This is a genomic window from Chromobacterium sp. INPA-IVC (assembly GCF_059047085.1).
Genome location: NZ_JBTNLS010000002.1, coordinates 341,573 through 395,797 on the forward strand (window position 1 = coordinate 341,573; position 54,225 = coordinate 395,797).

63 protein-coding genes and 1 tRNA gene (2 of these 64 only partly in view) are annotated in these 54,225 nt (G+C 64.0%); 21 read left to right on the plus strand and 43 right to left on the minus strand.

Translation table 11 applies throughout. From position 1 onward, the window contains the following. From glmU to mnmG, 14 genes are all read right to left on the minus strand, one after another. A protein-coding gene (gene glmU, locus ACX17K_RS04405; protein ID WP_493773856.1) for a bifunctional UDP-N-acetylglucosamine diphosphorylase/glucosamine-1-phosphate N-acetyltransferase GlmU crosses the window boundary here: on the minus strand, window positions 1-129 show its beginning. 1,236 nt of this gene lie to the left of the window's left edge; only the first 129 of its 1,365 coding nucleotides appear in the window; it begins with the start codon at window positions 127-129; the stop codon falls past the left edge of the window. An 81-nt stretch (window positions 130-210) separates the two neighbouring features. After that, window positions 211-633, minus strand: a complete 423-nt coding sequence (locus ACX17K_RS04410; protein ID WP_166439586.1) for a F0F1 ATP synthase subunit epsilon — start codon at window positions 631-633, stop codon at window positions 211-213. Window positions 634-644: 11 nt separating this feature from the next. Continuing rightward, complete coding sequence (atpD, locus tag ACX17K_RS04415; RefSeq protein WP_021474890.1) at window positions 645-2,042, minus strand: F0F1 ATP synthase subunit beta; 1,398 nt, start codon at window positions 2,040-2,042, stop codon at window positions 645-647. Between the two features lie 40 nt (window positions 2,043-2,082). Then, on the minus strand, window positions 2,083-2,949 hold the full coding sequence (gene atpG, locus ACX17K_RS04420; RefSeq protein WP_104945492.1) for a F0F1 ATP synthase subunit gamma: 867 nt from the start codon (window positions 2,947-2,949) through the stop codon (window positions 2,083-2,085). A 39-nt stretch (window positions 2,950-2,988) separates the two neighbouring features. Beyond that, window positions 2,989-4,533, minus strand: a complete 1,545-nt coding sequence (atpA, locus tag ACX17K_RS04425; protein WP_021474888.1) for a F0F1 ATP synthase subunit alpha — start codon at window positions 4,531-4,533, stop codon at window positions 2,989-2,991. Window positions 4,534-4,541: 8 nt separating this feature from the next. Next, window positions 4,542-5,078, minus strand: coding sequence for a F0F1 ATP synthase subunit delta (locus ACX17K_RS04430; RefSeq protein WP_346195480.1), 537 nt, complete (start codon window positions 5,076-5,078; stop codon window positions 4,542-4,544). Between the two features lie 7 nt (window positions 5,079-5,085). Beyond that, the gene (locus tag ACX17K_RS04435) at window positions 5,086-5,556 is read right to left on the minus strand and encodes a F0F1 ATP synthase subunit B (RefSeq protein ID WP_021474886.1); all 471 of its coding nucleotides are present in this window, start codon (window positions 5,554-5,556) and stop codon (window positions 5,086-5,088) included. A 58-nt stretch (window positions 5,557-5,614) separates the two neighbouring features. Continuing rightward, entirely contained in the window at window positions 5,615-5,902 is a 288-nt protein-coding gene (gene atpE / locus ACX17K_RS04440; RefSeq protein WP_021474885.1) for a F0F1 ATP synthase subunit C, read from the minus strand. A gap of 64 nt (window positions 5,903-5,966) precedes the next feature. Further along, a complete protein-coding gene (gene atpB, locus ACX17K_RS04445; protein WP_021474884.1) occupies window positions 5,967-6,779 on the minus strand; it encodes a F0F1 ATP synthase subunit A in 813 nt (270 codons plus the stop codon). A 10-nt stretch (window positions 6,780-6,789) separates the two neighbouring features. Next, entirely contained in the window at window positions 6,790-7,152 is a 363-nt protein-coding gene (locus ACX17K_RS04450) for an ATP synthase subunit I (protein ID WP_021474883.1), read from the minus strand. A gap of 91 nt (window positions 7,153-7,243) precedes the next feature. Next, window positions 7,244-8,101: a ParB/RepB/Spo0J family partition protein gene (locus tag ACX17K_RS04455; RefSeq protein WP_493773857.1), complete on the minus strand. Its 858-nt coding sequence runs from the start codon at window positions 8,099-8,101 to the stop codon at window positions 7,244-7,246. A gap of 4 nt (window positions 8,102-8,105) precedes the next feature. Further along, a complete protein-coding gene (locus tag ACX17K_RS04460) occupies window positions 8,106-8,897 on the minus strand; it encodes a ParA family protein (RefSeq protein WP_021474881.1) in 792 nt (263 codons plus the stop codon). Further along, on the minus strand, window positions 8,894-9,523 hold the full coding sequence (gene rsmG / locus ACX17K_RS04465) for a 16S rRNA (guanine(527)-N(7))-methyltransferase RsmG (protein ID WP_231149908.1): 630 nt from the start codon (window positions 9,521-9,523) through the stop codon (window positions 8,894-8,896). The genes ACX17K_RS04460 and rsmG overlap by 4 nt, the downstream gene beginning before the upstream one ends. After that, a complete protein-coding gene (gene mnmG / locus ACX17K_RS04470; protein WP_493773858.1) occupies window positions 9,520-11,418 on the minus strand; it encodes a tRNA uridine-5-carboxymethylaminomethyl(34) synthesis enzyme MnmG in 1,899 nt (632 codons plus the stop codon). The genes rsmG and mnmG overlap by 4 nt, the downstream gene beginning before the upstream one ends. A 193-nt stretch (window positions 11,419-11,611) precedes the next feature. On the opposite strand from mnmG, the gene ACX17K_RS04475 reads away from it, so the two are divergent. After that, the gene (locus ACX17K_RS04475; RefSeq protein WP_493773859.1) at window positions 11,612-12,373 is read left to right on the plus strand and encodes a GNAT family N-acetyltransferase; all 762 of its coding nucleotides are present in this window, start codon (window positions 11,612-11,614) and stop codon (window positions 12,371-12,373) included. A 61-nt stretch (window positions 12,374-12,434) separates the two neighbouring features. Here the strand turns inward: ACX17K_RS04475 and ACX17K_RS04480 are convergent, their stop codons facing one another. Further along, on the minus strand, window positions 12,435-12,938 hold the full coding sequence (locus ACX17K_RS04480) for a DUF2244 domain-containing protein (protein ID WP_493773860.1): 504 nt from the start codon (window positions 12,936-12,938) through the stop codon (window positions 12,435-12,437). Window positions 12,939-13,027: 89 nt separating this feature from the next. On the opposite strand from ACX17K_RS04480, the gene tsaA reads away from it, so the two are divergent. From tsaA to ACX17K_RS04495, 3 genes are all read left to right on the plus strand, one after another. Further along, window positions 13,028-13,726 (plus strand): tRNA (N6-threonylcarbamoyladenosine(37)-N6)-methyltransferase TrmO, encoded by a 699-nt coding sequence (gene tsaA, locus ACX17K_RS04485; protein ID WP_493773861.1) that lies wholly within the window; start codon window positions 13,028-13,030, stop codon window positions 13,724-13,726. A gap of 54 nt (window positions 13,727-13,780) precedes the next feature. Then, window positions 13,781-14,797, plus strand: a complete 1,017-nt coding sequence (locus ACX17K_RS04490) for a Tim44 domain-containing protein (protein ID WP_493773862.1) — start codon at window positions 13,781-13,783, stop codon at window positions 14,795-14,797. Between the two features lie 169 nt (window positions 14,798-14,966). Continuing rightward, the gene (locus ACX17K_RS04495; protein ID WP_493773863.1) at window positions 14,967-16,169 is read left to right on the plus strand and encodes a sensor domain-containing phosphodiesterase; all 1,203 of its coding nucleotides are present in this window, start codon (window positions 14,967-14,969) and stop codon (window positions 16,167-16,169) included. Between the two features lie 63 nt (window positions 16,170-16,232). Here ACX17K_RS04495 and ACX17K_RS04500 read toward each other — a convergent pair whose 3' ends face one another. Genes ACX17K_RS04500 through ACX17K_RS04515 form a run of 4 tightly spaced genes read right to left on the minus strand, consistent with a single transcriptional unit; the run spans window position 16,233 to window position 18,958 of the window. Continuing rightward, window positions 16,233-16,820, minus strand: coding sequence for a BON domain-containing protein (locus ACX17K_RS04500; protein ID WP_046158529.1), 588 nt, complete (start codon window positions 16,818-16,820; stop codon window positions 16,233-16,235). A 3-nt stretch (window positions 16,821-16,823) separates the two neighbouring features. Beyond that, a complete protein-coding gene (locus ACX17K_RS04505) occupies window positions 16,824-17,414 on the minus strand; it encodes a phosphoheptose isomerase (protein WP_021475806.1) in 591 nt (196 codons plus the stop codon). A gap of 24 nt (window positions 17,415-17,438) precedes the next feature. Continuing rightward, window positions 17,439-17,777: a YraN family protein gene (locus ACX17K_RS04510; RefSeq protein WP_021475807.1), complete on the minus strand. Its 339-nt coding sequence runs from the start codon at window positions 17,775-17,777 to the stop codon at window positions 17,439-17,441. Next, window positions 17,774-18,958 (minus strand): penicillin-binding protein activator, encoded by a 1,185-nt coding sequence (locus tag ACX17K_RS04515; protein WP_493773864.1) that lies wholly within the window; start codon window positions 18,956-18,958, stop codon window positions 17,774-17,776. Before ACX17K_RS04515 ends, ACX17K_RS04510 begins: the two co-directional genes overlap by 4 nt. Window positions 18,959-19,018: 60 nt before the next feature. Between ACX17K_RS04515 and rsmI the strand changes: the two genes are divergently transcribed. The 5 genes from rsmI (at window position 19,019) to ACX17K_RS04540 (ending at window position 24,061) form a co-directional block, all read left to right on the plus strand. Further along, window positions 19,019-19,849, plus strand: a complete 831-nt coding sequence (gene rsmI, locus ACX17K_RS04520) for a 16S rRNA (cytidine(1402)-2'-O)-methyltransferase (protein ID WP_046158532.1) — start codon at window positions 19,019-19,021, stop codon at window positions 19,847-19,849. A gap of 58 nt (window positions 19,850-19,907) precedes the next feature. Next, window positions 19,908-19,992: transfer RNA gene (locus ACX17K_RS04525), tRNA-Leu, on the plus strand. A gap of 512 nt (window positions 19,993-20,504) precedes the next feature. Then, the gene (locus ACX17K_RS04530; protein ID WP_493774002.1) at window positions 20,505-22,097 is read left to right on the plus strand and encodes a TIGR04141 family sporadically distributed protein; all 1,593 of its coding nucleotides are present in this window, start codon (window positions 20,505-20,507) and stop codon (window positions 22,095-22,097) included. Window positions 22,098-23,050: 953 nt separating this feature from the next. After that, window positions 23,051-23,431: a DUF1484 domain-containing protein gene (locus tag ACX17K_RS04535; protein WP_347751680.1), complete on the plus strand. Its 381-nt coding sequence runs from the start codon at window positions 23,051-23,053 to the stop codon at window positions 23,429-23,431. A 225-nt stretch (window positions 23,432-23,656) separates the two neighbouring features. Then, window positions 23,657-24,061, plus strand: coding sequence for a hypothetical protein (locus ACX17K_RS04540; RefSeq protein ID WP_493773865.1), 405 nt, complete (start codon window positions 23,657-23,659; stop codon window positions 24,059-24,061). Window positions 24,062-24,094: 33 nt separating this feature from the next. On the opposite strand, the gene ACX17K_RS04545 is transcribed toward ACX17K_RS04540, so the two are convergent. After that, complete coding sequence (locus ACX17K_RS04545; protein ID WP_493773866.1) at window positions 24,095-25,573, minus strand: adenosine deaminase family protein; 1,479 nt, start codon at window positions 25,571-25,573, stop codon at window positions 24,095-24,097. 550 nt (window positions 25,574-26,123) lie between these two features. Between ACX17K_RS04545 and ACX17K_RS04550 the strand changes: the two genes are divergently transcribed. The 11 genes from ACX17K_RS04550 (at window position 26,124) to ACX17K_RS04600 (ending at window position 37,621) form a co-directional block, all read left to right on the plus strand. Beyond that, window positions 26,124-26,483 (plus strand): NADH-quinone oxidoreductase subunit A, encoded by a 360-nt coding sequence (locus ACX17K_RS04550; protein WP_021478318.1) that lies wholly within the window; start codon window positions 26,124-26,126, stop codon window positions 26,481-26,483. A gap of 519 nt (window positions 26,484-27,002) precedes the next feature. After that, window positions 27,003-27,812 carry a hypothetical protein gene (locus ACX17K_RS04555; RefSeq protein ID WP_493773867.1) on the plus strand — a complete coding sequence of 270 codons (810 nt, stop codon included), beginning with the start codon at window positions 27,003-27,005 and terminating at the stop codon, window positions 27,810-27,812. Beyond that, window positions 27,809-28,237, plus strand: coding sequence for a hypothetical protein (locus ACX17K_RS04560; protein ID WP_493773868.1), 429 nt, complete (start codon window positions 27,809-27,811; stop codon window positions 28,235-28,237). The genes ACX17K_RS04555 and ACX17K_RS04560 overlap by 4 nt, the downstream gene beginning before the upstream one ends. A gap of 571 nt (window positions 28,238-28,808) precedes the next feature. Next, complete coding sequence (locus ACX17K_RS04565) at window positions 28,809-29,162, plus strand: hypothetical protein (protein ID WP_343480333.1); 354 nt, start codon at window positions 28,809-28,811, stop codon at window positions 29,160-29,162. Further along, entirely contained in the window at window positions 29,162-31,000 is a 1,839-nt protein-coding gene (locus ACX17K_RS04570) for a lipoprotein N-acyltransferase Lnb domain-containing protein (protein ID WP_493773869.1), read from the plus strand. The genes ACX17K_RS04565 and ACX17K_RS04570 overlap by 1 nt, the downstream gene beginning before the upstream one ends. A 95-nt stretch (window positions 31,001-31,095) precedes the next feature. Further along, on the plus strand, window positions 31,096-32,013 hold the full coding sequence (locus ACX17K_RS04575) for a bestrophin family protein (protein ID WP_046167675.1): 918 nt from the start codon (window positions 31,096-31,098) through the stop codon (window positions 32,011-32,013). A gap of 67 nt (window positions 32,014-32,080) precedes the next feature. Then, complete coding sequence (locus ACX17K_RS04580) at window positions 32,081-33,823, plus strand: ABC transporter transmembrane domain-containing protein (protein WP_493773870.1); 1,743 nt, start codon at window positions 32,081-32,083, stop codon at window positions 33,821-33,823. Continuing rightward, a complete protein-coding gene (locus ACX17K_RS04585) occupies window positions 33,813-35,573 on the plus strand; it encodes an ABC transporter ATP-binding protein (protein WP_493773871.1) in 1,761 nt (586 codons plus the stop codon). The genes ACX17K_RS04580 and ACX17K_RS04585 overlap by 11 nt, the downstream gene beginning before the upstream one ends. Further along, window positions 35,570-36,109 carry an NUDIX domain-containing protein gene (locus ACX17K_RS04590; protein ID WP_493773872.1) on the plus strand — a complete coding sequence of 180 codons (540 nt, stop codon included), beginning with the start codon at window positions 35,570-35,572 and terminating at the stop codon, window positions 36,107-36,109. The genes ACX17K_RS04585 and ACX17K_RS04590 overlap by 4 nt, the downstream gene beginning before the upstream one ends. Before the next feature lie 40 nt (window positions 36,110-36,149). Further along, on the plus strand, window positions 36,150-36,833 hold the full coding sequence (locus ACX17K_RS04595; protein ID WP_493773873.1) for a hypothetical protein: 684 nt from the start codon (window positions 36,150-36,152) through the stop codon (window positions 36,831-36,833). Beyond that, window positions 36,833-37,621 carry a TatD family hydrolase gene (locus ACX17K_RS04600; protein ID WP_493773874.1) on the plus strand — a complete coding sequence of 263 codons (789 nt, stop codon included), beginning with the start codon at window positions 36,833-36,835 and terminating at the stop codon, window positions 37,619-37,621. The genes ACX17K_RS04595 and ACX17K_RS04600 overlap by 1 nt, the downstream gene beginning before the upstream one ends. A gap of 61 nt (window positions 37,622-37,682) precedes the next feature. Here ACX17K_RS04600 and ACX17K_RS04605 read toward each other — a convergent pair whose 3' ends face one another. The 22 genes from ACX17K_RS04605 to ACX17K_RS04710 all read right to left on the minus strand — a co-directional run bounded on the left by ACX17K_RS04605 (window position 37,683) and on the right by ACX17K_RS04710 (window position 53,736). Next, entirely contained in the window at window positions 37,683-39,314 is a 1,632-nt protein-coding gene (locus tag ACX17K_RS04605; RefSeq protein ID WP_493773875.1) for a methyl-accepting chemotaxis protein, read from the minus strand. Between the two features lie 201 nt (window positions 39,315-39,515). Next, on the minus strand, window positions 39,516-39,863 hold the full coding sequence (locus ACX17K_RS04610) for a DUF2069 domain-containing protein (RefSeq protein ID WP_166439561.1): 348 nt from the start codon (window positions 39,861-39,863) through the stop codon (window positions 39,516-39,518). After that, the gene (tatC, locus tag ACX17K_RS04615) at window positions 39,860-40,603 is read right to left on the minus strand and encodes a twin-arginine translocase subunit TatC (RefSeq protein WP_347751675.1); all 744 of its coding nucleotides are present in this window, start codon (window positions 40,601-40,603) and stop codon (window positions 39,860-39,862) included. Before tatC ends, ACX17K_RS04610 begins: the two co-directional genes overlap by 4 nt. Beyond that, window positions 40,600-41,118, minus strand: coding sequence for a Sec-independent protein translocase protein TatB (gene tatB / locus ACX17K_RS04620; RefSeq protein ID WP_347751674.1), 519 nt, complete (start codon window positions 41,116-41,118; stop codon window positions 40,600-40,602). The genes tatC and tatB overlap by 4 nt, the downstream gene beginning before the upstream one ends. 14 nt (window positions 41,119-41,132) lie before the next feature. Beyond that, window positions 41,133-41,339 carry a Sec-independent protein translocase subunit TatA gene (tatA, locus tag ACX17K_RS04625; RefSeq protein ID WP_166439558.1) on the minus strand — a complete coding sequence of 69 codons (207 nt, stop codon included), beginning with the start codon at window positions 41,337-41,339 and terminating at the stop codon, window positions 41,133-41,135. Between the two features lie 36 nt (window positions 41,340-41,375). Beyond that, entirely contained in the window at window positions 41,376-41,699 is a 324-nt protein-coding gene (locus tag ACX17K_RS04630; protein WP_021478415.1) for a histidine triad nucleotide-binding protein, read from the minus strand. Window positions 41,700-41,715: 16 nt separating this feature from the next. Continuing rightward, window positions 41,716-42,042, minus strand: coding sequence for a phosphoribosyl-ATP diphosphatase (locus ACX17K_RS04635; RefSeq protein ID WP_166439556.1), 327 nt, complete (start codon window positions 42,040-42,042; stop codon window positions 41,716-41,718). A gap of 135 nt (window positions 42,043-42,177) precedes the next feature. After that, complete coding sequence (gene hisI, locus ACX17K_RS04640; protein WP_493773876.1) at window positions 42,178-42,561, minus strand: phosphoribosyl-AMP cyclohydrolase; 384 nt, start codon at window positions 42,559-42,561, stop codon at window positions 42,178-42,180. Next, on the minus strand, window positions 42,558-43,322 hold the full coding sequence (gene hisF / locus ACX17K_RS04645) for an imidazole glycerol phosphate synthase subunit HisF (RefSeq protein WP_493773877.1): 765 nt from the start codon (window positions 43,320-43,322) through the stop codon (window positions 42,558-42,560). The genes hisI and hisF overlap by 4 nt, the downstream gene beginning before the upstream one ends. Window positions 43,323-43,394: 72 nt before the next feature. Continuing rightward, window positions 43,395-44,135, minus strand: coding sequence for a 1-(5-phosphoribosyl)-5-[(5-phosphoribosylamino)methylideneamino]imidazole-4-carboxamide isomerase (hisA, locus tag ACX17K_RS04650; protein ID WP_166439554.1), 741 nt, complete (start codon window positions 44,133-44,135; stop codon window positions 43,395-43,397). Window positions 44,136-44,156: 21 nt separating this feature from the next. Then, window positions 44,157-44,795 carry an imidazole glycerol phosphate synthase subunit HisH gene (gene hisH, locus ACX17K_RS04655; protein ID WP_493773878.1) on the minus strand — a complete coding sequence of 213 codons (639 nt, stop codon included), beginning with the start codon at window positions 44,793-44,795 and terminating at the stop codon, window positions 44,157-44,159. A 4-nt stretch (window positions 44,796-44,799) separates the two neighbouring features. Continuing rightward, window positions 44,800-45,207 (minus strand): VOC family protein, encoded by a 408-nt coding sequence (locus ACX17K_RS04660; protein WP_493773879.1) that lies wholly within the window; start codon window positions 45,205-45,207, stop codon window positions 44,800-44,802. Beyond that, entirely contained in the window at window positions 45,204-45,797 is a 594-nt protein-coding gene (gene hisB, locus ACX17K_RS04665) for an imidazoleglycerol-phosphate dehydratase HisB (RefSeq protein ID WP_343480345.1), read from the minus strand. Before hisB ends, ACX17K_RS04660 begins: the two co-directional genes overlap by 4 nt. A 4-nt stretch (window positions 45,798-45,801) precedes the next feature. Further along, window positions 45,802-46,878, minus strand: coding sequence for a histidinol-phosphate transaminase (gene hisC, locus ACX17K_RS04670; protein WP_493773880.1), 1,077 nt, complete (start codon window positions 46,876-46,878; stop codon window positions 45,802-45,804). A 194-nt stretch (window positions 46,879-47,072) separates the two neighbouring features. Then, a complete protein-coding gene (gene hisD / locus ACX17K_RS04675) occupies window positions 47,073-48,377 on the minus strand; it encodes a histidinol dehydrogenase (protein ID WP_493773881.1) in 1,305 nt (434 codons plus the stop codon). Window positions 48,378-48,467: 90 nt separating this feature from the next. Further along, on the minus strand, window positions 48,468-49,109 hold the full coding sequence (hisG, locus tag ACX17K_RS04680; protein ID WP_011134165.1) for an ATP phosphoribosyltransferase: 642 nt from the start codon (window positions 49,107-49,109) through the stop codon (window positions 48,468-48,470). Window positions 49,110-49,145: 36 nt separating this feature from the next. Next, the gene (locus tag ACX17K_RS04685) at window positions 49,146-49,910 is read right to left on the minus strand and encodes a flagellar brake protein (RefSeq protein WP_493773882.1); all 765 of its coding nucleotides are present in this window, start codon (window positions 49,908-49,910) and stop codon (window positions 49,146-49,148) included. A 45-nt stretch (window positions 49,911-49,955) separates the two neighbouring features. Then, window positions 49,956-50,534: an SCO family protein gene (locus ACX17K_RS04690; RefSeq protein ID WP_493773883.1), complete on the minus strand. Its 579-nt coding sequence runs from the start codon at window positions 50,532-50,534 to the stop codon at window positions 49,956-49,958. Continuing rightward, a complete protein-coding gene (locus ACX17K_RS04695) occupies window positions 50,534-51,433 on the minus strand; it encodes a heme o synthase (protein WP_493773884.1) in 900 nt (299 codons plus the stop codon). The genes ACX17K_RS04690 and ACX17K_RS04695 overlap by 1 nt, the downstream gene beginning before the upstream one ends. Then, on the minus strand, window positions 51,430-52,461 hold the full coding sequence (locus ACX17K_RS04700) for a COX15/CtaA family protein (protein WP_493773885.1): 1,032 nt from the start codon (window positions 52,459-52,461) through the stop codon (window positions 51,430-51,432). The genes ACX17K_RS04695 and ACX17K_RS04700 overlap by 4 nt, the downstream gene beginning before the upstream one ends. Window positions 52,462-52,508: 47 nt before the next feature. Beyond that, window positions 52,509-53,018: a redox-active disulfide-containing membrane protein gene (locus ACX17K_RS04705; RefSeq protein ID WP_493773886.1), complete on the minus strand. Its 510-nt coding sequence runs from the start codon at window positions 53,016-53,018 to the stop codon at window positions 52,509-52,511. Further along, entirely contained in the window at window positions 53,005-53,736 is a 732-nt protein-coding gene (locus tag ACX17K_RS04710; protein WP_493773887.1) for an SURF1 family protein, read from the minus strand. Before ACX17K_RS04710 ends, ACX17K_RS04705 begins: the two co-directional genes overlap by 14 nt. Here ACX17K_RS04710 and ACX17K_RS04715 point away from each other — a divergent pair. Beyond that, complete coding sequence (locus ACX17K_RS04715) at window positions 53,723-53,920, plus strand: DUF2909 family protein (RefSeq protein ID WP_493773888.1); 198 nt, start codon at window positions 53,723-53,725, stop codon at window positions 53,918-53,920. The two genes, ACX17K_RS04710 and ACX17K_RS04715, sit on opposite strands and share 14 nt — an antisense overlap. 6 nt (window positions 53,921-53,926) lie before the next feature. Here the strand turns inward: ACX17K_RS04715 and ACX17K_RS04720 are convergent, their stop codons facing one another. Beyond that, window positions 53,927-54,225, minus strand: partial view of a cytochrome c oxidase subunit 3 gene (locus tag ACX17K_RS04720; protein ID WP_493773889.1) — the final stretch only. The gene runs 559 nt beyond the window's last position; only the last 299 of its 858 coding nucleotides appear in the window; its start codon lies off the right edge, out of view; it ends in the stop codon at window positions 53,927-53,929.

Below are 54,225 nucleotides of genomic sequence, written 5' to 3' on the forward strand. Positions count from 1 at the left end.
GCCGCGCGCGGTGCGGATCACCCGCGCCAGCATCGGCTCGCCGCCGATCGGATGCAGGACTTTGGGCTGGGAGGAATACATGCGCTTGCCTTTGCCGGCAGCCAGAATGACGATACTCAGACTATCCATGATCTTTTTGCTTCACCAGAACGGAAAAAGGCTGCCACTTGCGTGGCAGCCTAGCACTATACACGATTACGTCTCGCGCAATCAGTGAGCGCGCTTCTTGAGGTAGTCCAGCGTCTTGAGCTCGGCAATCGCCACCGCCAGTGCGGCGTGGGCCTTGGCCGTGCTCAGGTCGTCGGTCGCGCGCTTGAGGGCATCCTCGGCAGCGCGTTTCGCCTCATTGGCGCGGGCCTCATCGAGATCCTCGCCGCGGATCGCCGTATCGGCGAGCACGGTGATCAGGCTCGGCTGCACTTCCATCATGCCGCCGGACACCGCCACCAGTACTTCTTCCTTGGCGCCCGGCACCTTCAGACGAAGCACGCCGGGCTTGATACGGGTCAGGAGCGGCACGTGTTGCGGGTAGACGCCGATCTCGCCTTCGGTAGCCGGCGCGACGACGAATTCCGCCTCGCCGGAGAAGATGAGTTGCTCGGTGCTAACCACTTCCACACGCATCTTGGACATCCGCCCTCTCCTTAGTTAAGGGTCTTGGCTTTCTCGGCAGCTTCGTCGATCGCGCCAACCATGTAGAACGCTTGTTCCGGCAGGTGGTCGTATTCGCCAGCGAGAATGGCCTTGAAGCCCTTGATGGTTTCGCGCAGCGGCACGTATTTGCCCGGGGAACCGGTAAACACTTCGGCCACGTGGAACGGCTGGGACAGGAAGCGCTGGATCTTACGGGCGCGAGCCACGACCAGTTTGTCTTCCTCGGACAGTTCGTCCATACCCAGAATCGCGATGATGTCGCGCAGTTCCTTGTAGCGCTGCAGGGTGGACTGCACGCCGCGGGCAACCGAGTAGTGCTCGTCGCCAACCACCAGCGGATCCAGCTGGCGCGAGGTGGAGTCGAGCGGGTCCACGGCCGGGTAGATACCCAGCGAGGCGATGTCGCGCGACAGTACCACGGTAGCGTCCAAGTGGGCGAAGGTGGTCGCCGGGGACGGGTCGGTCAAGTCATCCGCAGGGACGTATACGGCCTGGATGGAGGTAATGGAACCATCCTTGGTCGAGGTGATGCGTTCTTGCAGACGGCCCATTTCCTCGGCCAGCGTCGGCTGGTAACCCACCGCGGACGGCATACGGCCCAGCAGAGCGGACACTTCGGTACCGGCCAGGGTGTAGCGGTAGATGTTGTCCACGAACAGCAGAACGTCGCGGCCCTTGCCGTTTTCGTCCTTCTCGTCGCGGAAGTGCTCCGCCATGGTCAGGCCGGTCAGGGCCACGCGCAGACGGTTGCCCGGCGGCTCGTTCATCTGACCGTAAACCATCGCCACTTTGTCCAGGACGTTGGAGTCCTTCATTTCGTGGTAGAAGTCGTTGCCTTCACGGGTACGCTCACCCACGCCGGCGAACACCGACAGACCCGAGTGGGCCTTGGCGATGTTGTTGATCAACTCCATCATGTTCACGGTCTTGCCCACACCGGCGCCGCCGAACAGACCCACCTTGCCGCCCTTGGCGAACGGGCACAGCAGGTCGATCACCTTGATGCCGGTTTCCAGGATGTCGGAGGCTGCGGACAGTTCGTCGAACTTCGGCGCCGGCTGGTGGATGGCGCGACGTGCGTCGGTAGCCACCGGGCCAGCTTCGTCAACCGGGTTGCCCAGTACGTCCATGATGCGGCCGAGGGTGGCGGCGCCAACCGGCACCGAAATCGGTGCGCCGGTGTTGGCTACGGCCATGCCACGCTTCAGACCATCGGAGCTACCCATAGCAATGGTACGGACCACGCCGTCGCCCAGCTGTTGCTGAACTTCCAGCGTCAGGTCGGCGTCCACCAGCTTCAGGGCATCATAAACCTTCGGCATGGCGTCGCGCGGAAATTCCACGTCGATCACCGCGCCAATGATTTGTACGATTTTGCCTTGGCTCATTATCGCTTCCTAAAAATAAACTTTGTGTTCCGCAAGTGGGCTACACCGCGGCGGCGCCGGCCACGATTTCCGACAGCTCGGTCGTAATCGCCGCTTGACGCGCCTTGTTGTACACCAGGCGCAGCTGCTTGATGGTGTTGCCCGCGTTGTCGGTGGCGGCTTTCATCGCCACCATCCGCGCGGCCTGCTCGGAAGCCATGTTCTCGGCCAGAGCCTGATACACCACCGATTCCAGATAACGGCGCACCAGGAATTCCATCAGCGTCGGCGCATCCGGCTCGTACAGGTAATCCCACGAGTGCGAATGCTCCACCACCATGTGGTGCGGGGTCAGCGGAAGCAGCTGTTCAAGTGCCGGCTCCTGCTTCATGGTATTCACGAAGCTGGAGTACACGATGTAGACCGCATCCAGTTCGCCTTCGGCGTACTGCTTGAACAGAACCGTAAGCGGGCCAATCAGTTTTTCCATCTTCGGCGTATCGCCGAGATGAACCGCGCTTGCCACCACGTTCAGACGGGCGCGCTGGGCAGCTCCCAGGCCTTTCTGGCCCAAGCAGCAGACGTCGACTTCGACGCCCTCGTCCTGCAGTTCCTTGACCTTGGCGAAGAAGCGCTTGAACGAATTCACGTTCAAGCCGCCGCACAGGCCCTTGTCGGAGGAAACCAGGATGATGCCGGCGCGCTTGATCGTCTCGCGACGGGCAAGCAGCGGGTGACCAAGTTCCGCGTTCGCCTGAGCGAGGTGCGCCATGACTGTGCGCACCTTCTCGGCGTAAGGACGGGCAGCGCGCATACGCTCTTGCGTTTTGCGCATCTTCGAGGTCGACACCATCTGCATAGCGCGGGTGATCTTCTGCGTGTTTTGCACGCTTCGGATCTTGGTGAGAATCTCTTTACCGACTGCCATATCCTGAACCTTTCTCTAGCTACGACGTGAGTCGAAGGCTCAGTTGAAGCTGTAGCCGGCCTTGAACGATTCCATCGCCTTGGCCAGTACCTTCTCGTTGTCGGCAGACAGATCACCGGAGGCGTTCACGGCCTGCAGCACTTCGGCGTGGTTGGCACGCACGTTGGCCAGGAACTCGGCTTCGAAAGCCAGGGCTTTCTTCACCGGAACGTCTTCGTAGCTGCCCTTGTTCACCGCCCACAGGGTCAGCGCCATTTCCGCGGTGGACAGGGTGGAGAACTGTTTCTGCTTCATCAGTTCGGTCACCACTTCACCGTGGGACAGCTGCTTGCGGGTGGCTTCGTCCAGGTCGGAGGCGAACTGCGCGAACGCAGCCAACTCGCGGTACTGGGCCAGAGCCAGACGGATACCACCGCCGAGCTTCTTGATCACCTTGGTCTGAGCGGCGCCGCCCACGCGAGATACCGAGATACCGGCGTTGATGGCCGGACGGATGCCCGCGTTGAACAGGTCGGTTTCCAGGAAGATCTGGCCGTCGGTAATCGAAATCACGTTGGTCGGAACGAACGCGGATACGTCGCCGGCCTGGGTTTCGATGATCGGCAGAGCGGTCAGCGAACCGGTTTTGCCCTTCACGGCGCCGCCAGTCAGCTTTTCCACTTCGTCTTCGTTGATGCGCGCGGCGCGCTCCAGCAGACGGGAGTGGAGATAGAACACGTCGCCCGGATAGGCTTCGCGGCCCGGCGGACGGCGCAGCAGCAGCGAGATCTGACGGTAGGCGACGGCTTGCTTGGACAGGTCGTCGTATACGATCAGCGCGTCTTCGCCGATGTCGCGGAAGTATTCGCCCATCGCGCAGCCGGAGTACGGGGCGATGAACTGCAGGGCTGCGGCTTCGGAAGCGGTGGCGGCCACGATGATGGTGTGACCCATCGCGCCGTGCTCTTCCAGCTTGCGAACCACGTTGGCGATGGAGGAAGCCTTCTGACCTACGGCTACGTAGATGCAGATGACGCCATTGCCCTTCTGGTTGATGATGGCGTCCAGAGCCACGGCGGTCTTGCCGGTCTGACGGTCGCCAATGATCAGCTCACGCTGGCCGCGACCAACCGGAACCATGGAGTCGATGGACTTCAGGCCGGTTTGCATCGGCTGCGATACCGATTGACGCGCGATCACGCCCGGAGCGATCTTTTCGATCGGGGACGATTTCTTGGCGTTGACCGGGCCTTTGCCGTCGATCGGCTGACCCAGGGCGTTGACCACGCGGCCAATCAGCTCCGGACCAACCGGCACTTCCAGAATGCGACCGGTGCACTTGACTTCGTCGCCTTCGGAGATGTGCTCGTACTCGCCCAGAACCACGGCACCGACAGAGTCGCGCTCCAGGTTCATGGCGAGGCCAAAGGTGTTGCCCGGGAATTCGAGCATTTCGCCCTGCATCACATCGGCCAGGCCGTGGATGCGGACGATACCGTCGGTCACGGAGATAACCGTGCCCTTGGTGCGAACTTCAGCGCCTTCAGCCAGATTCTGGATCTTGGCCTTGATCAGATCGCTGATTTCAGAGGGGTTCAACTGCATGATCTCTCCTAATTCTTGAGGCTTACTGCCATTGCCTGCAGTTTGCCGCGCACGGAAGCGTCGATGACATCGTCGCCCACCGACACGCGAACGCCGCCGATCAGGTCGGCGTTCTCACGCACGTCAAGACGCACGGCTTTGCCGTACTTCTTGGAAAGCGTGTTGGTCAGTTCGGCTTTCTGTTCATCGGACAAAGCAAAAGCGGACTCCACCAGGGCGTCCACGATGTTTTCCGATTGCGCCTTCAGCAATTCAAACTGCGCGGCGATTTCAGGCAGCAGCGTCAAACGGGCGTTCTCGATCAGCGCGGCGATGAAGCGTTTCACGTCATCGTTGCCGCGCGTGCCGAGCACATCCAGCATCAGCGCCTCAACCTCTTGTGCGGTATGTTTCGGATTGGTGACGACTTGGGCCAGATCCGGGTTGTTCACCATGGCAGCCAGCCACGACAGCGCGTCCGACCACTGGTCGAGCTTGCCCTGTTCCGTGGCGAGGCTGTATACCGCTTCGGCGTAGGGCCTTGCGACGGTAATGAGTTCTGCCATGAGTTAGTTAAAACTCCGCTTTGATGGAGGCAAGCAGGTCGGCGTGCTTAGCGGCGTCGATCTCCTTGCGCAGGATCTTCTCGGCGCCGGAAACGGCCAGGTCGGCGACATGCGCGCGCAGGGATTCCTTGGCGCGCAGCACTTCCTGGTCGATTTCAGACTTGGCGTCGGCCACGATGCGGGCACCTTCGGTGCGCGCCGCTTCCTTGGCTTCATCCACGATCTGGTTAGCACGCTTCTCGGCGGCAACCACGATCTCGGTAGCCTGCTGCTTCGCCTTGCGGATTTCGTCCGCAACGCGCTTTTCAGCGGCTTCCAGATCCTGCTTGCCGCGTTCCGCGGCGGCCAAGCCATCAGCGATACGCTTGGCCCGCTCATCCATCATGTTGGTAAGCGGAGGCCAAACAAACTTCATGGTGAACCATACCAGGATGGCGAACGTGATCGCCTGGCCCAGTAGTGTTACGTTAAATTCCACGCTTGTTTTCCTCCAGAGTATGACTGCAACAACCGTCTACATATCCGTCGGAAACGGATTAGTGAGCCGCCTTAACGATAGCCAGGGCAGCGGACAGGAACGGGTTGTTGAAGGTGAACAGCATGGCAACACCAACGCCGATCATGGAGATCGCGTCCAGCAGACCGGCGATGATGAACAGCTTGGTTTGCAGAACCGGGATCATTTCCGGCTGGCGAGCGGAGGACTCGAGGAACTTGCCACCCAGAATGGCGAAGCCGATAGCGGTGCCCAGAGCGCCGAGGCCAATGATCAGAGCGGCAGCGATAGCGGTCATCGACTGAATCTGAGAAACGAGTGCTTCCATTGTGTATCTCCTAAGACTTAAAGCAAGGATGGTTGGGTAAAAAGAAGGATGAATCTACGGTAAATCAGTGCGCTTCCACCGCCAGGCTCAGGTACACGATGGTCAGCATCATGAACACGAAGGCCTGCAGGGTGATGATCAGGATGTGGAAAATCGCCCACGGCGCGCCCAGCACCCACTGCAGGCCCCAGGGCAGCAGCGCGATCAGGATGAAGATCAGTTCGCCGGCGTACAGGTTGCCGAACAAACGAAGAGAGAGCGAAATCGGCTTGGCGGCCAGTTCGACCAGCTGGAACGCGAAGTTCAGCGGGGCCAGGATGATGGCGCCGACCGGGTGGGAGCTGTGGAACGGAGCGGTCAGCAGTTCCTTGCCCCAGCCGCCCAGGCCCTTGGCCTTGATCGAGAAGCCGACGATCAGGATCAGCACCGACAGCGACATGGCGAAAGTGGAGTTCACGTCGGCGGACGGCACGACGCGGAAGTACACGTGGTGCGGCTCCAGGCCGAAGAAGGTGTAGCCGATCCACTGCGCGGCCATCGGGAACAGGTCTACCGGGAACAAGTCCATGAAGTTCATCAGGAACACCCAGCAGAAGATGGTCAGCGCCAGCGGGGCGATCATCTTGCTCTTGCCGTGGAACACTTCGCGAACCTGGGTCTGCACCATCTCGACGATCATCTCGACGAACAGCTGCAGGCGGCCCGGCGCTTCGATGCTGGCGCGACGCGCCACCACGGCGAACACGGCGGCGAACAGGAAGCCGAGAACCAGCGAAATGGAGAAGGTGTCTACGTGCAGGCTCCAGAAACCGGCGGAAGGATCCGAATTCCAGAAGGTGAGATGGTGCTTGATGTAATCGGTTGCGTTGCTTGCCATCGCTCTTTTCTCAATTTTTGATTAGAAGCCCGAAGCCGTAGCCGGAGGTGGCGGCAAAGAACCCACCCAAAAATCCAACTACGGACAAATCCTTGAAACTGGCCAAAACCGCACCACTTAACAGTACGGTCAGGCAAAACTTTACCGCCTCGGCCAGAAAATGCGCCTTAATCAGCGCCGCGGGCGCCACGTGACGCTTGGCGTAAGCGATCCTGGCATACACCAGGGCCGGCGCCAGCACCGCCAGACCGCCCAGCAGGGCGGACACGGCGACAGTCACGCTGCCTGCGCTGGCGAGTAGCGCGACGACTACGGCCAGGCCGACCAAACTAGCCTGCAGGCGCAGCACGCGCTTCACTTCCGAATAGATCATGATCGCCAGTGCAAAAAAACCGCTGGATTATAGGCTTTGCGCTTGAGTTGCGTCAACTTTGCTCCAGCAGACTTTTTGCGTTGCAACAAACTCATTTTTTAGGATTTTTTTGCAGTTTCTCCAGCAGGAAATCCAGCTCGTCCAGACTCGCATAATCTATGACCAGCCTGCCGCTGCCGCCGGATGCCTGACGGATGCTGACACGGGCGCCGATAGCCTCGGAAACCTGCTCCTCCAGCCGCGCCACGTCGGGATCTACGCGTTTTTGCTGCGCCGCAACTGTGGTTTTTTGCGCAGCATGCTGTTGTACTCTGCGCTCCACCTCGCGCACGGACATGCCCTTGCGCACCACTTCGTTGGCCAATTCCAGCTGCGAAACCGTCGGCAGGCTCAACAAGGCGCGAGCATGGCCCATCTCCAGCTGGCCCTCGTGCATCATCTGCTGCAAGGGCTGCGGCAGCACCAGCAGGCGCAGCAGATTGGACACCGCGCTGCGCGAGCGGCCCACCGCGTCGGCGGCGGACTCGTGGGTGAGGCCGAACTCGTCGATCAGGCGCTTGATGCCCTGCGCCTCCTCGATCGGGTCCAGCTCCTGGCGCTGGATGTTCTCGATCAGCGCCATCGCCAGCGCCGCCTCGTCCGGCACGCTCTTGATCACCACCGGCACCTCGGAGAGGCCGGCCTTGCGCGACGCGCGCCAGCGGCGCTCGCCGGCGATCAGCTCGTAGTCGCCCAGGCCCAACTCGCGCACGATCAGCGGCTGGATGATGCCCTGGGCGCGGATGGACGCGGCCAGTTCGTCCAGCGCCGCCTCGTTCATGAAGCTGCGGGGCTGGTACTTGCCGGGGCGGATGCTGTCGATGGGAAGGGTGGAAAGTCTGTCGTCCACCGCGTCAACGGTGGACAGGAGCGCGTCGAGTCCGCGCCCCAATCCTTTGAGTTTGGCCATATTGTCAGACGGTGGGAGTTGCGGTTGCGGGTTCGAGGCGCTCGACCAGCTCTTGCGCCAGCGCGAGATAGGCCTGGGCGCCGCGCGAGCTGCGGTCGTAGACCAGGCCCGGCAGGCCGTGGCTGGGCGCCTCGGCCAGGCGCACATTGCGCGGAATCACGGTCTGGAACACTTTCTCGCCGAAATGGCGGGCCAGCTGTTCCGACACCTGTTGCGACAGGTTGTTGCGGGCGTCGAACATGGTGCGCAGCAAGCCCATGATCTCGATCTTGGGATTGACCGCCACCCTCACCTTGCGCAGCGTGGCCACCAGGTCGGACAAGCCTTCCAGCGCGTAGTACTCGCACACCATCGGGATCAGCACGCTGTCGGCGGCCACCAGGCCGTTCAGCGTCAGCAGGTTCAGCGACGGCGGGCTGTCGATCAGCACGTAGTCGTACTGGCCGGCCACTTCGGCCAGCGCGCTCTTCAGCCTCGCCTCGCGCGCCAGCTCGTTGACCAGCTCCAGTTCGGCGCCGCCCAGATCGCGGTTGGCGGGCAGCACGTGGTAGCCGCCGGCCTTGGCGTCCTGGCGCGCCTCCTCGATGGTGGCCTCGCCCAGCAGCACGTCGTAGCCGGACTTCTCCAGCGACTGCTTGGCGATGCCGCTGCCCATGGTGGCGTTGCCCTGCGGGTCCAGATCGACGATCAGCACCCGCCGGCCCAGCTCGGCCAAACCGGCCGCCAGATTGACGACGGTGGTGGTCTTGCCCACCCCGCCCTTCTGGTTGGCCACCGCGATCACGCGTGGATTCATTGCAGCACCATCCTCACCAGATGGCGTTCGGCGTCCAGCCCCGGCACCGTTACCGGCAGCACCTCCGATACCGCCACGCCTTGCGGCAGCAAGGCGATTTCCTCATACGGATACACGCCCTTCATCGCCACGTACTGGCCGCCTTCGGCCACCAGGTGGCGGGTCAGCTTGACGAACTCGGACAGCTCCGAGAACGCGCGGCTGGTGATGCGATCGAACTTCTGCTCCGGCTGGTAGGCCTCGACGCGGTCGGTGACCACCTGCACGTTGGGCAGGCCCAGCTCCAGCACCACCTGGCGCAGAAAGGTGGTTTTCTTGTGGTTGGAATCCAAGAGCGCCACCTGCAGGTCCGGCCGCGCGATGGCGGTCGGGATGCCCGGCATGCCGCCGCCGGAGCCGACGTCCAGCATGCGCGTGCCGCCGGCCAGATGCGGCACCAGGCTCAGGCTGTCCAGCAAATGATAGCTGACCATCCGCTCTTCCTGGCGGATCGCGGTGAGGTTGTAGGTCTGGTTCCATTTGACCAGCAGCGCCAGATAGCGCTCCAGCAGCTCCAGCTGCGGTTCGGTCAAATCCAGCGCCAGTTGCGCCAGCCCCTGTTTCAATTCGGTGGTATGTAGTGTCATGCGGTCTTAGCGTCGGTGAAGCCGCGCTTCAGGTGCACCATCAGCAGGGCGACGGCGGCCGGGGTGATGCCCTGGATGCGCGAAGCCTGGCCCAGCGTCTCCGGACGCTGCTGGTTCAGCTTTTGCTGCACTTCCTTGGACAGGCCCTTGACCAGGCCGTAGTCGATGTCGCCCGGCAGACGGATGTCTTCCAGATTGTCGCGGCGCGCCAGCTCTTCGTTCTGGCGATTGATGTATCCCTGGTATTTGACCTGAATTTCCACCTGCTCGGCAACCTCGTCGGCCAGTTCCGGCGCGCCGTCGGCGGCTTCCGGCACCGCCATCAGCTCGCGGTAGCCCACATTGGGGCGCTTGAGCAGGTCCTGCAGCGTGTACTCGCGCTCGATCGGTTTGCCCAGCACGCTCGCCAGCGCGGCCGGGTCGGCAAGCTTGGACGGATGCAGCCAGGTGGTCTGCAGGCGCGCCTTTTCCGCCTCGACAGCGTCACGCTTGCGGCAGAAAGCATCCCATTGCTCGTCGCCCACCACGCCCAGCTTGCGCCCCATTTCGGTCAGGCGCAGGTCGGCGTTGTCTTCTCTCAACTGGAGACGGAATTCGGCGCGGCTGGTGAACATTCGGTACGGCTCGGACACGCCCTTGGTGATCAGGTCGTCGACCAGCACGCCGAGGTAGGCCTCGTCGCGGCGCGGACACCAGGCATCCTGCTCGCGGGCGTGCAAACCGGCATTCAGGCCGGCCAGCAGGCCCTGGGCGGCGGCTTCTTCATAGCCGGTGGTGCCGTTGATCTGACCGGCGAAGAACAGGCCCTGGATGGCCTTGGTTTCCAGCGAGGCCTTCAGGCCGCGCGGGTCGAAATAATCGTATTCGATCGCGTAGCCGGGGCGCAGGATGTGGGCGTTCTCCATGCCCCGGATCGAGCGCACGGCAGCCAGCTGGATGTCGAACGGCAGGCTGGTGGAGATGCCGTTCGGATAGAATTCATGAGTGGTCAGGCCTTCCGGCTCCAGGAACACCTGATGGCTGTCCTTGTCGGCGAAGCGGTTGATCTTGTCTTCGATCGACGGACAGTAGCGCGGGCCGACGCCTTCGATCACGCCGGTGAACATCGGGCTGCGGTCGAAGCCGCTGCGGATGATGTCGTGGGTGCGCTCGTTGGTGTGGGTGATCCAGCACGGCAGCTGCTTCGGATGCATTTCGCGCTTGCCGCGATAGGAGAACACCGGCTCCGGCGTGTCGCCCGGCTGCTCTTCCATCACCGAGAAATCCACGCTGCGGCCGTCGATGCGCGGCGGGGTGCCGGTCTTGAGCCGGCCCACCGGCAGGTTCAACTCGCGCAGCCGTTCGCCCAGCGTGCTCGCCGCCTGGTCGCCGGCGCGGCCGCCGGTGTAGTTCTCCATGCCGACGTGGATCTTGCCGGACAGGAAGGTGCCGGCGGTCAACACCACGGTCTTGGCGCGGAAGGTGATGCCGATGGCGGTGATGGCGCCGACCACGCGGTCGCCTTCGATCAGCAGGTCGTCCACCGGCTGCTGGAACAGCGTCAGGTTGGGCTGGTTCTCCAGCATCTCGCGGATGGCGGCCTTGTACAGGATGCGGTCGGCCTGGGCGCGGGTGGCGCGCACCGCCGGACCCTTGGACGCGTTCAGCGTGCGGAACTGGATGCCGCCGATGTCGGTGGCCAGCGCCATCGCGCCGCCCAGCGCGTCCACCTCTTTCACCAGATGGCCTTTGCCGATGCCGCCGATCGACGGATTGCACGACATCTGGCCCAGGGTCTCGATGTTGTGCGTCAGGAGGAGCGTGGCGCAGCCCATGCGCGCGGCGGCCAGCGCGGCCTCGGTGCCGGCGTGACCGCCGCCCACCACTATCACGTCGAAGCTTGTCGGATAAATCATGGCTGAAAGAGCAAACCGAACGGAAAAACGGCCTATTTTACGCCAAAACGGTTTGGCTGATAAGTCTTTGATTTCAATAACCCCGCTGCCGTCACCGAAACGTCAAAGACCCTTCACCGCATAGTCATGATATGGACATCGCAACGTCAAACAGCCCCCCTAGCATGTGACGAACCACAACGAGGGGCAAAACATGCTGCTAAATGAACAGCTTGCAAGCAGGACCAAGCCGCGCCTGGCCGTGCGCCTGGCCCAGGGCGCCGAAGATATCCGCCGCGCGCAGAAGCTGCGATTCGAGGTGTTCGCCGGCGAAATGGGCGCCGAGCTGGCATCGGCCGAGCTGGGCATAGACCGCGACGAATACGACGAGCTGTGCGACCACCTGATCGTCGAGGACCACAACACCGGCATGGTGGTGGGCACTTACCGCATGCTGCCCCCGGCAGCCGCCCGCCGCGCGCCCAGCCTGTACTCCGAACACGAGTTCGACCTCTCCCGCCTCTCCAACCTGCGCGACAACCTGATCGAAGTGGGCCGCTCCTGCGTCCACCGCGACTTCCGCTCCGGCGCGGTGATCGCGCTGCTGTGGTCCGGCCTGGCCGATTACGTGCAGCAGCAAGGCGGCGCCTATCTCGCCGGCTGCGCCAGCGTGTCGCTGACCGACGGCGGCCATCAGGCGGTCAGCCTGTACCGCCAGTTGGAAGGCCAATATCTGTCGCCGGCCGAATGGCGGGTGTTTCCCCACTTGCCGCTGCCGCTGGACCGGGTGGTGGACGACAGCGCGCCGGTGCCGCTGCCGCCGCTGATCAAGGGCTACCTGCGCGCCGGCGCCCATGTCTGCGGCGAGCCCGCCTGGGACCCGGACTTCAACTGCGCCGACTTCTTCATGCTGCTGCCGATGAGCCGGCTCAGCGCGCGCCACAACAAGCACTTCATCGGCGCGGCCGCCGCCTGACCCTGCCCGATGCAAGCCGGGCCATCCCCTGCCCGGCTTGCGTCCGCTTCCGCAGCGGCGCTCAGGGCCGCCAGCGCCCGCTGCCTGCATCGAAACGCCAGCCCCGGTCGAGACAGAACGCCTCGACCGCATCGGCGAACGCCACTCGCTCCTCCACGCCTGCCCAAGGCCCCAGGCACACGCAATCGACTGCGCCGCCGCTTCGCAGCGCCACTCTGACGCCGGCGGGCTCATGGCCCCGGTAGTAAAATCCAACGGCAGCCAGCTCCGCGCAATCAACAGTCCGCGCAAGCCAGAGACCCCGCAGATGCAGCCTGCCGGCCGCCTCCCAGATGACCAAGCGGTTTGCGGCGCGCCGCCCGCGGAAAATCATCCATATCGCCAAGCCAATGCCCAGCATGGCGAGACCGGCCCCCATGGCCGGCCACGCTTTCCCCAGCGCGATCAACGCCGCCGCAGCGATCAGCCCGCCGCCCATCGCGCGCGCGCCGTCCCGGACCGCGACACCCTGTGTTTTCTGTTCTTCTCCGCGCTCCACCCATCCCCTTTCGCCAATTTTCTTCAAAAAACCAAAACAAAAAGGAAAATTATTTCACAAAAAAATCAAAATAGACGACAAAAGACCCAAAGGATTGCCAGTGCTACAATCCCGGCATGAACTACAGTTTTGAACCGATAGGCGTCATCCATTCGCCGTATCGCGAGAAATTCGGCATTCCGCGCCAGCCGTCTCTGGTCAGCGCCGCCCGCGTGCGGCTGGAGCTGCTGCCGCCGTACGACCATCCGGACTGCGTGCGCGGCCTGGCTGAGTTTTCGCATGTCTGGATCAGCTTCGTGTTCCACCAGACCATGGACCGGGGTTGGCAGCCGCTGGTGCGGCCGCCGCGACTGGGCGGCAACGCCAAGGTGGGCGTGTTCGCCAGCCGCTCCACCCACCGCCCAAACCCGATGGGTCTGTCGCTGGTGGAGCTGGTTTCGGTGAGCGTCGACAACGGCGTGGCGCTGGAGCTGGCCGGCGCCGACCTGCTGGACGGCACCCCGGTGCTCGATATCAAACCTTATATTCCCTTTGTGGAATCGCGGCCGGACGCGTCGGGCGGCTTCGTCGACGGCCCTCCCCCGCTGCTGCGGGTGGAATGGAGCGAGGCCGCGCGGCGACATCTGGCCGAGGCGGACGCGCCGGCCGGCTTCGCGCAGCTGGTGGAGCAGGTGCTGGCGCAGGACCCGCGCCCGGCCTACCAGGACGATCCGGAGCGGATCTACGGCGTGTCGCTGTATTGCTACAATGTGCGCTTCGGCATCGCCGGCGGCGTCGCGCGCGTGCTTGAAATTCTGCCGGCGGCACAAAACTAATTCGCATCGGCCCGGTCATATCCGGGCAATTCAAACCTACCAGGAAAATAAAACATGACCACTCGCGCGAAGACGATCGTACTCGCCTTCACCATGGTTTCCGTGTTGGCCACCCCGTTTGCCGAGGCCGCGCGCCTGGGCAAGGGCAAGAGCGCAGGCATGCAGCGCTCCGCGCCCACCCGCAGCTACCAGCCGAGCACTCCGGCTCCGCAACCGATGGCCGCGCCCGCGCCGCGCGGCGCAGCCGTGCCGCCGGCTCAGGCTCCGGCCAAGAGCGGCGTGGGCACCGCGCTGGCCGCGGGCGCGGCCGGCGCCGTCGCCGGCGCAGCCATCGGCTACATGGCGGGCTCCTCCGGCAACGACAAGGCCGCCCAACAGGGCCAGCAGCAAAACGCCGCGCCGGCCGACCAACAATCGCAAGCGGCCCATCAGCCCGCGCAGCAGCCTGAAAAGGGCGGCATGCCGTGGGGCATGTTGGCGCTGCTGGGCCTGGTTCTGGTCGGCGGCATGATGTTCTTCCGCCGCAAGGCCGGCAACCCGGCCGCCAACGCGCCGCAGCCGGCCGGCATGCCGCGCGGCATGGTCGACAACCAGGGCCAGTCGAACTTCGACGCCATTCCCAAAATCGGCTCCGGCCTGAACGGCGGCGCGGCCCCGGCCGGCAACGGCTTCGGCGGCGGCTTCAACGCGGCGCCCGCTCCGGCGCGCCTGCCGGACGGCACCGAGACCCCGCACTTCCTGCGCCAGGCCAAGGCCACCTTCCTGCACCTGCAGAGCCTGAACACGCCTGAGAGCCTGGAAGAAGTGCGCAAGTACATGACGCCGGACCTGTTCAGCGCGCTGGCCGGCGACATCGCCGGCAACAGCGGCGTGGCCGACTTCTCGCAGCTGGACTGCCAGCTGTCCGACGCCACCGTCGAGAACGGCGCCTACATCGCCAGCGTCACCTTCAGCGGCAATGTCAGCGAGGAAGTCGGCGCCCCGGCCGTGCCGTTCACCGAAACCTGGCACTACGTGAAGGACGGCGGCACCGGCGGCAAGTGGCTGGTGGCCGGCATTCAGCAGGACTGACGATATTGTGAGCGGCTGTTGTTTTCGCCGCATGCTTAACAATCGTTGACGACGGGCCCTAGGGCCCGTTTTTTATTTCTACGCCCATGCACTAAACTGGAATGCCGATTGCTTCAGCAGCGGACAAGGGCCGAAGAGCCCGCATCTTGGACACGGAGGCAGTATCGCGATGACAGCATTCGAGCACGCCGGCCTGAAAATCGGCAGCCACTTCCAGCCCGTCTACAGCCTGGCGCACCGGCGCAGCATAGGCGTGGAGGCGTTGCTGCGCGCCGAACAAGGCCAGACCGCGCTCTCCCCCGCGGAGGCCTTCTACACCGCGGTGTCGCCCGAGCAGCGCCACCAGCTCGACCTGGCGGTGTGCCGCGCCCACATCCAGCGCTACCTGCAACTGCAGTCCGATCATCCCCGCTGGCTGTTCCTGAATATCGACGCCGCCTCGCTGTCCCGCCCGGACCGCGCGATGGCGCTGGTCAACCACATCCGCCAGGCCGGCCTGGAGCCGCACCAGGTGGTGCTGGAGGTGCTGGAGCACGTGCTGGAGGTGGACGAGGCGCTGATCGAAGGCGTCAACATCCTGAAGAACAACGGCTTCATGATCGCGATCGATGATTTCGGCGTCGGCCACTCCAACCTGGAGCGGGTGTGCCAGCTGGAACCCAGCCTGGTCAAATTCGACCGCCAGCTGCTGCGCAACGCCATCGTCCAGCCGCGCAGCCGCGCCCTGCTGTCCAGGCTGGTGCGGCTGATGCACGAAATCGGTGCGCTGGTGGTGGTGGAGGGCATAGAAACCGAGCGCGACGTGCTGGTGGCGATGGATTCCGGCTGCGATCTGATCCAGGGCTTCTTCATCGCCCGGCCGGCGGAGCTCCCCGACGCCGACGAGCTGATCACCCCCAGGCTGGACGAGCGCTGGGACGAATTGATGGCGCACGCGCTGCTCAAGCGCAAGCTCACCCGCCGCCAGATCGAGCTGGCGCGGCAATGCTTCGTGCAAAGCGCGATTTCGCTGATGCAGAGCACGCCGTTCGACCTGGCGGCCAAGCCGATGCTGTCGCTGCCGGACGTGATCCGCTGCTTCCTGCTGGACAGCGAAGGCCGGCAGATCGGCCGCAACCTGAACAGCCGCCAGTCCGCCTCCAGCACCGACCCGCGCTACAGCCCGCTGGCCGACACCACCGGCGCGGTGTGGTCGCGCCGCAGCTATTTCCAGCATGCGGTGGACCAGCCCGGCGTGCTGTACATGAGCGAGCCCTACCTGTCGATGACCGATCCGCGCTCCTGCGTGACGATGTCGATGGCGATCGAGATCGACGAGAGCCTGCACGTGCTGTGCGCCGACCTGCTGGTGCCGCAGCACGACACCCTCTGACGCCATCCGCGCGGATAAAACAAAAGCGGCCCGAATGGGCCGCTTGCTCATTGCGCGCCGCGCTTACTGCGCCGGCGTCACGTCCTGAATGTACTCGAACAGCGTCACCACCTTCTGTACGCCGGCCGTCTCGCTGACCACGCGCGAAGCCTCGACGCCCTCGCCCTGAGTCACCAGGCCCAGCATGTAGACCACGCCGCGCTCGGTCACCACCTTGATGTTGTTCGGATTCACGCCCTTGCCGTCCAGCAGCCGGGTGCGCACCTTGCTGGTGATCCAGGTGTCGTTGCTGCGCTCGGAGAAGCCGGATACCGGGCCCACCGTGGTGTAGTTGTACACGCGGCGCACATTGGGCAGGCCGCGCACGATCAATTCGGCCTGCTGGCGGGCCTCCTCGCTCGGCACCTCGCCGGTCAGCAGCACCGCGCGGTTGAAGCTGGTGCGGTTGACGTGGGCCGACGGCAGACGGTTGGCGATTTGCTCGCCGGACTTCAGCTCGATCGCCTGATCGTCGACATAGGCGCCGCTGGTGCGGCGGTCCGACGCCACCAGCGCGCCGCCGGCCGCGCCCGCGGCCACCAGGCCGACGCAGCCGCTCAAAACGCTGACCAGTCCCGCGGCCAGCAACAATGCAAATGCGTTGCGCTTCATTTCTTACTCCCCTCCAAGCAGCATGCAATCAATGGCGTCGCACAGCGCGTGGATCAGCAGGATATGCACTTCCTGGATCCGGCAGGTGCGCAGCGACGGCACGTTCAGGTGTATATCTTCCGGCGACAATATTTCAGTGATCTTGCCGCCGTCCTTGCCGGTGAGCGCGATCACGCTCATGCCGCGCTCGTGCGCGGCGTAAACCGCCTCGATCACGTTGGCGGAATTGCCGGATGTAGAGATCGCCAGCAGCAGGTCGTTGGTGTGGCCCAACGCCCTGACCTGCTTGGAAAACACCATGTCGAAATCGTAGTCGTTGCCGATGGCGGTCAGCCCCGAGGTGTCGGTGGCCAGCGAAATCGCCGCCAGGCCCGGACGCTCCTTCTCGAAGCGGCCCACCATCTCGGCGGCGAAATGCTGGGCGTCGGCGGCGGAACCGCCGTTGCCGCAAGCCAGAATCTTGCCCTCGTTCATCAGGCAGGCCACCATCCGCTCGGCGGCCGCCGCCACGCCGGGCGACAGCAGCTCCATCGCCTCCTGCTTGGCGGCGATGCTTTCCAGGAAATGGCCGTTGACCCGGTCAATCAGATCCATTGGGGAATCCCCTTTTCTCAACAGTTACTGCGTGATCACATTCTTCAGCCACTGCGGCTCGGCGCCTCCGACGCTGACCACCGCGTCGAAGCGGCAGGGCGAGTCGATATTGTGGCTGCTTAGATAGACTTCCGCGGCCAGCATCAGTTTCCTTTGCTTGGCCGCGGTGATGCTGTCGGCGGCGCCGCCGAAGCGGCTGCCGCCGCGATGGCGGACCTCTACGAATACCAGCGCGTCGCCGTCGCGCATGATCAGATCCAGCTCGCCGCCGCGGCAATGCCAGTTGCGCGCCACCAGCTTCAGGCCGCGCGCCTGCAGCAAGGCCAGCGCGCGATCCTCGGCGTCCCGGCCGGCCTGGTTCATTGCAGCGCGTTGCCGCCCATGACGCCGGCCGGTAGCTGGCGTTCGAACGCGCGATCCCGTCCCAGCCTCAAATCGCCGGTGACGCCGTCCAGCCTCACCGCCGCGCCCGGACGGCTGACCGCCAGCTGCACCGCCAGCCGATAGGCGTCGATGCCCAGCGCGTACAGCCGCTCGGTCTGCCGCGTCAGCGGCACCGCCGGATGCGGGTAACGCTGCACCGCCGGATGCGCCGGCATCAGGAACCACGGCATGTCGATGAAACGCACGCCGGCCAGCTCAGGCTGGACGCCGCCCACGTTCAGCTGCGAAGTGCCGTACACCGGCACATCCGGCGTCAGCGCCGACTTGAGCTTGGCCGCCTGCGCCACGTCCAACGCCAACGCGACGGCGTCGGCCTGGCCGGCCGCCTGCAGCAGCGGCGTCATGTCGTTGGCGTCGAAAGCCATCTGCCGCGCCGGCTTGCCGGTCACGGCGCGCCATTCATCGGCGAAGGCCTTGCCCAGCCGCTGCGACAGCGCGTCGCCGCCCACCACCAGCAGCGGATTGGCTCGGCCATCGTCGCGCATCAGCCGCGCCAGCTGGCGCGCCTCGCCCTCGACGATCAGCGACAGCGAATACAACTTGGGATTGGCCGCCGCCTGCCGGTCAATCGAATTGAGCGCGATGGTGGGCACCGTCACCGACGGCGCCAGCTTGGCGATGGATTCCCGCGACAGCGGGCCGATCACCACGTTGACGCCGTCCGCCACCGCCGCGCGGTAACGTTCCACCACGTTGTCGCCGGTGGCGTCCACGCTGTAGAGCTCGGCGCTCTGGTCCACCTGGGCCGCCGCCTCGACGCCGCTGCGCACCACCGCCGCCGCTTCGCCCAGCGCCGACGACTCCGTCGGCAGAATCACGCCTATCCTGATCTTGCCGCGCGTGGCCGGCTTGGCCGCCAGCGCGCCGGATGCCGGCGCATCGGCCCGAACCGCAGCCGGCGTCGGCGTCGGCGTCGGCGTCGGCGTCGGCGTCGGCGTCGGCGTCGGCGTCGCCAGCCTAGGCGTCTGGCCCGGCGGCTGCACCAGCGCGCGCATCGGCGCGCCGTTGCTTTGGATGATATAGTCGGGGGTTTGCGCCCCAACCGGCGTCAACCACGTCAGCAAGACGCCAACCAACAACAACGGAGTCAGTCTTTGCATACCTCGTTCGCCCACCTTATCGATGCCGCCAGGGATAGTTTCTGTAGCGGGACATTATATGTGGTGGCCACGCCCATTGGAAATCTGGCCGACATCAGCGCCCGCGCGCTGGCATCGTTCGAGGCCGCGGACGTCGTCTGCGCCGAGGACACCCGCGTCACCGGCCAGCTGCTGTCCGCCTACGGCATCCGCGCCAAACGGCTGGTCAGCCTGCGCGAACACAATGAGCGCGGCATGGCGGAACAGGTGGTGCGCTGGCTGTCCGAAGGCCAGATCGTGGTGCAGGTATCCGACGCCGGCACCCCGGCGGTATCCGACCCCGGCGCCCGGCTGGTGGAGGCGGTGCGCGCCGCCGGCCACCCGGTGCGCCCGCTGCCCGGCGCCAGCGCCGTGATCGCCGCGCTCTCCGCCAGCGGCTTCACCGCGCCGACATTCCAGTTCCACGGCTTTCTGCCGCCCAAAAGCGGCGAGCGCCGCAGGACGCTGCAACAATGGCTGTCCGCTCCCCACCTCACCGTCTGCTACGAAGCGCCGCACCGCATCGTCGACGCGCTGGAAGACATCGTGGCCGAACTGGGCGGCGAGCGCCGGGTGATGATCGCCCGCGAGCTGACCAAGACCTTCGAAACTTTCCGCGCCAGTCCCGCGGCCGAGCTGCTGGAATGGGTGAAAGCCGACAGCAACCAGCAGCGCGGCGAAATCGCGTTGATCATCGACGCCGCCCCCGCAGCGGAAGCCGACGCCGACGCGCCGCCGGCCGAAGCGCTGCGCGTACTGGAGATCCTGGCCGCCGACCTGCCCACCAAGCAGGCCGCCACCCTGGCCGCGCAGATCACCGGCGCCAACCGCAAGCAGCTGTACGACCACGCGCTGAAACTGAAAAAAGACTGAGCGCCAACTATTTACAAGCGCTTGGCGCAGGGTTAAGATTCGTTCTCTCGCAGATGTCGCCCGGATGGCGAAATTGGTAGACGCAGGGGATTCAAAATCCCCCGCCGCAAGGTGTGTCGGTTCGAGTCCGACTCTGGGCACCACAAGACATCAAGCGAAGCAAACAACCGCACGGCGCAAGCCCTGCGGTTTTTTGTTGTCCGTTTCGGGCCAGAGCCCTCCCTCGTCCCAGGCGGGGCTGAGATGTTGCCCTCCCCTCGCATCCCCCTGCCCGACATGCCTCAATCGAAGCCATTCCTATCTGCTAGCGCGGCTCGCGCCCTGCCCCAACTCACTAGCATCAATGGTTGACTAACGCTCACTGTGCTTAGAGATTTTCTCAGTAAACGTTGGGCTTTATGCTATTCAGTTCGATTGACCCTGACAGGTCATAAATACCTTTAAATATATGCACCGAAGACTACTGAGGCATATATCAACACTTACCCTTTTCACCAAATGACGTTGCCCGCAGAGTAAAAATTGAAAATTTAAAACAGATTACCTTAATGTCATAAGTGTGGGATGCAGCTAGTTAAAAATACTTAGATACTTATTACTTAAAAAATTCTATAACCGAAGCTCCAATCTGACTATCATTGATATATTGTTGAAAATGAAGAAAAGCCATGTCGAAAGTAAATATAAGCTTACAGTCTTTCTTATAAAAAATAGCTACACAGACATCGACACCTTTATAAATGCCATAGGATTTGAAACTATTGACATAAAAGAAGATGGCGAGGAGCTTGGCAAGCTTATCTACAAAGGAGGCTTCAAAAGTGAGCCATCGTGGGTATCTATTTTTAAAGGACAAGAAGGATTTGATTCAAGCTCAATTTTCAATCTAAGCTCAAAAGCAATATTTTTGCATCAGCATGCGAATAGATGGTTTTGCTTTACATTTGGTTATGCTCGCCACCTTATAGATGAGCATGCTTATGAAAGAAATTTTGGACTAATAACAGCACTCAACATTGGAGATCCATCAGCCATTACATCGATTGATAAAACAAATATAAGCCACATTTCACTTCACTCAAAAGAACAAGCCACAAAAGAAATTGAGCTAACTAGTTTCGAATTCAATGATGAAACTGACATACTTAAATCAATCACAGCAAAAGTACCAAAAAATGAAAGCATCAAAGATGAGGAAACATTATCAGGAAGAGACTCCGTAACAATATACACTAGGGCTTCAATAAAAAAATTCCCAGCCATTGCGGAGCGGCTTTATTGTGCATTTAATGATAACAAATATAAAGAACGATACCCTTGGCTAGACAAAATAATAGAAGAAAGAGATTCAACTACTATTGAAGAACTAGACTCCACTCTGATTGCCTACATCATCAGAGGGAATTTTGAAAAAGTATGGCTTGCAATTCCAGAGGTGATTTCATGGGAAGAAATTGATGGATTTACATTTAAAGAAGGTCAGAACAAGTCTCATAGCCTGAGAATTTACCCTGAACTAGATATCTCAGACTGGATAAATCAGCTACGTGATAAAAATACGTTATCCATATCACAACTAAAATCAAAACGAATATGCGCACATCGCATAGACAATGGCCCATCATATAAATGGAGCGTGTATCGCTGCCTCAATGCTGAAATTGATTTAAATGAGAAAAAATACATATTGAACGATGGAAGTTGGTATAACATTGAACATAATTTTGTTCAAGAAGTTAACAACTACTTTAGCACCATCCCAGATTCTGATATTTATCTACCACCGTACCATTCAAAAACAGAGCCAGAGTATTTAAGATCAATAGCAGATGAAGATTCACGATATGCACTAATGGATCAAAACAATATCATGATTGGCGGGAAATTAAGTCGCATCGAGTTCTGTGATTTATATTCGAAAGAAAAAGAAATAATTCATGTTAAGAAATATTCTGGATCGAGCGTACTTAGCCATTTATTTTCCCAAGCACTTGTTTCTGCAGAGTGCCTCCTTCACGATATCAAATTCAGGAAAGATGTTAACGAACTCTTGCCTATGGATTTTCGACTACCGTCCCCAGAGGGTCGACTGGACCCGAGCCAGTATAGTATCTGCATTGCAATAATGTGCAAATATAGTGGGCCACTTGACATACCTTTCTTCAGTAAAGTTAGCTTTAAAAACGCAGCAGTATCATTAAAAAGGCTAGGATTTAATGTTTTCAAGCTAAAAATTAATAAAACATAATCGCATGGTGGTAGGTTGAACTGAACCATGCAAAGCCTAACGTCCACCGCGTCATTAAAGGCCTGGTGTCCGCTTCGCGGACAATGATTTAGGTGCCGGTCCCGCCCGGCTGAACGGGTCCATTTCTTTTGCTTCGCCAAAAGAAATAGACGAAAGAAAAGGCGACCCAACAGCGCTGCGAAACCCCGCCCCCAAAGCCCTTCCCAAGGCGCCGCCGAACTCGCGGGGCGCTAACGTCGCCCCGCTCAAACAGACTGCGGCTTAAAACCTTGAAAAGGGCTTCGGAGTCGGCTTGCGCTGATGGGATAGGGGCAAGTCGGTTCGGCTCTATAATCGACTAACCACGCCCATTCGCTATTCATCGCTCACAAAACGCAAACACGTTTGCGATGCGCCCCAATCCCTTCAAGCCTGCCGCCGGGTGGCAGACCCGAGGTTTTAAGCGGCTGTCTGTTTGAGCCCCGCGACGTTAGCGCGGGGCGAGTTCAGCCGCGCCTCGGGCCTGACAGGACCCGGCGGGAAGCCGCAGGCCAGGCTTGCAGGGTGGCCTTTAGGGGTGGAGGGGATATTTGGCCACGCAAATATCCCCTCCCTGCCGCCGGGCAGCCCCGGCAATCCAAATCATCATCCGCGCAGCGGATTCTACGTACCGCTTCAAAACCTAGCCCCACTCCTACCCCATCAGCTTGCCTGACAAGCCTTCCAGCCGGATAATCTCACCCGTGCCCTTCAATAGCGGCACCGGGATTGGCGTCCCGCATTCAGGCGGACTTGTGTGCAAGGCTGGACCTTGTCGCGTCCGTACACCATCGCACGTCCTCTATGGCGGGCCATGGTGGGAGCATCTATGATGCGCCGCTCCTGGATCGGTACGCCAATCCCGCCATGTGCCTGCCACCCCTACTTGGCGTTGGGGTTGGCAGGGTTAAGCACCTATCCAGGAGGGTTTTGCCATGCCTAGCATCACCCGCAGTTCGTCGCGCCTCGCGTTCTCCCTGAACAACCAAGCCCCCACGCATCCGCCCAGCCTATTGGCCATGACCCGGCTGCATGAAGCCTTTGCCGCCTTGCAGGAGCAGTTGGCCAATAAGGACCAGTCCAAAGTCAGAGAGCCGGCCGCGCGCGTCGCGCATTTGTGCCAGGACATCGAGCAGGCAGTGGTGGAATCCATCTGCCACTTGGCCCATGGCCAGTTGGGTTTGCAGTCCGTGATCGATCTATTGGCTTGCCTGGGCGACGACGTGCGCCTGCCGTCCAGCCGCATCAAGGAATTGCTGGAGCCGCTGGATAAACGGATGAACCAGTCTCTCACCCTGCTCACCCGCGTGCTGTAAGCCCTGCTCCATAAATGCCAACAGCCAGCTGCTTCACTACGGCTGGCTGTTTTGGACTCTTCGATGCGTCGGCCGGTGCCATGCCCGGCGGGAAGACGGCGGCATCGACTGGTTTCTGGCCGGGTATCGCACCCTGCGCGCTACATTTACGACACGCCTGCCTCCCATGGCCCGTCGGCCTGTTTATCGTCATAATCCGCCGTTTCAAATCAAGCGGCGCCGCCCATGAAACCACTCATCGCCATCCTGCTGCTGTGCTGCGGCTTCGCCCAGGCTCAGGGCTTTCCGGCCGGCGTATTCGGCCACGAATACACCGCGCAAGCCGGCGAACCGGTCTGGAACCTGCGCCAGGTTGGCGATGGACTAGCGTTGAGCGGCAATGACGGAACCGCGCCCGTATTGCTGCACAATTTATCGGCAGAGGAACGGGCCGCTTTCTGGCAAAAGATGGGATGGCCAGCGGCAAGCAGCGCGGCGGCGCAATGCGCCGGCAATGGCGACGATCTGTTTTGCCAGGTGCCCAAGCGCGTTCGCGCCGGCATTGCCTGGCTGAAAGACAATGGGTCGGACTTTTTCTATTACAGCGAGATGGCCGGCGTGATGGAAATCAGCCGGCTGCCGCCGCGCTGATTTCCCGCCGCCACGCCTTGTTTCCGCGCCGCGTCAGCGCCCCATCTTGCGCAAGGCGGCCGCCCTCGCCTCAAACTGGGCGAAGCGCTGCTCCAGCCGCTGTTGCTGCCGCGCCTTGTCCGCCGGGCTGAGGAAGGAATAGCGGATGCTGTTGTAGACAGTGCGCTTCAGCTCGTCGTACGAGGGCTGGTAGCGGTTGACGTACAGCAGGTATTCATTGCTGATGTCGCTGCGCGACACGCCCTCGTCGTCGGTGGAGATCACGAACGGCACGCCGTACTTGCGGTACAGCAGGATGGGATGCGCGGCGCCCTGCACGCCCAGGATGAACTGGTTGCTGGTGAGGTTGATTTCCACCGCCACGTCGCGGCGGCGCATCTCGTTCAGCAGGCTGTCCGGGCGGCTTTCGTGGCCGACGTCTATGCCGTGGCCTATCCGCTGCGCGCCGGCCAGCTCCACCGCCAGCCGGATGTGGTCGCGCAGGCCCTCCGGCGGCACCATGCCCAGCACCAGTTCGCCGGCGTGCAGCGCCAGCTTCACATCGGGAAAGCGCTGCTTGAGGAAGTGGATCATGCGCATGTGCAGTGCGTAATCGCGCATCGCCACGATGCCGTTTTCCGGGCCGACGATGTTCAGGCCCACCACCAGCGGGTTGTCGTGCGCGGCGGCGAAGCCGGCGTACAGGGCGGAGAAGGTGGCCGACGGCTTGTTGTTGCGCGAGACATAGGTCTGGAAGCGCAGCGTGAAATCGTCGTCGTCCATGCCCTGGGCGAAGCCGGCCAGATCCTGCCGGTAGCGCTGGACTTGCTCGGCGGTGGAGGCGTCCGCCGCCAGCGCCGCCGTGGCCTGGCCCAGCGCCTGCTCGATGGCGGCCGGAGCGGCGTCCGGAGCCAGGCTGTCCAGATTGACGGCCAGCGCGCTGTTGCCGGATGGCGCGCCGCGCAGCATGGTTTCCAGATATTGCAGATTTTCCGCCTTGGCCCGGGTTTTCAGCAGCTGCAGGCCCTCGCGCGGCGAATAGCCGGAAACGCCGCCGAAATAGCCGAAGGTGTCGAAAAACTGCTTGTCCGGCGGGGGCTGGTCATGGCTGTGGTTGTCGAAATCCTTGTCCGACCACAGCGTCAGCAGCTTGCGGTACAAGGCGTTGTCGTCCTTGATCTGGCTGCCGCTCAGGCAGGGCGCGCCCGGTTGCGCCTGATCCGGCTTGGTTTCTATTCTCAGCGTGGTCGGGTAGACACAGTACTTCTGCTTATCCACCCAATCGAGATAGGTTTCGGCGTACAGCGCGCCGGTGTAGTGGTGATGCAGATCGCCGCCCTTGGGCAGCATATTCATCAGCATGCCCAGTTCGGCCCCCCGCCCCTTGTCGGCCAGCAGCTGCTGATAATAGGCGCGCGTCGCCTGGTAATTCGTCTTTTGCTGCGCCGCGCCCAGCGGCGCCTCCGCCCGCGCGCCCAGCGGCAGCAGCGACAGCGACAGTTGCAGGCAGGCCAAAGCCAGTATCGATTTCACATTCGCTCCCATTCGCATTTTGACAACGACATAACCGTAACAGCGACGAAGGGAAACCGGAAGGATGGCGGCGTGGCAGCATGGCCAGCTGGACAAGGGCCAGCGGCCCAGACAAGAAGCGTACCAGCCGTAACAAAAAATAAGAAAAACAGCTATTTAGGATAGCTATAAAAGACCGATATAAAGCACAAGAAGTCCCGATCATCTCACCATGGAGCGACGCATACCGGCAAACTCAGGCGAACCTTCCGATCCCGCACTCTGATTGGTTGCGCCGCGCCACACCGCCATCCGCAGCACCCACCAGACCGCTATTCCGGCCAGGACTCCGGCAACGGTCACACTGCGAGACGACAGGCGGCAGCGACGCCAGATTGCCAGCGCTCTGCGCGACAACGCCAACTCAGGCCATCCTCAGCAGGATGGCCTTTGTTATGACAGGCCGGGCCATGCCGTGCGGCTTTTACCAAACTTTTACCGTTTGCCGCGGCACTCGGCGTCCTGTGGCGGTCTATTCCTGTTTCGTCATCTCGCGCAGGAAAACCGCCACATGCTGCAGAACTACTTCCCCATCCTGCTGTTCATCCTGGTCGGCCTTCTGGTCGGCGTATTGCCGCTGATGCTGGGCAAGCTGCTCGGTCCCAACCGGCCGGACCCGGAAAAGCTGTCGCCGTACGAGTGCGGCTTCAATGCCTTCGGCGACGCGCGAAAGCGCTTTGACGTCCGTTACTACCTGGTGGCCATCCTGTTCATCCTGTTCGATCTGGAAGTGGCGTTCATGATCCCGTGGGCGGTGACGCTCAAGGATGAACTGGGCTTGTTCGGCCTGGGAGCGATGGCGGTGTTCCTGGCCATCCTGGTCATCGGCTTCGTCTACGAATGGAAAAAGGGCGCGCTGCAGTGGGACTGAGCGCGCCCGGAGCCTGACCCCATCCAGCTAGGCCTGCGCGCAGGCCCGCCGCCTCGTCGCAGCGGGCGTAAGCTTGCCAATGATGGCGAGCATGCCCTCCCCGCGCCTGCTCGGATCTCGCGTGGCGGCCCAGGCCAATACCCGCTCCAGCCCAGACAATGCCGCCACGGCTTGAGGACGCCGCCCTCCGCCGTCTCCGCCGCGCGGACGGGAAATCCGACTGGTCGACGGCGGCCACGCTGAGCTCCGGGGCCTGCCGCATGCCGATGCAGCAGCTGGGGCGGTCTCTGAACCGGCCGCGAGGCCCCTTGCGCAATTAATTCACTCCGAAACATCAGCACCAGCACAAACCATTCCTTACGACACTCATGTCGCGTTCTCAGCCTGAAACGGATGGCGCCGCCGATTCACCCGCTCAAGCAGCCCAATTGCAATGCCAAAAGCATCTATTTTTGCGTAAAATAGCAGATTAAGCATAAAAACATCCTCTGCGACGCCAGCGTGAATACTTCTTTCTCCATGATTTGGCCCCTGCCCTGGCTGGCCGTTTTCTTGTCCGCCGCCAGCTGCGCCGACACGCCGCCTGCTTCGGACATCGCCGCCCGCCCGGCAGCGGTCTTCGCCAAGACCCGCCAGGCCTTCGAGCGAAACCAGCAATTGGCGCCGCAGGCCGCCCTGCGCTACCGGGTATTTCCGGCCAGGCCTGCAACCTTCTCGCTATGGCAAACCGGCCCGGCCGGCAAGACCCGGCTGCCGCAGTCTGCGGACACAGGGTTTTCAGCCGCCGCCCTCCTGGACGGATATGGCGTGCAGGCGGTGTCGGAGCGAAGCGGCGGTTTCGCCTGGCGGCCCGACATCCGCACGCCAGGCCTGCCGGACAATGCGCGCCGGCTGGGCGATTTGCGGCTGGAATGCCTGGTGGACGCGCAGGGCGGATTGAATCCGGGCGGCGAGGCAGAACTCTGCGAACCCGGCGAACGCAAAGCCGCCTGCCTGGACGAGGTGGCGAGCTGTCTGCGCCAGGCGTCGCTGGTCCTTCTAGGCCAGATGGAGCAAATGGGCCAGCTGCAGGTGGAGGCCGGCCCTTACCAGAATCGGCCCCGCCACTACCTGTTCATCGCCGATCAACCCCTGTTCTCCATCACGCTGGAACACGGCGATCAGAAGCTGGTGCTGCCGGCGATATGGCAGTACGGCAGCGCGATCACCACCAGTCCTTACGCCGCCTGGCCCTACCCGCGCGAATACCTGTACTCGCTGCCGCTGGAATCGGCGGACTGGCCGGACGACACCCGGGTCATCTTCGAAACCATGGCCAAACAACCATGATGCGCTCTCCTTTTCTTCCCTTTGTCTTCGCCGCCCTGCTGGGCGGCTGCGCCACCGTCGGCAACGCCAGACTGCAGGACGCCGACAATCAGGACATCCGGCAGCTTCTGCTCAGACAGGATGCCGCCGCTTCCGCCCGCGACCGGCTGCAAACCCTGCTTGGCCAGCCCGACGACCGGGTGCGCCTGGCCGCCGGCCGCGAAGTGTGGGTTTACCGCAGCGACAAGTACCAACCCAAGTGGCAGAACTTCACCAACGTGTCGCCGCTGTTCCGCAGCCAGTCCCACCAGACCAAGGAACTGGTGGTGCTGTTCTCCACAGGCGGCCAGGCCTTGCAATGGCGGCTGCTGGACGACAGCCGGGACGAAGACACCGGCCTGGTCAACCGCGCGCTGCGCATTCCCGCCGAAGCCGACAAAAGCTGAATCGGCTCCGCCCCGCCCCGAAACGCCATCCGGCATTCGCTTGTCCGAACGCCTCCGGCGCTCCATCCGCCGCCGCGGTCAGAATGCGCCAGCCTCCCATGCCATTGGCCATGGCTGCTTAAACAGCGCGCAAAGCGCTTCGCCGCCATCAGAGCGACAGCCTCATTCCACTCTTGCGCCGACACAAAAGAGTGGAACAAAAATGCCAGGCTCAATTAATTAAAATCAATTCCGGCCAATAAAAACCACAAAGACGAAACATAATAAAGAGCAATTGCTTCAATTTAGAAAATTGAAATATATGCTCTATTTCAAAGAATCGCAGCCAGCGCTGGCATAGCCAGAACCCGCTCGGCGTACTTAAAACAATTCAAATATTCAGAAAAAATTACATGCGTGAAATATGATTTACCTGCGGCGGCAAAAATCAGATTAACAACAATATGGTTGGTAAATAATTCAAGTTGCGCCCCATTATTTTTTCAATTAGCATCAACGCCCTTTACGGGGGACACCCTCGTAAAACCAGGCATTCCCGCCTTAATTTCCGTGAAAAAATAAAATGAAACACTTGCTGCTGCCCGCCGCCCTGTTGGCCCTCGGCCTGACCGGTTGCGCCTCGATTCTGAACGACCAAACCCAACAAGTTAACGTGTCCAGCTCCACCGGCACTGAAATCAAGGGCACCATCGATGGCCAAGCATTCAAAGCGCCCGGCATCGTCGACCTGAAGCGTGAAAACAAGAACAAGATCATCATGACCGAAACCGAAGGTTGCGCTCAGCAAACCGTCGCGGAAAAAACGGTCGATCCGAAATTCTTCATCAACATCCTGAGCGGCGGCGCGTTCGGCTCCACCACCGACTACTCCACCGAAAAAATGTGGAAGTACTCGGACAACATCGTTGTTTCCTGCCGGAAATAATGAAACTACGCGATATCATCGCCAAGGGCGGCAGCATTGCCGCCCTTTTTTGCTTGCTCGCGGCACACTGCGCCCAGGCCGAAGACAGCCTGCCCGAGCAGTTGATCGCCACGGCGCGCTCCGCGCGTCTGGCCGAAACCATCGAGTGGCAATCTCTGCTGCATAGCCAGAACGGCGAGCCCCTCGTCACCGATCCGGATTTTCTTCTCTCCGGCCAGCCCTTCTCCGCAGCCCGGGAACTCGACGCGACGCTGCGCCTGTTGTACGGCGGCGCTCAGGACGCGGTCTGCCGCTTCCCTGCTCGCTACTGGTGGCTGCGAAAAGCGCTTAACTCGCCGGAATTGCCGCTGGACCAATGCCAGGAAGTGGCGGACTTCCGCGCGCGCGCGCCGATGGACCGCATCAGTCTGGTATTCGCCAGCGAAAACCAGGCCTTGCCCGCCAGCATGCTGGGGCATGCTTTCCTGAAGATTTCCGGCGCGCGGCCGGACGGGAGCCCTCTGGAGCACGCGATCTCCTTCTACACCGACGCCGATACCTGGAACCTGCCCAAGCTGCTGGTGGACAGCCTGCTCATCGGCAAGACCGGCTATTTCGCGCTGTCGCCTTATCACGAGCAATTGCGGCGCTACGTCGATCAGGAGCAGCGCAGCGTCTGGGAATACGATTTGTCGTTCGACGCCTGGCAGCGCGAACTGATCCGGCTGCACCTGCTGGAACTGAAGCGGGCGCGGCTGACCTACTTTTTCCAGAAGTACAATTGCGCGACCGTCATCCACTTCATCATGGGATTGAGCGGCAAGCCGCTGCCGGCCAAGCGCTGGCTGGCGCCGATGGAACTGGTGCGCGAAGCCAGCGACGCTGGCCTGGTCCAGGCCAGCAGGATGATCGCGCCCAGCCGCTGGCTGGTGCGGACCCTGGATGAAACGCTGCCCGCCGCCCGCCGCCGGGAAAACCAGCGCGCGCTGGCGGAGGGCGAAATGCCCGCCGGCCTGGCGCAGCCGCCCAGCCCCGAAGGCTTTCTGCAATTGGAGCACGCGCAGGCGCTCAACCAGCACCTGTACCTGGAACAACAGCTGGCCCGCGAACGCTGGCTGTCCAACGCCGCGCGGCTCGAGGCCCTGGAGCGGGAGCGCTACCCCGGGATGTCTCTGGACATGAGCAAGGGCTTTGGTCCGATGTCCACGCCGCCCTCCTCCCAGGCCAGCCTGTCCTGGCTGCGGCGCGACGGCGAAGACAATCTGGAAATCAGCCTGGTGCCCGCCTCCCATCGCCTGGACGACGACAACCGCGGCTACAACCAGGAAAACGAGCTGCAAATCCTGGCCCCGACGTTCCGGATGCCTCTGCGCGGCGGATCGCCGAGACTGCAGCAATTCGTGCTGTACGGCATGCAGACCCTGCTGCCGCGCGACCCGATCGCCGGCGGTCTGGCGGGACGGCTGAACATCGCCTACCAGCAGCAACTGGATCAAAACTTGCAGGAGCGGTCCGTCGCGCAAATCAACGGCGCGCTCGGCCTGGCCCGGCGCGTCCAGCGCGACGCGGACTTCTACGCGCTGGCGGGCGGCGGGCTCGCCGCCACCGGCAGGCAAGGCTACGCCTTCGGCGAACTGGAAGGCGGCGTGATGGTGCGCGAACTATGGGACATGAAAACCTGGCTGTCGGTCAGCCGGCATTTCAATCAGGCGGACAGCGGCAGCGCATTCAGCCGCGTCAGCCTGCGGCAGATCCGCTACCTGAACCGGCATCAAAGCGTGTCCGCCAGCTGGAAACAGGTGCAGTCTGGCGCCCTCGTCCGCCGCGAATGGCAGCTGGGTTACAAGCAGCTGTTCTGAAAACGGGCGGGCGAAGCGGAAATATTCCCGACACGTAACAACCTGGCCGGGATTATTGTGTACCATTTTAACGTACCCATCCCGCCTGTTCCGCCATGATAGTCCGCAACATTCCGTCCTGGTTCCGCCTGCTGTTCGTCTGGCAAGGCTCGGTGCTGCCGCGCATCCTGCCGCGGCTGATGCTGGTGCTGGCGGTGGCCATCGCCGCCGCCTCCATCCGCCACTGGTGGCTGGCCAGCCTGCGCGAGTCGTCGCTGGGCATCCCCACTTTCACCTTGCTGGGCGTATCGCTGGCGATCTTCCTCGGCTTTCGCAACTCGGTCAGCTACGACCGCTTCTGGGAAGCCCGCAAGCTGTGGGGCAGCCTGCTGATCGTCAGCCGCTCGCTGGGGCGGCAAATGCTGGCGGCGCTGGGCGACGACGCCGACAGCCGCCGCTTCGTCGACGCCGCCTGCGCGTTCGCCTACGCGCTGAAGGCGCAGCTGCGCGGCGACGACGCCGACCAGCACCTGAAACGGCTGCTGCCGGCGGAAGAGCGGGAGCGGATCATGGCCGGCGGCTTCCGACCGGCGCTGATCCTGGCCTGGCTGGGCCGCGAGGCGCAGCGGCTGCAGCGCGAAGGGCGGCTGAGCGAGCTGCAATGGCACGCGCTGGACCGCAATCTGAACACGCTGTCGGAAATACTGGGCGGCTGCGAGCGCATCGCCACCACGCCGATGCCCTTCACCTACCGCGTGCTCTTGAACCGCACGGTGACCATCTACTGCCTGCTGCTGCCCGCCGGGCTGGCCAGCAGCATAGGCTGGCTGACGCCGCCGATCGCGGTGTTCATCGCCTACACCTATTTCGCGCTGGAACAGATCGCCGAAGAGCTGGAGGAGCCGTTCGGCACCGAGGGCAACGACCTGCCGCTGTCCACGCTGTGCCACACCATCGAATCGTCGCTGCGCGAGATGCAAGGCCTGCCGATGGAGACGCCGCCGCCGCCCAAGCGCGGCGTATACCTGCATTGAGCGCCGGGTGGCAATGACATTGGAGTTTGCATAGAATGGACGGCTCCGAACGACCCCCGGCGCCCCCATGTCCCTGACCCGCCTGCTGTTCAGCTTCGTCTCCCGCCATTGGCGCTCCTACATCCTGGCCGCGCTGATGCTGGCCGCGGTGGCGGTGCTGACCGTGATGATCCCGCGCCAGGTGGGCCATATCGTTGACGCGCTGGTGGCGCGGCGGCTGTCCGGCGACGCGCTGCTGATGGAGCTGGGCCGGCTGCTGGCGATGGGCCTGGCCATCTACGCCCTGCGCGTGGGCTGGCGGCTGCAGCTGTTCACCGCCTCGTACAAACTGGGCGTGGAGCTGCGCGGCAAGCTGTACCGCAGCCTGGCCGGACAAGGCCCGGCCTTCTTCCAGCGCCAGCGCACCGGCGACCTGATGGCCCGCGCCACCAACGACATCGACTCGGTGGAGATGGCGGCGGGCGAAGCGATGCTGGCTGGCTTCGACGGCCTGCTGACCCTGGCGCTGGTGCTGGCGATGATGACGCTGGGCGTGGACTGGCGGCTGGCGCTGGCGGCGCTGCTGCCCTTTCCCTTCATGGCCTGGGCCTTCGCCCGCATTTCCGACCACATCCACCGCGAATGGGGCGAGGCCCTCTCCCGTTTCGGCCAGCTCAACGACCATGTGCAGGAAACCCTTTCCGGCGTGCGCACGCTGCGCGCACTGGGGCTGGAGGCGCGCAACGACGCCGAACTGTCCCGGCTGGCGGCCGCGGCGTCGGACAGCAGCTTCGAGGCCCAGCGCTGGGAGGCCGCGTTCGAGCCCGCCGTCGGCGTCGCCCTGGTCACCGCCACCGCCATCGCGCTGGCGCTGGGCGGCTACCTGGTCTGGCACGGCCAGCTGACCATAGGCGCGCTCACCAGCTTCAGCATGTACCTGGTGCAGCTGATCTGGCCGATGTTCGCCGCCGGCTGGGTGCTGTCGCTGCTGCAGCGCGGCGCCGCCGCCTGGCGCCGGCTGCAGCCGGTGCTGGACGCCGAGCCCGACGTCGCCGACGACGGCAGCCGGACCGAACTCGCGCCCGGCGCGTTGGTTTTCGACGACCTCACCTTCCACTATTCGGAAGACGCCGCCGCGGCGCTGCGCCAGGTGTCGGCGCAACTGCCGCCCGGGCAGACCCTGGGCGTGGTCGGCCCCACCGGCAGCGGCAAATCCACGCTGCTGAAGCTGCTGATGCGGCAATACCCGCTGCAACAAGGCGCGATACGCTGGAGCGGGGCCGACATCGACGACTACTCGCTGCAAACCCTGCGCGGCGCGATCAGCTGGGTGCCGCAGGAAGCCTTCCTGTTCTCCGCCAGCGTGGCGGAAAACATCGCGCTGGCGCGGCCGGACGCCGGCCCGCAAGAGATCGAGCGGGTGGCGCGGCTGGCGGCGGTACACGACGACATCCTCCGACTGCCGCAAGGCTATGCGACGCCGGTGGGCGAAAAAGGCGTGGCGCTGTCCGGCGGCCAGCGCCAGCGGCTGGCCATCGCCCGCGCGCTGCTGGCCGACGCGCCGCTGCTGCTGCTGGACGACGCGCTGTCGGCGGTGGACACCGATACCGAGAGCCGCATCCTCGGCCATCTGCGCGAGGCGCGGCGCGGCCGCAGCGTCATCATCGTCAGCCACCGGCTGTCGGCGGTGGCCGACGCCGACCACATCGTGGCGCTGAACCATGGCCGCATCGCCGAGCAAGGCAGCCATGACGAGCTGCTGCGGCAAGACGGCTGGTACGCCAGCCAATGGCGCTATCAACAACTGGAGGCCAGCCTCGATGAAATCTGACGCCAACCGCCTGCAAACCCGCGAAGCGGTCTCCCTGCTCATCGACGCCGCCCGCCCCGACCGCCGCCATCTGTGGCGGGGCGGATTCTGGCTGATGATCGCCGCCTTGCTGGAAGCCGGCGCGCCGCTGCTGGGCAAGGTATTCATCGACAACTACCTGCTGCCGCACCGGCTGGACTGGAGCGCCATCGCCGGCCTGCTGGCCGGCAGCCTGCTGCTGGGCCTGACCGCCGCCGCGCTGCGCTACCGCCAGCTGGTGCGGCTGGCCGGCGTGGCGATGCGCGCGGTGCTGCGGCTGCGCGAGCGGGTGTACGGCCATGTGATGCGGCTGCCGATGGCCTTCTTCGACAAGGCGATCACCGGCCAGCTGGTCAGCCGCGTCACCAACGATACCGAATCCGTCAAAGCGCTGTACGTGCAGGCGCTGTTCGTCATCCTCAACAGCAGCATCGTGGTGCTGGGCGCGCTGGCGGCGATGGCCTGGCTTGACTGGCGGCTGATGCTGGTTTCCCTGCTGCTGTTCCCGGCCACCCTCGCCATCGTCTGGCTGTACCAGCGGCTGAGCGCGCCGTCGGTGGCCCGCGCCCGCGCGCTGCGCAGCGACATCAACGCCCAGATGGCGGAATCCATCTCCGGCATCTCCGTGCTGCAAGCCAGCAACGCCGAAGGCCGCTTCATCGGCCGCTTCGACGACACCAACCAGCGCTATTACCACGCGCGGCTGCGCGAGCTGCGCGCCAACGCCTGGCTGCTGCGCCCGGCGCTGGACCTGCTCAACGTGCTGCTGCTGGTCGCGGTGATCCACAGCTACGGCCAGCGCCCGCTGGACGGGCTGGAGATCGGCGTGCTGTACGCCTTCGTCGGCTACATCGGCCGGGTGGTGGAGCCGCTGATCCAGATCACGCTGCAATTCGGCCAGCTGCAGCAGGCGGTGGTGGCCGCCAGCCGCGTCAGCCAGCTGTTGGCCGAGCCGGCCGCGCCGCAAGCCTCGGAAGCCGGCCATGTCGCCGACGGCGCGGTCAGCTTCCGCGGCCTGCGCTTCGGCTACCAAGCCGAGCATCCGGTGCTGCACGATCTGAGCCTGGATATTCCGGCCGGCAGCTTCATCGGCATCGTCGGCCACACCGGCAGCGGCAAATCGACGCTGCTGTCGCTGCTGCTGCGCTTCTACCGGCCGCAGCAAGGCGAAATCCTGATCGACGGCCAGCCGCTCTACGCCATCGGCGACGCCGCCTTCCGCGCCGGCGTCGGCCTGGTGCCGCAGGACCCGTTCCTGCTGGCCGCCAGCGCGCGGGAAAACATCGACATGGGCCGCGGCCTGCCGCAAGGCGAGATAGAGGCCGCCGCCCGCGCCGCCGGCGTGCACGAGCTGATCCTGTCGCTGGAAAACGGCTACGACAGCGATATGGGCGAGAGCGGCGCGCGGCTGTCCAGCGGCCAGAAGCAGCTGATCGCCATCGCCCGCGCGCTGGCGGGCAAGCCGCGCATCCTGCTGCTGGACGAAGCCACCTCGCGCATCGACAGCGAAACCGAGCAGCTGGTGCAGCAGGCGCTGGCGCGGCTGGCCGGCAAGATCACGCTGATCTCCATCGCCCACCGGCTGTCCACCATCCGCGACGCCGACGCCATCGTCGTGCTCAACCACGGCCGCATCGCCGAATCCGGCGACCATGACGCGTTGATGCGGCACGGCGGCATCTACCACAAGCTCTACCTGCTGCAGCAGCTGCAGCCGGAGGAGCAAGATTGAGTTTGGAACTGCGCGCCGCCATTCGTGCCGAAGTGGCCGCCATCATTGCGCTTGATGAACTGGAAGCGGAACACCTCCAGGCCTCGCTAGCCTGGATAGATTCGGACGCCGAGTTGTACCGGCGGGAAAAGCCAGCCACACCGCCTGAACACCTATCGACCTACTTCGCGCTGATGGACGAGACCGGCATGCTGCTGGTGGATCACAAGAATGCCAGACTGTGGCTGCCCCCCGGCGGCCATGTCGACCCCGACGGACACCCCCGCGACACAGTAGCGCGCGAGTTGTTCGAAGAGCTGGGCGTCAGCGGCTTGCCTGTGCCCGCCGCCTCATTCATCACCCGCACGGAAGTCGCCCGCCGCCATCTGGATGTGACGCTGTGGTACGCGCTGCCGGTTTCGCGGACGCTGCCGCTGCGCTACGACCAGACGGAGTTCCACGAGGCGCATTGGTTCGATTTCGACCAGTTGCCTTATTCTGACAGCGACCCGCATCTGGCGCGCTTCGCCGCCAAGTTGGCTAAAATAATCGCTTGAACCGGGCCGCGCCGCGGCCCTTCCCCATACCGGAGCTCCGATGCTACGCCCGCCCGCCCTCGCCAGCCTGCTCTGCCTGTCGCTGACCGCCCTGTCCTGCCATGCCGACGATGGCAAGGATCTCGATCTGTCCATCAGCACCGAGCTGATGACGCGGCAAACCTCATACGGCAATTCGTCGCGGCTGCAGCCCAGCGTGGACCTGCAATACCGCACCCGTTTCGGCGCGCTCTACGTGCAGGACGGCGAAGGCGGCTGGGCGCTGCCGGCGCCGGCCGGCTGGGTGTCGCTGGGCGTGGCCAGCGAGCCGGCCTGGAGCCTGGGCGGCGGGGTGTCGCAGAGCCTGGCGCTGGCGCGCTACGGCTTCGACCTGCCGCGCGACGGCAGCCTGTCCTTCGGCTACGCCAGCCGCATCGGCGACAGCCATCCCGGCCAGTTGCTGGTAGCCACGCTGGACGCGCCGCTGGGCGACTGGATGGGCCAGAAGTTTTCAGTGCTGGGCTGGGCCAGCCTGGCCAACCAGAAGCGCCGGCTGGGTTTGAATCACCATGACGACGGATCTGGCTGGCAGCTGGAGCAAAGCAATCTGTTGCTGGTGATGTCGCACCCGCTCTCCCGCCACTGGACGCTGGACCTGGGCGCCGGCAGCCGCTGGGCCGCGGAAAACACCGGCGAGCATACCGCCGGCTGGCAGACGCTGCTGGGCTTCACCTGGAAACTGTGATGCGCTTCGATCCGCTGCCGGCAGAAGACTGCCTGATAGACAGCCACTGCCACCTGGACGCGCCGGAGCTGGCGCCGGACGTGGACGGCGTGGCGGCGCGCGCGCGCGCGGCGGGCGTCGGCCAGCTGCTGGTGCCTGCAGTGATGGCCGACACCTTCGATGACGTGCTGGCGATGCGCGAGCGCTACGGCTGCTGGATCGCCTTCGGCCTGCATCCTATTTACCTGGACCGGCATCTGGACGAGCACCTGGCCCTGCTGGACGCGTACCTGGCGCGGCATGCGCCGGCCGCCGTCGGCGAGATCGGCCTGGACTTCTACCTGCCGGAGCTGGACCCGGCGCGGCAGGAGGCGCTGCTGGTCGAACAGCTGAAGCTGGCGCGCAAACACAGCCTGCCGGTGGTATTGCACGTGCGCCGCTCGGTGGACCGGGTGCTGAAATACCTGCGCGAGCAGAAGATCGAATGCGGCATCGCCCACGCCTTCAACGGCAGCGAGCAACAGGCGCAAGCCTTCATCCGCCAGGGCTTCAAGCTCGGCTTCGGCGGCGCGATGACCTATAGCGGCTCGCGCCGCATCCGCGCGCTGGCGGCGACCTTGCCGCTCTCCAGCCTGGTATTGGAAACCGACGCGCCGGACATCCGCCCGGAGTACGCGCAGGACGCGCCCAACGAGCCGTTCCAGTTGGCCCGTTTCGTCGAGGTCCTGGCCGAATTGCGCGGCATGGAGGTCGCCCCGCTGCGGCGGGCGCTGCGGAACAACACCTTGGCGGCGCTGGCCCTGAACTAAGCGCCCGGCAAACAAAAGCCCCGGACTTGCCGGGGCTTTTGTTTGCGCGGAGCAGGGCCGCTCAGGTGCGGAAACGCTGCAGGCAGGCGTCCAGCTCCTCGGACAGGCCGCTCAGCTCGGTGGCCAGCTTGCTGGCCTCGGTGGCCGCCTCGGTGGTCTGGCCGTTCATCTGCGCGATCTGCTCGACATTGCGCGCCACCGACTGGCTGGCCAGGCTCTGCTCCTTGATCGCGTTGGCGATGTCGGCGATGCGTTGCACCGATTGCTGGGCCAGCTCACGAATCTGGCCCAGCGCGTCGGCGACGCTGGACGCGCTGACCACGCCGTTCTCGATCCGGCTGTTGGCCTGCTGCATGCTCTGGTAGGCGCGCTGGGTGTCGGCCAGCACGCCGTCGATGTGGCTGGAGATTTCGGTGGTGGCCTGGCTGGTGCGCTCCGCCAGCTTGCGCACCTCGTCCGCCACCACGGCGAAGCCGCGCCCCATCTCGCCGGCGCGCGCCGCTTCGATCGCCGCGTTCAGCGCCAATAGATTGGTCTGGTCGGCGATGTCGTGGATCACGCGGACGATGTCGCCGATGTCGGCCGAGCGCTGGTTCAGGCCATCCATCACGGTGGCGGTCTCGGTGATGGTGGTGGCGATCTGGCGGATCTCGCCGGCCGCCTTCTGCGCCAGCTCGGTGCCGGCGCTGGCCTGCTCCATGGTCAGCCGCGCCTGGCGCTCGACATCCTGGGTGCTGTCGGCCACCAGATTGATGCTGACCGACATCTGCTCGATCGCCGCCGCGCCGCTGGAGGCGGCCTCAGACTGGTGAACGGAGGCCGACGACACGTGTTCGCTGACGCCGGACAGCTGGCCGGCCGCCTGCGCCAAGCTGGCGGAATGCTGCTGCGACTCCACCACCACCGAGCGCACGCTGTCCACCAGCTTGCCCAGCGAACCAGCGACGCTGCCCAACTCGTTCTGGCCGAAATCCGGCAGCTGCAGCCGCAGATTGCGCTGGTCGGCCAGCTCCTGGCTAGCGTCGCGCATCTTCAGCAAGGGCTGGCGGATGGACGAAATAATGTACCAGGCGAACAGCGCGCCGACCCCCAGCGCGATGATGATCTCGGTCATCAGTTGGCTGCGCACCGTGGTGGCGGTGGCGTCGATCTGGTCATCCAGCAGGCCGACCGCGTCGGCCGCGGCCTTGGCCAGTTCTTCGGCCGTGCCTTCCATCTGGTGGATGTTGTCCTTGTACTTGTCCAGTTCGTGGTTGGCGTCGGCGGTGGACGCCAGCTGCTTGCCCTCCACCTGGGCCGACACCTTGCCGAAACCGTCGGCGTAGCCCGCCAGCAGCGTGCCGAGCTTGGCCAGCTTCTGGCTGGCGCCGTCGTCCAGCGGATGACTGCCCGCCTGCTGGATCGCCTTCTGCGCGCCGGCCAGCGCTTCCTTCCACTTGCCCTGGTACTCGGCGCGCTTGGCGTCGCTGGCGATATTGATGAAATAGTCTTTCTCGAAACGGCGCAAATTGCCCATGCTCCGCTGCAATTCGACGATGTCGGTATAGAACACCAGTTCCTGCGAGCTGACCTCGGCCGCGCGCCGGGTGATCTTGTTCAGTCCCAGCTGCGTGAACACGCCGGTGAGCACCAGGGCCGCCAACAGCAGCCCGAAGCCGAGGGTAATCCTGGCCGCGATAGAAAAATTCCGCATTGTCACTTCCCCACACCCGATGAGATAAATAGTGGCCGGGCTGAGCCCGGTCCGTTTTGTGCAGCGATTCTAGATGAGCGTCCAGCCGGCCTGCCAGCCACGGCATTCTGAACGGCTAAAATCACGCCATATCAGTGGCAAAAAGCTCAAAAAAAAACCGGCATCATGGGATGCCGGTCTTGTTCTTGATTCTGGCTAGTCTCAGGCCTTGAGCTTCTTGAAGCTCCTGGCGTATCCCAACACACAGATGAAGAATAGTGTACTGATCAGGACTTCACACCATGCCAATCGCTGCGACAGGCCATGGTCGGCCCAACCGCGCATCACGCCCTCGATGAAGAACCCCAGGATGAACATGCTGGACCACTGGTAGGTGTAGAGTTTGCCGGCCAGAATGCCGCGCAGCGGCAGCAACAGCAGCAGCGCCTTGAACGCCAGGAAGGAGCCTTCGGGGCGCAGCGGCGCCAGCCACAGCTCCCAGGCCAGGGTCAGCGCGATCAAGGCGATCAGCGCGGCGGACGCGCCGGCGCGGCAGGCTTCGCGGCTCATGGCGCGGACTCCGCCTGCTCCCGGGCGCGGGCCCTGCGCTCCAGCAGCGCCGCCACCAGCACGCCGGCCTCGAACAACAGCCACAGCGGCACCGCCAGCAGCGTCTGCGACAGCACGTCAGGCGGCGTGACGATGGCCGCGACCACGAAGGCGCCGACAATCACATAGGGCCGCGCCTCGCGCAGCTTGGCCACCGTCACCACCCCCATCCGCGTCAACAGCACCACCACCACCGGCACTTCGAAGGTGGTGCCGAAAGCCAGGAACATGCCGAGGACGAAGGACAGGTATTTGTCGATGTCGGTCATCATGCTGACGCCGGCCGGCGTCACCGCGGACATGAAGTGGAACACCACCGGGAACACCAGGAAATAAGCGAAGGCCATGCCGGTGAGGAACAGCACCAGGCTGGCCAGCACCAGCGGCAGCACCAGCTTCTTCTCGTGGCTGTACAGGCCCGGCGCGATGAAGGCCCAGACCTGGTACAGCGTATTGGGCAGCGAAATCAGGAAGGCCACCAGCATGGTCACCTTCATCGGCACGAAGAAGGTGGACGTCACCTCGGTGGCGATCATGCTGCCGCCCTGCGGCAACGCGTCCAGCAGCGGCTTGGCCAACAGGTGGTAAATGTCGGACGACCAATGGAACAGGCCGAGAAACACCAGGGCGATGCCCAACAGGGCGCGCACCAGCCGGGTGCGCAGCTCGATCAGGTGCGCGAGCAGCGGTTGTTCGTTCATTCGCGGGCTTGTGATGCGGAGGGTTGGGAAGCGGGCCGGTGCGCCGGCGCGTCGTCGAACAGATCCAGCTGATTCTCGTCGCGCGGCGGCGCAGCGTCGGCCTGGGCGGCCGGCGCCTCCTCAGCGGGGCGGGCCTCGGCCTCCCTCGCCTCGGCGTCCGGCTCGAGGCCGCCGTGTATCGTGCGCTCGGCTTCGTGGAAAGGCTCGGCCGCCTCATCGGCCAGCGCGCGCGCGTCGGCGGCGCCCTGGTCTATCGTGTCGCGGACCTGCTGCACCTCGGCCTCCAGCTGGCCGCGGAAACTCTGCGCGGCGTCCTGCAGATCCTGCCGGATGCTGTCCAGCCCCTGCAGATTGGCCTGCTGCTGCATGTCGGCCTTCACATTGGCGACGAAGCGCTGCGCGCGCGCCACCAGCGCGCCGACGGTGCGCGCCACCGTGGGCAGCCGCTCCGGGCCCAGCACCACCAGCGCCACCACGCCGATCAGGACGAATTCGCCGAAACTGATGTCAAGCACGCCGCGTCACCACGTCATTTCTTGTCGGCTTCGCCGTCGATGATGCGGCCGGCGTCCTTGGCCGGCGGCTGGCCTTCCTTGGCGCCTTCGTTCATGCCTTCCTTGAAGCCCTTGACCGCGTTGCCGAGGTCCTTGCCGATGCTGGGCAGCTTTCTGGTGCCGAACACCAATACCACGATCAGCAGCACGATCAGCCAATGCCAGATGCTCAGAGAACCCATTGTGACTCTTCCTTGATGAAAATACGGGAGCCGCGCTCAGCCCTTGTGGCCGAACACGTGCACGTGCAGATGGAATACTTCCTGGCCGCCGCCGCGGCCGGTGTTGATGCCGGTCTTGAAGCCGGACTCCAGGCCCTGCTCCTTGGCCAGCCGGGGCGCCAGCGTCAGGATCTTGCCCAGCACCGCCTCGTGCTCGGGGCCGCAATGGGCCAGCGAGTCGACGTGCCGCTTGGGGATGATCATGAAATGCACCGGCGCGATCGGACGGATGTCGTGGAAGGCCAGCACGTCGTCGTCCTCGTAAACCTTGTTGGCGGGAATCTGGCCCGCCACGATCTTGCAGAAAAGGCAGTCGCTCATCGTTGGTATTCCGTAATCAGGCTGTGGGGTTGCGCGAGGCCTTCTCGTCCAGGCCGGAAATGCCCTCGCGGCGGTGCAGTTCCATCACCACGTCTTCCGGACGCAGGCCATGATATGTCAACAGCACCATGGTATGGAACCACAAGTCGGCCACTTCGCGCACCAGATGCAGCTTGTCCTTGTCCTTGGAGGCCATCAGCGTTTCCGCCGCCTCTTCCGCCACCTTCTTCAAGATGGCGTCCTCGCCCTTGTGGAACAGCGAGGCCACATAAGACGATTGCGGTGCCGCCTCGCGCCGGGCCTCCAGCGTATCGGCGATGCTCTTCAACACGTCCGGGGTCATATCCTTATCCTTTCGAGCCCTGTTCAGGCCCTGATGCCCGCCAGCCTTCCAGTATACGGCGCGGGCATGACATTCTGACAAAGCCGGTCCGCCATTGTAACCCGGCCGGCGGCGCCGGCGTTGACCGGCCGCAATTCAGGGATGGTAGATGGCGCGCGGGTCTTTCAGCACCGCGTCCACCGTCGTCCAGCCGCCGTTCTCGAAACGGCGGTAGAAACAGCTCTCCCGTCCGGTGTGACAGGCGATGCCGCCGATTTGTTCGATCTGTATCACGATCACGTCGCCGTCGCAATCCAGCCGCAGCTCGCTGACGTTTTGCAGATGGCCGGACTCCTCGCCCTTCTTCCACAGCTTTTGCCGCGAGCGGCTCCAGTAGTGGGCGATGCCGGTGTCGGCGGTCAATTGCAGGCTTTCGCGGTTCATCCACGCCACCATCAGCACCCGGCCGCTGGCCGCGTCCTGGGCGATGGCGGTCACCAGGCCCTTGTCGTCCCACTTCACTTCGTCCAGCCAGCTCATAGCCTCACCTCGATTCCCGCGTCGCGCATCGCCTGCTTGGCTTCCGTCACCGTGTATTCGCCGAAGTGGAAGATGCTGGCCGCCAGCACCGCATCGGCATGGCCTTCCTTCACCCCGTCGACCAGGTGCTGCAGATTGCCGACGCCGCCGGAGGCGATGACGGGGATGTTCACCGCGTCCGACACCGCGCGCGTCAGCGGCAAGTTGAAGCCGGTCTTGGTGCCGTCGCGATCCATGCTGGTGAGCAGAATCTCGCCGGCGCCCAGCGCCTGCATCTTGCGCGCCCATTCGACGGCGTCCAGCCCGGTACGGTTGCGGCCGCCGTGGGTGAAGATTTCCCAGCGGTCGTTCTCCGGCGTCACCGCCTTGGCGTCCAGCGCGACGACGATGCACTGGTTGCCGAAATGATCGGACGCTTCGCGGACAAATTCGGGATGGGTCACCGCGGCGGTATTGATGCTGACCTTGTCCGCGCCGGCGTTGAGCAGGCGGCGGATGTCGGCGACGCTGCGCACGCCCCCGCCGACAGTCAGCGGGATGAACACCTGCTCGGCCACCGCCTCGATGACGTGCAGGATGATGTCGCGCTGGTCGGAGCTTGCGGTGATGTCGAGGAAGGTGAGTTCGTCGGCGCCCTGCTCGTTGTAGCGGCGGGCGATCTCCACCGGGTCGCCCGCGTCTCGCAGGCCCAGGAAGTTGACGCCCTTGACCACGCGGCCGGCGGTCACGTCCAGACAGGGGATGATGCGTTTGGCAAGCATGTGCGTTTCCAGAAAGCTTCAGGCGCGCCGAGGCGGCGGGACATGCCCGCCGCTCCCACGCGGTCAGCCGGCTCAGCCGGCCAGTTCGTCCGCCAGCGTCTGCGCGGCGGCGAAATCGATGCTGCCCTCGTAGATGGCGCGGCCGGTGACCGCGCCCTCCACGCCCTCGTCCGCCACCGCGCACAGCGCGCGGATGTCGTCGAGGTTGGTCAGGCCGCCGGAGGCGATCACCGGAATGGTCAGCGCCTGCGCCAGCTTGACGGTGGCCTCGATGTTGACGCCGGTCATCATGCCGTCGCGGCCGATGTCGGTGTAGATCACCGAGTTGACGCCGTAGTCCTCGAAGCGCTTGGCCAGATCGATCACGTTATGGTTGGTGATCTTGGCCCAGCCATCGATCGCCACCATGCCGTCCTTGGCGTCCAGGCCGACGATGACCTGGCCGGGGAAGGCGTCGCAAGCGTCGTGCAGGAAGCCCGGCGTCTTGACCGCGGCGGTGCCGATGATCACATAGGACAGACCCATGTCGAGATAGGCCTCGATGGTGTCCAGATCGCGGATGCCGCCGCCCAGCTGCACCGGCATGTCCTGGCCGACTTCGCCGAGGATGTCGCGGATCACCGCCAGGTTCTTGGGCTTGCCGGCGAAAGCGCCGTTCAGATCCACCAGATGCAGGCGTCGCGCGCCCTGGTCGCGCCAGTGGGCGGCAACCTTGACCGGATCGTCGGAGAAGATGGTGGCATCGTCCATTGCGCCCTGTCTCAGGCGCACGCATTGACCGTCTTTCAGGTCTATCGCGGGTATCAGCAGCATGGTGCTAGGTGTATTCGTGAGTTAAACATTGCCGTCCCAGGCCAGGAAGTTCTTCATCATCAGAAGTCCGGCCCGGTGGCTCTTTTCGGTGTGAAACTGCGTGGCGAATATGTTGCCACGCCCGACGATGCAAGCAAACCGCTGCGGATAATCGCTTTCCGCGAGCGTCAGCGCCGCGTCGGCCGGCGCGAAATGGTAGCTGTGGACGAAATAGAAGCGCTCGCCATCGGCGATGCCGGCGAACAAGGGATGGGACCGGGTCTGGTACACCTGGTTCCAACCCATGTGCGGCACCTTCAGGCGCTCGCCGCCGGCGACGAGATCGTCGGCGAAACGCCGCACATCGCCCGGAAACAGCCCCAGGCCAGCGGTATCGCCCTCTTCGCTATGTTCGAACAATAGCTGCGCGCCGACGCAGATTCCAAAAAACGGCTTGCTCTGCGTGGTTTCACGGACCGCCTCGGCCAGGCCGTGGCGGTTCAGCTCGCGCATGCAGTCCGGCATCGCGCCCTGGCCGGGGAAGACCACCTTGTCGGCCTTCACCACTGCTTCCGGGTCGCGGGTCAGGAAAATATCGGCGCCGTTTTCATTGGCGGCCTGCAGGGACTTCAGCACCGAGTGCAGATTGCCCATGCCGTAGTCGATGACTGCGACTTTCATCTTGCTACAAGCTCATGTTCGGGGTGTGGCAGAACTCCAGCGCGATGCCGCCCGGGTCCTGGAAAAAGACGGCGTAGTAACCGTCGCTGTAATGCGGATACTCGGCCGGCGCGTCGATGACGCGCGCGCCGATCTCCAGCAGCAGCGCATGCAGCGCGTCCACAGCCTGCCGGCTGGGCGCGTTGAAGGCCAGATGCTGCAAGCCGACGCCATGGCGGATGAAACCCGCGCCGTCCACCTGGCTCTGCTGCAGATAGACTTCATAGTTGCCCGCGGCATAGGCGGTCGGCCCAGCCGCGCGCCAGCCCATCGCCGGCATCGCGGCATCGTAGAAGGCCTTCGCCGCCGCCAGATCCGGCACCGACAGGCACAGGTGGTTGAGTCCGGCGATGCCAGGATCGACCCGGCTCATGCGCTCAGCGTCCCTTTGGTGGACGGCGTGATGCCGGCCATGCGCTCATCGTGCTCACAGGCCATGCGCAACGCGCGGCCGAAGGCCTTGAAGATGGTCTCGGCCTGGTGGTGGCTGTTGTGGCCGCGCAGATTGTCGATGTGCAGCGTGGCCATGCTGTGGTTGACGAAGCCGTGGAAAAACTCGGAGAACAGGTCCACGTCGAACTGGCCGATGCTGGCGCGGGTGTAGTCGACGTTGTAGACCAGGCCCGGACGGCCGGACAGGTCGATCACCACCCGGCTCAGCGCCTCGTCCAGCGGCACGTAGGCGTGGCCGTAGCGGCGGATGCCCTTCTTGTCGCCGATGGCTTTGGAGAAGGCCTGGCCCAGCGTGATGCCGATATCTTCCACCGTGTGGTGGGCGTCGATATGCAGGTCGCCCACCGCCTTGACGTCCAGGTCGATCAGGCCGTGGCGGGCGATCTGGTCCATCATGTGGTCGAGGAAGGGCACGCCGGTTTCAAATCGGCCGACGCCGGTGCCGTCCAGATTCAGGCTGACGGTGATCTGGGTTTCCAGCGTATTGCGGGTGACGGTTGCGGTTCTCATGGCTTCAGGCAAAAAAACGTTGGATGGCGGACAGCAGCGCGGCGTTCTCATCCGGGCTGCCCACGGTCAGGCGCAGGCAGTTTGCCAGCAGCGGGTGGCCGCCGTGCAGCTGCTTGATCAGAATGCCGGACGCCTTCAGGTGCTGGAACAGCGCCGGCGCGTCCGGCGCGCGGACGGTGATGAAATTGGCCTCGGACGGAAAGGCCGCCAGCGCCGGCAAGGCGGCCAGCGCCTCGGACAGCTTCGCGCGTTCGGTGCGCAATTCAGCCGCCTGGCGGTTGAACACATCCAGATGCTTCAGCGCGAAACGGGCGGCGGCGAGGGTCAGCACGTTGACGTTGTACGGCGGCCGCACCTTGTTCAGTTGCTCGATCCAGGCCGGGCTGGCCGCGGCGTAGCCCAGGCGGATGCCGGCCAGGCCCAGCTTGGACAACGTGCGCATCACCAGCAGGTTGTCCAGCTCGCCGGCCAGGTCCATGAAGCTGTCGGAGGCGAAGCTCTGATAGGCCTCGTCCACCACCACCAGTCCCGGCGCGGCGCGGCAGATCGCCATCACCTCGTCGCGGGCGTAGCGCGGCCCGGTGGGATTATTGGGGTAGGACACGAACACCACCGCCGGCTGTTCGCGCTCGATGGCTGCGAGCGTGGCCGGCAGATCCAGCGTGAAGTCCTCGCGCAGCGGCACGCCGACGTACTGCAGGCCGGAGAACAGCGCGTTCATCCTGTACATCACGAACGACGGCTCCAGCGCCAGCAGCTTGGCGCCGGGGCGCGCCAGCGCCTGGGTGACCAGCGTGATCAGCTCGTCAGAGCCGTTGCCGAGCACGATGTCGGCCGCCGCGGGAATGGCGAAGGCGGCGCGCAGATCGTCTTTCAGGCCGCCGCCGTTGGCGTCCGGATAGCGGTTCAACGCCACTTGGGCCAGTTCGGCGGCCAGCTCGTGCTGCAGCTCGATTGGCAGCGGCCACGGGTTTTCCATTGCGTCCAGCTTGATGAGGCCGGCGGCCGGAGCCACGTGGTAGGCGCCGATGGCGGCGATCTCGTCGCGTACGAGTTGCTTGGCGGTCAGTTTGGTCGTCATCGTGTGTCTGCGGCGCAAGCGCCGTCATGGGCCCGCGAGCGGGCAAAAAAACATCGTAACGCGTCGCGGCGCGGCGGGCTACCGCGGCGCGCTCAAGACGCCGCGCCTGTTGCGGCCCGGGCACGCCATCCAGGAGAAACGGGCGAAAATCAGCAAAGCGCCTGAGGAGCGGCGGCTCAGCGCCGCGTCGGGCTTTATTGTTCCCCGCTGTCGTCCAGACGCAGCTCGGCGGCGCGGGCATGCGCGGTCAGGCCTTCACCGTGCGCCAGCAGGCTGGCGATGCGGCCCAGCTTCTGCGCGCCCGCCTGCGACACACGGATCAGGCTGCTGCGCTTCTGGAAGTCGTAGACGCCCAGTGGGCTGGCGAAACGCGCGGTGCGGCTGGTCGGCAGCACGTGGTTGGGGCCGGCGCAGTAGTCGCCCAGGCTCTCCGAGGTGAAGCGGCCCATGAAGATGGCGCCGGCATGGCGCAATTGCGGCAGCAGGGCTTCCGGATCGGCCACCGACAGTTCCAGGTGCTCCGGCGCGATATAGTTGCTGATCTCGCAGGCCTCGGCCAGATCGCGCACCTCGATCAGCGCGCCGCGGTTGGCGAGGCTCTGCTCGATGATGGCGCGGCGAGGCATGGACGGCAGCAGCCTGGCGATGCTGGCCTCCACCTGCGCGATGTAATCGGCTGACGGACACAGCAGGATGGCCTGGGCGATCTCGTCGTGCTCAGCCTGGCTGAACAGGTCCATCGCCACCCAGTCGGGCGGCGTGTCTCCGTCGCAGATCACCAGGATCTCCGACGGGCCGGCCACCATGTCGATGCCGACCACGCCGAACACCCGGCGCTTGGCGGCGGCGACGTAGGCGTTGCCCGGGCCGGTGATCTTGTCCACTTGCGGCACGGTTTCCGTGCCGTAGGCCAGCGCGGCCACCGCCTGGGCGCCGCCACAGGTGAACACCTTGTCGACGCCGGCGATGTAGGCCGCGGCCAGCACCAAGTCGTTGCGCTCGCCGCCCGGCGTCGGCACCACCATGATGATTTCGCCGACGCCGGCCACCTTGGCCGGCAGCGCGTTCATCAACACCGAGCTCGGGTACGCGGCCTTGCCGCCCGGCACGTAGATGCCGACGCGGTCCAGCGCCGTCACCTGCTGGCCCAGCAAGGTGCCGTCTTCGTCCTCATAGCTCCAGCTGTGCGCCAGCTGCTTCTCGTGGTAGCGGCGCACGCGGTCGGCGGCAGCGGACAGCGCGTCGCGCACATCGGCCGGCAGACGTCCCCAGGCGGCTTCCAGCTGCTCGCGGCTGAGCGTCAGGTCGGCCATGCCCGCCGCCTGCATGCGGTCGAAACGGTTGGTGTGCTCCACCAGCGCCGCGTCGCCGCGATGATGGACGTCGGCGCAGATGGACGCCACGGCGGCGTCGACTGCGGGGTCCTGCGCGGTTTCGAAGGCCAGCAGCGCTTTCAGGCGCGCGGCGAAGTCGGGCTGGGAGGAGGACAGTTTCAACATGATGATTCTCTGATGCTTGGAGCTTGAAGAATGGGCAACGCCGGCCGCCGGCAATCGGTTGACCGGCGGAGCGTCATGAGTTGGAAACGGTCAGGCCGGCACGGCGCCGGCGAAAGCGTCCAGCACCGGCTGGATCGCATCGTATTTGAGCTTCAGGGCAGCCTGGTTCACCACCAGGCGCGAGCTGATGTCGATGATGTGCTCGACCGCCGCCAGCTTGTTGGCGCGCAGCGTGCCGCCGGTGGACACCAGGTCGACGATGGCGTCGGCCAGGCCAACCAACGGCGCCAGCTCCATCGAGCCGTACAGCTTGATGATGTCGACGTGCACGCCCTTCTTGGCGAAATGCTCGCGGGCGATCTGCGGATATTTGGTGGCGATCTTCAGCCGCGCGCCGCGGCGCACCGCCGCGTCGTAATCGAAGCCTTCCTGCACCGCCACCATCATCTTGCATTTGGCGATGTTGAGGTCCAGCGGCTGGTACAGGCCGGCGCCGCCGTGCTCGATCAGCACGTCGCGTCCGGCGATGCCGAGATCGGCCGCGCCGTACTGCACATAGGTGGGCACGTCGGACGCGCGCACGATCACCAGTTGCACGTCCGGGTGGTTGGTGCCGATGATCAGCTTGCGCGAGGATTCCGGATTTTCCGCCGGCACGATGCCGGCAGCCGCCAGCAAGGGCAGCGTTTCTTCAAAGATTCGGCCCTTGGACAGGGCAATGGTCAGCTTCATGATGTTCTACTGCGAAAAGGATTACGATAATTCCGGTCAACCCACCATCGCGCGGCGTTCGCGCTCGAGGAAGCCGACATAACGCTGGATGATGGTTTCCATCGGCGGCGTCAGATTGAGATAGGAGCACCCCACCCGCATCGCCTCGTTGCCGTTGCGCATCCGCGCGGTCAGGCGGTGGCGCACCTCGACGCCCAGCGAGAGCGTGCCGAATGGTTTCAGATCGATCGAACACTGACGGTACTGCTGGCCGATGTCGAAGCCCGGCGTATCAACGCCCGGCAGCCACAGGCTCAGGCCGCCCAGGCTGATGTCGAACAGCGCGAGATCGATCTCCCGCTGGCCGAAATCGCCGATATGGCAAAAAATCGGCTGGCCCAGCGGCGTCTGGATGCGGAAAAACTCGCGCCGCTGCAGCTTGATCACCTGTTCCGGCAGCCGGCACTGGAAGGCCGGCCGGTTATCCATCGTCACCCGGCTGATCTGGCCGGTGACGAACTGGGTCTTCACGCCCTCGGGAGAACAGACGAAGACATTGCGCTCGCTGTTCAGGACCTGAGCATTGGTCTCTTCCTCAGCGCCCCAGTCGAAGATGAAAACGCCGGCCTGGTAATCCACCTCCAACAGCCGGGTCAGAATGAAGTTTTTACCCTTGTTGGCAAAAACCGTCACCATATGGCCATGCTTGGCGATATTGGTCAGATGCTGCGCGATCTCGGTCGGCGAGCTCAGGGTGAACTTGGCCAGATCCAGCGGCTGATGCGAACTTGCCGGCATGGCTGGCGTATTGTCGTTGCTCACGATATTCCGGCCTTCATGTCTGCGGGGTTGAGTGATACGCCAAGTTTAGCGTAACAACTGCCGGATATCAGAAGCAAGGTTGGCCGCCGGGGTGCCGTAAGCCTCGTACACCCTGAGCTTGCCTTCCTTGTCCAGCAGATAGGAACCGGCGCTGTGGTCGACGGTGTAGCCGCCCTCCTCGTTCTTCACCTTCTGCGCGACAACCTTGTACTGCTTCATCACCTTTTCGATATCGCCGGCGCCGCCGGTCAGACCGATGAAGCGCTTGTCGAAATGCGGCACATAGCCGGCCAGCACCTGGGGCGTATCCCGCTCGGGATCGACGCTGACGAACATCACCTGCACCTTGTCGCCGTCGGCGCCCAGTTGCTTCATCACCGACGCGTACTCCAGCATCGTGGTCGGGCAAACGTCGGGACAGCTGGTATAGCCGAAGAACAGCGCCACCACCTTGCCGCGGAATTCATCCAGGCCGCGGGGCTTGCCGTGGAAATCGGTCAGTTTGAAATCGCCCCCCATCGAGGCGTCCTCGATGGCGGTGCCCTTGAAATCGATTTTCTGGGCGCAGGCGGACAAAACCAACGCGGCGAACAAGCCTAACAGGCACTTCAGGAGTCGGGACATCAGCTCAATGGAATCAGGTAGTAATGGTCAAGCAAAAGCGCCGCGAACAGCCAGGTCAGATACCAGATGGACCAAGCGAACAGGCGGCGCGCCAAAGTGTCAGCATACTGGCGATGCAGCTTGACGGCAAGGAACAACAATCTGCCGTCCAACAGCAAAACCGCGCCCAGATATATTGCCCCCGCCTCGCCCAGCGCCACCGGCAACAGCGTGACCGCCGTCAGCAAAAAACCGTACAGCACGATGGACAGCGTCGTGTAACGCTGGCCATGAGTGACCGGCAGCATCGGCAGGCCGGCGCGGGCGTAATCGTCGCGCCGGTACAGGGCCAGCGCCCAGAAATGCGGCGGCGTCCAGGTGTAGATGATCAGGAACAGCACCAGCGCGAACGCGTCGATTTCGCCATTCACCGCCACCCAGCCCAGCACCGGCGGCATCGCGCCGCTGGCGCCGCCGATCACGATGTTCTGCGGCGTGTTCGGCTTGAGCAACAAGGTGTAGACAATGGCGTAGCCGACAAAAGTTCCCAGGGTCAGCCAGGCGGTCAACGCGTTGCAGCAGGCCAGCAGCAGCGCCAGCCCCATCCCGCCGACCGCCAGCGCCGCCAGCAACGTCTCCCGCGCGCCCACCTCGCCGGTGGCCGTGGCCCGCCAGGCGGTGCGCCGCATCCTGACATCAACGCCGCGCTCCACCAGGCAGTTGACCATGGCCGCCGCGCCGGCCACCAGCGCGATACCCAGCGTGGCCGGCGCCACCACCGCCGCATCCGGCACGCCCGGGCTGGCGAGGAACATGCCGATCACCGCGCAGAACACGATCAGCGCCACCACCCGCGGCTTGGACAGCTGCCACAAGGCGTGGGCGTGTTGCCGCCACAGCGGCAGGCCGACGGCGCTCATCGCCCCTCTCCCGGCCCGCTCAAACGCTCGTGATGAAAAAACGGCAGCCTCGGCCAGGCCACGCGCCGCCTTTCCGTTTCCCTCGCATGCAGCCGGGACAACAGCAACAAGGACGTCGCCAACAGCAAGGCCGCTCCGGCGTTGTGCGCCACCGCCAGCGGCAACGGCAGTTGCAACAGCACATTGGCGACGCCCAGGCCCACCTGGGCCGCCCATGCCATGCCCAGGCACAGCAGGTGCCGCCGCAACGCTGGCTCCCGCCAGCCCAGCCACAGCAGCGACAACAGCAACAAAGACACCAGCAGCGCGCCCAGCCGGTGCAGCCAATGTATGGTCACCAGGCTGGCGAAATCGAGCAGGCTGCCGTCCGGCGCCTCGCCCAGTTCGCGCAACAGATGGAAAGCGTGATCGAAACGCAGCGCCGGCCAGCTTTCGCCGTTGCAGGCGGGAAAACCCTGGCAAGCCAGCGCCGCATAATTGCTGGACACCCAGCCGCCCAGCGCCAGTTGCAGAGCCAGCGCCGAGACCAGCCAAGCGGCAAGCCTGACTTGCCTTGCGGGAACGGCGACGGGTGACAAGCCGGGGGAGAAAGCCATCCAGACGAGAATCTGCAGCACCGCCATGCCGCCCAGCAGATGGGAAGTGACGATGACAGGCTTGAGCAGCAAGGTGACGGTCAGCATGCCCAGCAAACCCTGCACGCCGAGCACCGCCAGCAGCAGCCCCGCCGGCAGACGCTGGTGCCTTTCCCGCCAGGCGCGCCAGGCGATCAGCGCGATCAACGCGCCCAAGCTGCCCGCCAGATAGCGGTGCAGCATCTCGCGCCAGGCTTTGCCCAGGCTGACCGGACCCTCCGGCGACAGCGCCTGCGCCTGGAGTATGCTGTCAGCCGCGTGCGCCGGCGAAATCTGGCCGTAGCAACCCGGCCAGTCCGGGCATCCGAGGCCCGCGTGGGACAATCTGACATAGGCGCCGAACGGCACCACGACGACGGCCAGCAGCAAAGCCAGCCAAACCAGTTTCCGCATGGCGAGCGCCCCCCAGTGCACAGCGTGTCCGCCGGTCAGCCGCCGGCTCAGCCCAGCCCGTTGTTCACCTTCAACACCTTGGCCACTTCATCGATGATCAGGCGCGGATCCGCGCCGTCCCGATAGAACAGCACCTGATTGCCCAGCGGATCGACCAGATAAAAGCCCTGATTGCCGGCCGGTAAAGCCGACTCCGTCGAATGCGGCAGCCGGTGCGGCACATCGAGCCGCGGCGCCTGTTCCGAAACCTGCAAAGCCACTCTGGTCAGGCGGCCGGCCGCTTCGCCCTGCGCCCTTTCTATCTGGCGCATCGCATGCCAGCGCTGCTGGCAGCGCCCATGGCATTCCGTGCCCAATACCGCCGCCAGCACCCACTTGCCGCGCGGCCATTGCGGCTGCGCCGCGGCGGCGAAAGGATGAGTAGGCAGCAATTGGCCATAGCTGCGCCCCCCCTGGGGCGGCAGCAGCCAGTAAGCCAGCAGCGCGGCCAGCACCGGTGCCAGGCACAGCAAGCCCATCGCCAACAGCGCCACCCGCCCCCGGTTAATGGATTTCATGTCTGCGCCTCCACATCAGCCAGCTGGCGCCGCTGATGCAGACGCCCAGCAGAAACCATTGCAGCGCGTAGGCATAGTGGCGGTCAGGCATGAACTCCGGCACAACCGGCCAGTGCAGCAACGGCTCCGGGGAGCTTTCCAACACCACCACGCCCTGGAACCAATGCCCGGGATAGCGGCGGCGCAACGCCTCTTCGTCCACGGCGTCGACTGGACCTTCGGCGCCTTTGACCGCGCCCGACAGCACGAAATGGCGCGGCGTCGGCATCCGGTACCCCTGGGCCTGCACCTGCTCCGGCCGGAAAGCCGGCAAGGGAGCGCCGTCGACCAGCCACCCCAGGTCCAGCAATACCAGCGAACGGTCGTCCCCTTGCCGCCATGGCTGCAGGATACGCCTCCCCGCCTGGCCAGCCATGAAGCTGTTGCGCAACTCGATCACAGGTCCGGCCGGCTCGGCCCGGCTCAACCTGACCCGGGTGAACTCCGGCGGCGGCTCCGCCTCGCGATAAACCAGAGGCACCGGCGCCAGACTCATCGCGCTGGTCAGGGAGCTCAGCAGCACCTCCTTGTCTTGACCCCTTTGCCACTGCCATACTGCCAATGCATATGGTAATAAGTTGATTACCAAAAGAAACAACCACAGCGTTCGTTGCCATTTAGACTTTGGCTTGTGTTCCGGATCAGTTTGCGTGGAGGATACAGTCATGAAACTCGTCATCCTGTTTTTGCTTGCCTGTATCGTCCTGGCCCTGTTCTGGGGTTTGACCGGGCTGATGAAGGCCGAACACGGCTCTCAGCGCCTGGTGCGCTCCCTGACCCTGCGGGTTGGACTATCCATTGGATTATTCCTGCTGCTGCTGCTGGGCGCGCTGTTCGGCTGGTGGCGCCCGCACCATGTCTGATTTCCCTCATAGCCAGTAAACGAAGATAAACAGCAACAACCACACCACGTCCACGAAGTGCCAGTACCAGCTGGCCGCCTCGAAGGCGAAGTGGTGCTGGGCATCGAAATGCCCGCGCATGCTGCGCAGCCACACCACGAACAGGATGATGGACCCCAGCAGCACGTGCAGGCCGTGGAAACCGGTCAGCATGAAGAAGGTCATGCCATACGCGCCGGAAGCCAGCGTCAGATTCAGCTTGCTGAAAGCGTGGCCGTACTCGTGCATCTGCAAGGCCAGGAAGGTGCAGCCCAGCACCACGGTCA

Excerpts from the sequence above, each read along its gene's own strand:
- ACX17K_RS04575 (WP_046167675.1), top strand. The coding sequence starts at position 31,096 with ATGATAGTCCGCAACATTCCGTCCTGGTTCCGCCTGCTGTTCGTCTGG.
- ACX17K_RS04635 (WP_166439556.1), bottom strand. The coding sequence starts at position 42,042 with ATGACCCCGGACGTGTTGAAGAGCATCGCCGATACGCTGGAGGCCCGG.
- ACX17K_RS04460 (WP_021474881.1), bottom strand. The coding sequence starts at position 8,897 with ATGAATCCACGCGTGATCGCGGTGGCCAACCAGAAGGGCGGGGTGGGC.
- tatA (WP_166439558.1), bottom strand. The coding sequence starts at position 41,339 with ATGGGTTCTCTGAGCATCTGGCATTGGCTGATCGTGCTGCTGATCGTG.
- ACX17K_RS04580 (WP_493773870.1), top strand. The coding sequence starts at position 32,081 with ATGTCCCTGACCCGCCTGCTGTTCAGCTTCGTCTCCCGCCATTGGCGC.
- ACX17K_RS04475 (WP_493773859.1), top strand. The coding sequence starts at position 11,612 with ATGCTGCTAAATGAACAGCTTGCAAGCAGGACCAAGCCGCGCCTGGCC.
- hisH (WP_493773878.1), bottom strand. The coding sequence starts at position 44,795 with ATGAAAGTCGCAGTCATCGACTACGGCATGGGCAATCTGCACTCGGTG.
- ACX17K_RS04455 (WP_493773857.1), bottom strand. The coding sequence starts at position 8,101 with ATGGCCAAACTCAAAGGATTGGGGCGCGGACTCGACGCGCTCCTGTCC.
- ACX17K_RS04710 (WP_493773887.1), bottom strand. The coding sequence starts at position 53,736 with ATGACGAGTTTCATGACTGTATCCTCCACGCAAACTGATCCGGAACAC.
- hisD (WP_493773881.1), bottom strand. The coding sequence starts at position 48,377 with ATGTTGAAACTGTCCTCCTCCCAGCCCGACTTCGCCGCGCGCCTGAAA.
- hisF (WP_493773877.1), bottom strand. The coding sequence starts at position 43,322 with ATGCTTGCCAAACGCATCATCCCCTGTCTGGACGTGACCGCCGGCCGC.
- ACX17K_RS04505 (WP_021475806.1), bottom strand. The coding sequence starts at position 17,414 with ATGGATCTGATTGACCGGGTCAACGGCCATTTCCTGGAAAGCATCGCC.
- ACX17K_RS04555 (WP_493773867.1), top strand. The coding sequence starts at position 27,003 with ATGATTTGGCCCCTGCCCTGGCTGGCCGTTTTCTTGTCCGCCGCCAGC.
- ACX17K_RS04510 (WP_021475807.1), bottom strand. The coding sequence starts at position 17,777 with ATGAACCAGGCCGGCCGGGACGCCGAGGATCGCGCGCTGGCCTTGCTG.
- atpB (WP_021474884.1), bottom strand. The coding sequence starts at position 6,779 with ATGGCAAGCAACGCAACCGATTACATCAAGCACCATCTCACCTTCTGG.
- ACX17K_RS04610 (WP_166439561.1), bottom strand. The coding sequence starts at position 39,863 with ATGAGCCGCGAAGCCTGCCGCGCCGGCGCGTCCGCCGCGCTGATCGCC.
- ACX17K_RS04600 (WP_493773874.1), top strand. The coding sequence starts at position 36,833 with ATGCGCTTCGATCCGCTGCCGGCAGAAGACTGCCTGATAGACAGCCAC.
- rsmG (WP_231149908.1), bottom strand. The coding sequence starts at position 9,523 with ATGACACTACATACCACCGAATTGAAACAGGGGCTGGCGCAACTGGCG.
- ACX17K_RS04430 (WP_346195480.1), bottom strand. The coding sequence starts at position 5,078 with ATGGCAGAACTCATTACCGTCGCAAGGCCCTACGCCGAAGCGGTATAC.
- ACX17K_RS04495 (WP_493773863.1), top strand. The coding sequence starts at position 14,967 with ATGACAGCATTCGAGCACGCCGGCCTGAAAATCGGCAGCCACTTCCAG.
- ACX17K_RS04560 (WP_493773868.1), top strand. The coding sequence starts at position 27,809 with ATGATGCGCTCTCCTTTTCTTCCCTTTGTCTTCGCCGCCCTGCTGGGC.
- ACX17K_RS04570 (WP_493773869.1), top strand. The coding sequence starts at position 29,162 with ATGAAACTACGCGATATCATCGCCAAGGGCGGCAGCATTGCCGCCCTT.
- atpD (WP_021474890.1), bottom strand. The coding sequence starts at position 2,042 with ATGAGCCAAGGCAAAATCGTACAAATCATTGGCGCGGTGATCGACGTG.
- atpA (WP_021474888.1), bottom strand. The coding sequence starts at position 4,533 with ATGCAGTTGAACCCCTCTGAAATCAGCGATCTGATCAAGGCCAAGATC.
- atpG (WP_104945492.1), bottom strand. The coding sequence starts at position 2,949 with ATGGCAGTCGGTAAAGAGATTCTCACCAAGATCCGAAGCGTGCAAAAC.
- ACX17K_RS04690 (WP_493773883.1), bottom strand. The coding sequence starts at position 50,534 with ATGTCCCGACTCCTGAAGTGCCTGTTAGGCTTGTTCGCCGCGTTGGTT.
- ACX17K_RS04535 (WP_347751680.1), top strand. The coding sequence starts at position 23,051 with ATGCCTAGCATCACCCGCAGTTCGTCGCGCCTCGCGTTCTCCCTGAAC.
- ACX17K_RS04695 (WP_493773884.1), bottom strand. The coding sequence starts at position 51,433 with ATGAGCGCCGTCGGCCTGCCGCTGTGGCGGCAACACGCCCACGCCTTG.
- ACX17K_RS04595 (WP_493773873.1), top strand. The coding sequence starts at position 36,150 with ATGCTACGCCCGCCCGCCCTCGCCAGCCTGCTCTGCCTGTCGCTGACC.
- ACX17K_RS04515 (WP_493773864.1), bottom strand. The coding sequence starts at position 18,958 with ATGCAAAGACTGACTCCGTTGTTGTTGGTTGGCGTCTTGCTGACGTGG.
- hisI (WP_493773876.1), bottom strand. The coding sequence starts at position 42,561 with ATGAGCTGGCTGGACGAAGTGAAGTGGGACGACAAGGGCCTGGTGACC.
- ACX17K_RS04410 (WP_166439586.1), bottom strand. The coding sequence starts at position 633 with ATGTCCAAGATGCGTGTGGAAGTGGTTAGCACCGAGCAACTCATCTTC.
- hisC (WP_493773880.1), bottom strand. The coding sequence starts at position 46,878 with ATGACGACCAAACTGACCGCCAAGCAACTCGTACGCGACGAGATCGCC.
- mnmG (WP_493773858.1), bottom strand. The coding sequence starts at position 11,418 with ATGATTTATCCGACAAGCTTCGACGTGATAGTGGTGGGCGGCGGTCAC.
- tatC (WP_347751675.1), bottom strand. The coding sequence starts at position 40,603 with ATGAACGAACAACCGCTGCTCGCGCACCTGATCGAGCTGCGCACCCGG.
- ACX17K_RS04530 (WP_493774002.1), top strand. The coding sequence starts at position 20,505 with ATGAAGAAAAGCCATGTCGAAAGTAAATATAAGCTTACAGTCTTTCTT.
- ACX17K_RS04550 (WP_021478318.1), top strand. The coding sequence starts at position 26,124 with ATGCTGCAGAACTACTTCCCCATCCTGCTGTTCATCCTGGTCGGCCTT.
- ACX17K_RS04705 (WP_493773886.1), bottom strand. The coding sequence starts at position 53,018 with ATGAAATCCATTAACCGGGGGCGGGTGGCGCTGTTGGCGATGGGCTTG.
- hisG (WP_011134165.1), bottom strand. The coding sequence starts at position 49,109 with ATGAAGCTGACCATTGCCCTGTCCAAGGGCCGAATCTTTGAAGAAACG.
- ACX17K_RS04450 (WP_021474883.1), bottom strand. The coding sequence starts at position 7,152 with ATGATCTATTCGGAAGTGAAGCGCGTGCTGCGCCTGCAGGCTAGTTTG.
- ACX17K_RS04585 (WP_493773871.1), top strand. The coding sequence starts at position 33,813 with ATGAAATCTGACGCCAACCGCCTGCAAACCCGCGAAGCGGTCTCCCTG.
- ACX17K_RS04490 (WP_493773862.1), top strand. The coding sequence starts at position 13,781 with ATGACCACTCGCGCGAAGACGATCGTACTCGCCTTCACCATGGTTTCC.
- ACX17K_RS04540 (WP_493773865.1), top strand. The coding sequence starts at position 23,657 with ATGAAACCACTCATCGCCATCCTGCTGCTGTGCTGCGGCTTCGCCCAG.
- ACX17K_RS04500 (WP_046158529.1), bottom strand. The coding sequence starts at position 16,820 with ATGAAGCGCAACGCATTTGCATTGTTGCTGGCCGCGGGACTGGTCAGC.
- hisB (WP_343480345.1), bottom strand. The coding sequence starts at position 45,797 with ATGAGAACCGCAACCGTCACCCGCAATACGCTGGAAACCCAGATCACC.
- tsaA (WP_493773861.1), top strand. The coding sequence starts at position 13,028 with ATGAACTACAGTTTTGAACCGATAGGCGTCATCCATTCGCCGTATCGC.
- ACX17K_RS04700 (WP_493773885.1), bottom strand. The coding sequence starts at position 52,461 with ATGCGGAAACTGGTTTGGCTGGCTTTGCTGCTGGCCGTCGTCGTGGTG.
- atpE (WP_021474885.1), bottom strand. The coding sequence starts at position 5,902 with ATGGAAGCACTCGTTTCTCAGATTCAGTCGATGACCGCTATCGCTGCC.
- ACX17K_RS04605 (WP_493773875.1), bottom strand. The coding sequence starts at position 39,314 with ATGCGGAATTTTTCTATCGCGGCCAGGATTACCCTCGGCTTCGGGCTG.
- ACX17K_RS04715 (WP_493773888.1), top strand. The coding sequence starts at position 53,723 with ATGAAACTCGTCATCCTGTTTTTGCTTGCCTGTATCGTCCTGGCCCTG.
- ACX17K_RS04660 (WP_493773879.1), bottom strand. The coding sequence starts at position 45,207 with ATGAGCCGGGTCGATCCTGGCATCGCCGGACTCAACCACCTGTGCCTG.
- hisA (WP_166439554.1), bottom strand. The coding sequence starts at position 44,135 with ATGCTGCTGATACCCGCGATAGACCTGAAAGACGGTCAATGCGTGCGC.
- ACX17K_RS04630 (WP_021478415.1), bottom strand. The coding sequence starts at position 41,699 with ATGAGCGACTGCCTTTTCTGCAAGATCGTGGCGGGCCAGATTCCCGCC.